The organism is Nonomuraea sp. MTCD27, from assembly GCF_041950495.1.
Classification (GTDB): Bacteria; Actinomycetota; Actinomycetes; order Streptosporangiales; family Streptosporangiaceae; genus Nonomuraea.
This window is the reverse complement of the sequence record NZ_JBGNUW010000031.1, coordinates 56,342-110,314: the sequence shown is the minus strand read 5'-3', so window position 1 is coordinate 110,314 and position 53,973 is coordinate 56,342. Positions and strand designations below refer to the sequence as shown.

General features: G+C 70.1%; 58 protein-coding genes, 2 tRNA genes and 1 pseudogene (2 of these 61 only partly in view). 35 read left to right on the top strand and 26 right to left on the bottom strand.

The annotated features are described in order from the left end of the window. From ACBJ59_RS55215 to ACBJ59_RS55205, 3 genes are all read left to right on the top strand, one after another. Positions 1–932, top strand: the 3' portion of a protein-coding gene (locus tag ACBJ59_RS55215) for an acyl-CoA dehydrogenase (RefSeq protein WP_375118002.1). 874 nt of this gene lie to the left of the window's left edge; only the last 932 of its 1,806 coding nucleotides appear in the window; the start codon falls outside the window, past its left edge; its stop codon occupies positions 930–932. Positions 933–1,056: 124 nt separating this feature from the next. Next, positions 1,057–1,995 (top strand): MBL fold metallo-hydrolase, encoded by a 939-nt coding sequence (locus ACBJ59_RS55210; protein WP_375118001.1) that lies wholly within the window; start codon positions 1,057–1,059, stop codon positions 1,993–1,995. A 32-nt stretch (positions 1,996–2,027) separates the two neighbouring features. Further along, complete coding sequence (locus ACBJ59_RS55205; protein ID WP_375118000.1) at positions 2,028–2,291, top strand: hypothetical protein; 264 nt, start codon at positions 2,028–2,030, stop codon at positions 2,289–2,291. Here ACBJ59_RS55205 and ACBJ59_RS55200 read toward each other — a convergent pair. The 4 genes from ACBJ59_RS55200 to pdhA all read right to left on the bottom strand — a co-directional run bounded on the left by ACBJ59_RS55200 (position 2,288) and on the right by pdhA (position 6,318). Next, on the bottom strand, positions 2,288–2,581 hold the full coding sequence (locus ACBJ59_RS55200; protein WP_375117999.1) for a Dabb family protein: 294 nt from the start codon (positions 2,579–2,581) through the stop codon (positions 2,288–2,290). The two genes, ACBJ59_RS55205 and ACBJ59_RS55200, sit on opposite strands and share 4 nt — an antisense overlap. Positions 2,582–2,712: 131 nt before the next feature. Beyond that, positions 2,713–4,239, bottom strand: a complete 1,527-nt coding sequence (locus ACBJ59_RS55195) for a dihydrolipoamide acetyltransferase family protein (protein WP_375117998.1) — start codon at positions 4,237–4,239, stop codon at positions 2,713–2,715. Positions 4,240–4,249: 10 nt separating this feature from the next. Beyond that, on the bottom strand, positions 4,250–5,230 hold the full coding sequence (locus tag ACBJ59_RS55190) for an alpha-ketoacid dehydrogenase subunit beta (RefSeq protein ID WP_375117997.1): 981 nt from the start codon (positions 5,228–5,230) through the stop codon (positions 4,250–4,252). Next, complete coding sequence (pdhA, locus tag ACBJ59_RS55185) at positions 5,227–6,318, bottom strand: pyruvate dehydrogenase (acetyl-transferring) E1 component subunit alpha (RefSeq protein ID WP_375117996.1); 1,092 nt, start codon at positions 6,316–6,318, stop codon at positions 5,227–5,229. Before pdhA ends, ACBJ59_RS55190 begins: the two co-directional genes overlap by 4 nt. A 222-nt stretch (positions 6,319–6,540) precedes the next feature. Between pdhA and purS the strand changes: the two genes are divergently transcribed. From purS to purL, 4 genes are all read left to right on the top strand, one after another. Continuing rightward, on the top strand, positions 6,541–6,786 hold the full coding sequence (purS, locus tag ACBJ59_RS55180; RefSeq protein ID WP_375117995.1) for a phosphoribosylformylglycinamidine synthase subunit PurS: 246 nt from the start codon (positions 6,541–6,543) through the stop codon (positions 6,784–6,786). 219 nt (positions 6,787–7,005) lie between these two features. Continuing rightward, positions 7,006–7,392, top strand: a complete 387-nt coding sequence (locus tag ACBJ59_RS55175; protein WP_364124846.1) for an ATP-binding protein — start codon at positions 7,006–7,008, stop codon at positions 7,390–7,392. Between the two features lie 134 nt (positions 7,393–7,526). Continuing rightward, positions 7,527–8,210 (top strand): phosphoribosylformylglycinamidine synthase subunit PurQ, encoded by a 684-nt coding sequence (gene purQ, locus ACBJ59_RS55170; RefSeq protein WP_375117994.1) that lies wholly within the window; start codon positions 7,527–7,529, stop codon positions 8,208–8,210. Continuing rightward, entirely contained in the window at positions 8,207–10,456 is a 2,250-nt protein-coding gene (gene purL / locus ACBJ59_RS55165) for a phosphoribosylformylglycinamidine synthase subunit PurL (protein WP_375117993.1), read from the top strand. The genes purQ and purL overlap by 4 nt, the downstream gene beginning before the upstream one ends. A 58-nt stretch (positions 10,457–10,514) precedes the next feature. Here purL and ACBJ59_RS55160 read toward each other — a convergent pair whose 3' ends face one another. Next, complete coding sequence (locus ACBJ59_RS55160; protein WP_375117992.1) at positions 10,515–11,327, bottom strand: hypothetical protein; 813 nt, start codon at positions 11,325–11,327, stop codon at positions 10,515–10,517. A 255-nt stretch (positions 11,328–11,582) separates the two neighbouring features. Between ACBJ59_RS55160 and ACBJ59_RS55155 the strand changes: the two genes are divergently transcribed. Genes ACBJ59_RS55155 through ACBJ59_RS55145 form a run of 3 tightly spaced genes read left to right on the top strand, consistent with a single transcriptional unit; the run spans position 11,583 to position 15,770 of the window. Continuing rightward, entirely contained in the window at positions 11,583–13,550 is a 1,968-nt protein-coding gene (locus ACBJ59_RS55155; protein ID WP_375117991.1) for an adenylate/guanylate cyclase domain-containing protein, read from the top strand. Between the two features lie 33 nt (positions 13,551–13,583). Beyond that, the gene (locus tag ACBJ59_RS55150) at positions 13,584–14,246 is read left to right on the top strand and encodes a Crp/Fnr family transcriptional regulator (protein WP_364124462.1); all 663 of its coding nucleotides are present in this window, start codon (positions 13,584–13,586) and stop codon (positions 14,244–14,246) included. Positions 14,247–14,300: 54 nt separating this feature from the next. Further along, positions 14,301–15,770 carry an MFS transporter gene (locus ACBJ59_RS55145; RefSeq protein ID WP_375117990.1) on the top strand — a complete coding sequence of 490 codons (1,470 nt, stop codon included), beginning with the start codon at positions 14,301–14,303 and terminating at the stop codon, positions 15,768–15,770. On the opposite strand, the gene ACBJ59_RS55140 is transcribed toward ACBJ59_RS55145, so the two are convergent. Then, positions 15,731–16,477: a methylenetetrahydrofolate reductase gene (locus ACBJ59_RS55140; RefSeq protein WP_375117989.1), complete on the bottom strand. Its 747-nt coding sequence runs from the start codon at positions 16,475–16,477 to the stop codon at positions 15,731–15,733. The two genes, ACBJ59_RS55145 and ACBJ59_RS55140, sit on opposite strands and share 40 nt — an antisense overlap. A 35-nt stretch (positions 16,478–16,512) precedes the next feature. Between ACBJ59_RS55140 and ACBJ59_RS55135 the strand changes: the two genes are divergently transcribed. Beyond that, positions 16,513–16,839 (top strand): hypothetical protein, encoded by a 327-nt coding sequence (locus ACBJ59_RS55135; RefSeq protein ID WP_375117988.1) that lies wholly within the window; start codon positions 16,513–16,515, stop codon positions 16,837–16,839. On the opposite strand, the gene ACBJ59_RS55130 is transcribed toward ACBJ59_RS55135, so the two are convergent. Then, the gene (locus ACBJ59_RS55130; RefSeq protein WP_375117987.1) at positions 16,800–18,680 is read right to left on the bottom strand and encodes an ABC transporter ATP-binding protein; all 1,881 of its coding nucleotides are present in this window, start codon (positions 18,678–18,680) and stop codon (positions 16,800–16,802) included. The two genes, ACBJ59_RS55135 and ACBJ59_RS55130, sit on opposite strands and share 40 nt — an antisense overlap. A 34-nt stretch (positions 18,681–18,714) precedes the next feature. Continuing rightward, positions 18,715–20,796, bottom strand: a complete 2,082-nt coding sequence (locus ACBJ59_RS55125) for a PhoX family phosphatase (protein ID WP_375117986.1) — start codon at positions 20,794–20,796, stop codon at positions 18,715–18,717. Positions 20,797–20,910: 114 nt separating this feature from the next. On the opposite strand from ACBJ59_RS55125, the gene ACBJ59_RS55120 reads away from it, so the two are divergent. Further along, a complete protein-coding gene (locus ACBJ59_RS55120; RefSeq protein ID WP_375117985.1) occupies positions 20,911–21,348 on the top strand; it encodes a sterol carrier family protein in 438 nt (145 codons plus the stop codon). Here the strand turns inward: ACBJ59_RS55120 and ACBJ59_RS55115 are convergent. Then, on the bottom strand, positions 21,345–22,472 hold the full coding sequence (locus ACBJ59_RS55115; RefSeq protein ID WP_375117984.1) for a hypothetical protein: 1,128 nt from the start codon (positions 22,470–22,472) through the stop codon (positions 21,345–21,347). The genes ACBJ59_RS55120 and ACBJ59_RS55115 overlap by 4 nt on opposite strands. 142 nt (positions 22,473–22,614) lie before the next feature. On the opposite strand from ACBJ59_RS55115, the gene ACBJ59_RS55110 reads away from it, so the two are divergent. The 4 genes from ACBJ59_RS55110 (at position 22,615) to purM (ending at position 26,361) form a co-directional block, all read left to right on the top strand. Beyond that, a complete protein-coding gene (locus ACBJ59_RS55110) occupies positions 22,615–23,037 on the top strand; it encodes a MarR family winged helix-turn-helix transcriptional regulator (RefSeq protein ID WP_375117983.1) in 423 nt (140 codons plus the stop codon). Between the two features lie 70 nt (positions 23,038–23,107). Beyond that, positions 23,108–23,851 (top strand): SDR family NAD(P)-dependent oxidoreductase, encoded by a 744-nt coding sequence (locus tag ACBJ59_RS55105; protein WP_375117982.1) that lies wholly within the window; start codon positions 23,108–23,110, stop codon positions 23,849–23,851. Positions 23,852–23,902: 51 nt separating this feature from the next. Next, positions 23,903–25,339 carry an amidophosphoribosyltransferase gene (gene purF, locus ACBJ59_RS55100; RefSeq protein ID WP_375117981.1) on the top strand — a complete coding sequence of 479 codons (1,437 nt, stop codon included), beginning with the start codon at positions 23,903–23,905 and terminating at the stop codon, positions 25,337–25,339. Continuing rightward, complete coding sequence (purM, locus tag ACBJ59_RS55095; RefSeq protein WP_375117980.1) at positions 25,336–26,361, top strand: phosphoribosylformylglycinamidine cyclo-ligase; 1,026 nt, start codon at positions 25,336–25,338, stop codon at positions 26,359–26,361. The genes purF and purM overlap by 4 nt, the downstream gene beginning before the upstream one ends. 47 nt (positions 26,362–26,408) lie before the next feature. Here purM and ACBJ59_RS55090 read toward each other — a convergent pair whose 3' ends face one another. After that, a complete protein-coding gene (locus tag ACBJ59_RS55090) occupies positions 26,409–26,969 on the bottom strand; it encodes a CGNR zinc finger domain-containing protein (protein ID WP_375117979.1) in 561 nt (186 codons plus the stop codon). A gap of 85 nt (positions 26,970–27,054) precedes the next feature. Here ACBJ59_RS55090 and ACBJ59_RS55085 point away from each other — a divergent pair, with 85 nt between their 5' ends. Next, complete coding sequence (locus tag ACBJ59_RS55085; protein WP_375117978.1) at positions 27,055–27,900, top strand: alpha/beta fold hydrolase; 846 nt, start codon at positions 27,055–27,057, stop codon at positions 27,898–27,900. Between the two features lie 91 nt (positions 27,901–27,991). On the opposite strand, the gene ACBJ59_RS55080 is transcribed toward ACBJ59_RS55085, so the two are convergent. Both ACBJ59_RS55080 and ACBJ59_RS55075 read right to left on the bottom strand, forming a co-directional pair. Then, on the bottom strand, positions 27,992–28,222 hold the full coding sequence (locus ACBJ59_RS55080) for a DUF3073 domain-containing protein (RefSeq protein ID WP_364124497.1): 231 nt from the start codon (positions 28,220–28,222) through the stop codon (positions 27,992–27,994). Between the two features lie 151 nt (positions 28,223–28,373). Next, positions 28,374–29,453: a Glu/Leu/Phe/Val dehydrogenase gene (locus ACBJ59_RS55075; RefSeq protein WP_375117977.1), complete on the bottom strand. Its 1,080-nt coding sequence runs from the start codon at positions 29,451–29,453 to the stop codon at positions 28,374–28,376. A gap of 108 nt (positions 29,454–29,561) precedes the next feature. Here ACBJ59_RS55075 and ACBJ59_RS55070 point away from each other — a divergent pair, with 108 nt between their 5' ends. Next, on the top strand, positions 29,562–30,425 hold the full coding sequence (locus tag ACBJ59_RS55070) for a hypothetical protein (protein ID WP_364124503.1): 864 nt from the start codon (positions 29,562–29,564) through the stop codon (positions 30,423–30,425). 322 nt (positions 30,426–30,747) lie between these two features. Beyond that, complete coding sequence (gene bldC, locus ACBJ59_RS55065) at positions 30,748–30,951, top strand: developmental transcriptional regulator BldC (protein WP_013133571.1); 204 nt, start codon at positions 30,748–30,750, stop codon at positions 30,949–30,951. 163 nt (positions 30,952–31,114) lie between these two features. Here the strand turns inward: bldC and ACBJ59_RS55060 are convergent, their stop codons facing one another. Further along, positions 31,115–31,765, bottom strand: a complete 651-nt coding sequence (locus tag ACBJ59_RS55060) for a TetR/AcrR family transcriptional regulator (RefSeq protein ID WP_364124506.1) — start codon at positions 31,763–31,765, stop codon at positions 31,115–31,117. Between the two features lie 167 nt (positions 31,766–31,932). Here ACBJ59_RS55060 and ACBJ59_RS55055 point away from each other — a divergent pair, with 167 nt between their 5' ends. The 4 genes from ACBJ59_RS55055 to ACBJ59_RS55040 all read left to right on the top strand — a co-directional run bounded on the left by ACBJ59_RS55055 (position 31,933) and on the right by ACBJ59_RS55040 (position 35,846). Then, positions 31,933–32,982 carry a LacI family DNA-binding transcriptional regulator gene (locus ACBJ59_RS55055; RefSeq protein ID WP_375117976.1) on the top strand — a complete coding sequence of 350 codons (1,050 nt, stop codon included), beginning with the start codon at positions 31,933–31,935 and terminating at the stop codon, positions 32,980–32,982. Positions 32,983–33,103: 121 nt separating this feature from the next. Next, a complete protein-coding gene (locus ACBJ59_RS55050) occupies positions 33,104–33,352 on the top strand; it encodes a hypothetical protein (protein WP_364124509.1) in 249 nt (82 codons plus the stop codon). 77 nt (positions 33,353–33,429) lie between these two features. Then, complete coding sequence (locus ACBJ59_RS55045; protein ID WP_375117975.1) at positions 33,430–34,257, top strand: N-acetylmuramoyl-L-alanine amidase; 828 nt, start codon at positions 33,430–33,432, stop codon at positions 34,255–34,257. Continuing rightward, positions 34,254–35,846: a beta-N-acetylhexosaminidase gene (locus ACBJ59_RS55040; RefSeq protein WP_375117974.1), complete on the top strand. Its 1,593-nt coding sequence runs from the start codon at positions 34,254–34,256 to the stop codon at positions 35,844–35,846. Before ACBJ59_RS55045 ends, ACBJ59_RS55040 begins: the two co-directional genes overlap by 4 nt. A gap of 3 nt (positions 35,847–35,849) precedes the next feature. On the opposite strand, the gene ACBJ59_RS55035 is transcribed toward ACBJ59_RS55040, so the two are convergent. The 3 genes from ACBJ59_RS55035 to ACBJ59_RS55025 are packed head-to-tail and all read right to left on the bottom strand — an operon-like array spanning position 35,850 to position 38,143. After that, positions 35,850–36,404: a GNAT family N-acetyltransferase gene (locus ACBJ59_RS55035; RefSeq protein WP_375117973.1), complete on the bottom strand. Its 555-nt coding sequence runs from the start codon at positions 36,402–36,404 to the stop codon at positions 35,850–35,852. A 29-nt stretch (positions 36,405–36,433) separates the two neighbouring features. Then, a complete protein-coding gene (locus tag ACBJ59_RS55030) occupies positions 36,434–37,486 on the bottom strand; it encodes a quinone-dependent dihydroorotate dehydrogenase (RefSeq protein WP_375117972.1) in 1,053 nt (350 codons plus the stop codon). Between the two features lie 6 nt (positions 37,487–37,492). Further along, positions 37,493–38,143 carry a response regulator gene (locus ACBJ59_RS55025; RefSeq protein WP_375117971.1) on the bottom strand — a complete coding sequence of 217 codons (651 nt, stop codon included), beginning with the start codon at positions 38,141–38,143 and terminating at the stop codon, positions 37,493–37,495. A gap of 34 nt (positions 38,144–38,177) precedes the next feature. On the opposite strand from ACBJ59_RS55025, the gene ACBJ59_RS55020 reads away from it, so the two are divergent. From ACBJ59_RS55020 to ACBJ59_RS55010, 3 genes are all read left to right on the top strand, one after another. After that, positions 38,178–38,552 carry a tautomerase family protein gene (locus tag ACBJ59_RS55020; RefSeq protein ID WP_364124525.1) on the top strand — a complete coding sequence of 125 codons (375 nt, stop codon included), beginning with the start codon at positions 38,178–38,180 and terminating at the stop codon, positions 38,550–38,552. A 39-nt stretch (positions 38,553–38,591) separates the two neighbouring features. Then, positions 38,592–39,971 carry a dihydrolipoyl dehydrogenase gene (gene lpdA / locus ACBJ59_RS55015; protein ID WP_375117970.1) on the top strand — a complete coding sequence of 460 codons (1,380 nt, stop codon included), beginning with the start codon at positions 38,592–38,594 and terminating at the stop codon, positions 39,969–39,971. Between the two features lie 178 nt (positions 39,972–40,149). Beyond that, a complete protein-coding gene (locus tag ACBJ59_RS55010) occupies positions 40,150–40,680 on the top strand; it encodes a TetR/AcrR family transcriptional regulator (protein WP_375117969.1) in 531 nt (176 codons plus the stop codon). A gap of 27 nt (positions 40,681–40,707) precedes the next feature. On the opposite strand, the gene ACBJ59_RS55005 is transcribed toward ACBJ59_RS55010, so the two are convergent. Next, on the bottom strand, positions 40,708–41,541 hold the full coding sequence (locus ACBJ59_RS55005) for a hypothetical protein (protein ID WP_375117968.1): 834 nt from the start codon (positions 41,539–41,541) through the stop codon (positions 40,708–40,710). Continuing rightward, on the bottom strand, positions 41,525–42,247 hold the full coding sequence (locus ACBJ59_RS55000; protein ID WP_375117967.1) for a methyltransferase: 723 nt from the start codon (positions 42,245–42,247) through the stop codon (positions 41,525–41,527). The genes ACBJ59_RS55005 and ACBJ59_RS55000 overlap by 17 nt, the downstream gene beginning before the upstream one ends. 163 nt (positions 42,248–42,410) lie before the next feature. On the opposite strand from ACBJ59_RS55000, the gene ACBJ59_RS54995 reads away from it, so the two are divergent. The 3 genes from ACBJ59_RS54995 to ACBJ59_RS54985 all read left to right on the top strand — a co-directional run bounded on the left by ACBJ59_RS54995 (position 42,411) and on the right by ACBJ59_RS54985 (position 44,458). Next, entirely contained in the window at positions 42,411–42,965 is a 555-nt protein-coding gene (locus ACBJ59_RS54995) for an exonuclease (RefSeq protein ID WP_375117966.1), read from the top strand. 98 nt (positions 42,966–43,063) lie between these two features. Next, positions 43,064–43,567 carry a hypothetical protein gene (locus ACBJ59_RS54990; protein ID WP_375117965.1) on the top strand — a complete coding sequence of 168 codons (504 nt, stop codon included), beginning with the start codon at positions 43,064–43,066 and terminating at the stop codon, positions 43,565–43,567. A gap of 90 nt (positions 43,568–43,657) precedes the next feature. After that, complete coding sequence (locus ACBJ59_RS54985) at positions 43,658–44,458, top strand: hypothetical protein (protein ID WP_375117964.1); 801 nt, start codon at positions 43,658–43,660, stop codon at positions 44,456–44,458. A gap of 37 nt (positions 44,459–44,495) precedes the next feature. Here ACBJ59_RS54985 and ACBJ59_RS54980 read toward each other — a convergent pair whose 3' ends face one another. The 3 genes from ACBJ59_RS54980 to ACBJ59_RS54970 are packed head-to-tail and all read right to left on the bottom strand — an operon-like array spanning position 44,496 to position 46,659. Continuing rightward, complete coding sequence (locus ACBJ59_RS54980) at positions 44,496–45,356, bottom strand: fructosamine kinase family protein (RefSeq protein WP_375117963.1); 861 nt, start codon at positions 45,354–45,356, stop codon at positions 44,496–44,498. After that, entirely contained in the window at positions 45,353–45,925 is a 573-nt protein-coding gene (locus ACBJ59_RS54975) for a class I SAM-dependent methyltransferase (RefSeq protein ID WP_375117962.1), read from the bottom strand. The genes ACBJ59_RS54980 and ACBJ59_RS54975 overlap by 4 nt, the downstream gene beginning before the upstream one ends. Positions 45,926–45,951: 26 nt before the next feature. Continuing rightward, positions 45,952–46,659, bottom strand: coding sequence for an HAD family hydrolase (locus ACBJ59_RS54970; RefSeq protein ID WP_375117961.1), 708 nt, complete (start codon positions 46,657–46,659; stop codon positions 45,952–45,954). Between the two features lie 180 nt (positions 46,660–46,839). Here ACBJ59_RS54970 and ACBJ59_RS54965 point away from each other — a divergent pair, with 180 nt between their 5' ends. Continuing rightward, a complete protein-coding gene (locus ACBJ59_RS54965; RefSeq protein WP_375117960.1) occupies positions 46,840–48,879 on the top strand; it encodes a cellulose binding domain-containing protein in 2,040 nt (679 codons plus the stop codon). 52 nt (positions 48,880–48,931) lie between these two features. Further along, positions 48,932–49,252: a hypothetical protein gene (locus tag ACBJ59_RS54960; protein WP_375117959.1), complete on the top strand. Its 321-nt coding sequence runs from the start codon at positions 48,932–48,934 to the stop codon at positions 49,250–49,252. Between the two features lie 159 nt (positions 49,253–49,411). On the opposite strand, the gene ACBJ59_RS54955 is transcribed toward ACBJ59_RS54960, so the two are convergent. After that, positions 49,412–49,819 carry a PIN domain-containing protein gene (locus tag ACBJ59_RS54955; RefSeq protein ID WP_375117958.1) on the bottom strand — a complete coding sequence of 136 codons (408 nt, stop codon included), beginning with the start codon at positions 49,817–49,819 and terminating at the stop codon, positions 49,412–49,414. Then, a complete protein-coding gene (locus ACBJ59_RS54950; RefSeq protein WP_375117957.1) occupies positions 49,804–50,064 on the bottom strand; it encodes a type II toxin-antitoxin system Phd/YefM family antitoxin in 261 nt (86 codons plus the stop codon). The genes ACBJ59_RS54955 and ACBJ59_RS54950 overlap by 16 nt, the downstream gene beginning before the upstream one ends. 504 nt (positions 50,065–50,568) lie before the next feature. Between ACBJ59_RS54950 and ACBJ59_RS54945 the strand changes: the two genes are divergently transcribed. The 4 genes and pseudogenes from ACBJ59_RS54945 (at position 50,569) to ACBJ59_RS54930 (ending at position 53,203) form a co-directional block, all read left to right on the top strand. Then, positions 50,569–51,648, top strand: a complete 1,080-nt coding sequence (locus ACBJ59_RS54945) for a replication initiator (RefSeq protein ID WP_375117956.1) — start codon at positions 50,569–50,571, stop codon at positions 51,646–51,648. Between the two features lie 108 nt (positions 51,649–51,756). Then, the gene (locus tag ACBJ59_RS54940; protein ID WP_375117955.1) at positions 51,757–51,933 is read left to right on the top strand and encodes a helix-turn-helix domain-containing protein; all 177 of its coding nucleotides are present in this window, start codon (positions 51,757–51,759) and stop codon (positions 51,931–51,933) included. Then, positions 51,933–52,304, top strand: a pseudogene (locus ACBJ59_RS54935) (site-specific integrase); the annotation flags it as partial. The gene ACBJ59_RS54940 and the pseudogene ACBJ59_RS54935, both read left to right, overlap by 1 nt. A 212-nt stretch (positions 52,305–52,516) precedes the next feature. Continuing rightward, entirely contained in the window at positions 52,517–53,203 is a 687-nt protein-coding gene (locus ACBJ59_RS54930; protein ID WP_375117954.1) for a site-specific integrase, read from the top strand. A gap of 46 nt (positions 53,204–53,249) precedes the next feature. On the opposite strand, the gene ACBJ59_RS54925 is transcribed toward ACBJ59_RS54930, so the two are convergent. From ACBJ59_RS54925 to ACBJ59_RS54915, 3 genes are all read right to left on the bottom strand, one after another. Further along, positions 53,250–53,768, bottom strand: coding sequence for a hypothetical protein (locus ACBJ59_RS54925; RefSeq protein WP_375117953.1), 519 nt, complete (start codon positions 53,766–53,768; stop codon positions 53,250–53,252). Between the two features lie 121 nt (positions 53,769–53,889). After that, a tRNA-Phe gene (locus ACBJ59_RS54920) sits at positions 53,890–53,966 on the bottom strand. 5 nt (positions 53,967–53,971) lie between these two features. Continuing rightward, positions 53,972–53,973 (bottom strand) — tRNA-Asp (locus ACBJ59_RS54915); it runs 73 nt beyond the window's last position.

The window sequence follows — 53,973 nt, the reverse complement described above, 5'->3', positions numbered from 1 at the left end:
TCATGGTGATCGAGCACGCCCGCATGATGGTCGGCACCAAGGCCATCGCCACGCTCTCCACCGGCTACCTGAACGCCCTGGAGTACGCCAAGGCCCGCGTGCAGGGCGCCGACCTGACGAGGATGACCGACAAGACCGCTCCCCGGGTGACCGTGACCCACCACCCGGACGTGCGGCGCGAGCTCATGCTGCAGAAGGCGTACGCCGAGGGCATGCGGGCGCTGGTGCTCTACACGGCCACGTTCCAGGACACCCTGCTCATCGACCCGGACGACCGGCACGCCCAGCAGATGAACGACCTGCTGCTGCCCATCGTGAAGGGCGTCGGGTCGGAGCGGTCGTACGAGCTGCTCTCCCGCTCCCTGCAGACGCTGGGGGGCTCCGGCTACCTGCAGGAGTACCCGATCGAGCAGTACATCCGGGACGCCAAGATCGACTCCCTGTACGAGGGCACGACCGCGATCCAGGGCCTCGACCTGTTCTTCCGGAAGATCCTGCGCAACCAGGGCGCGGCGGTCGGCTCGCTGCTGGCCGAGATCAACGAGTTCGCCGGCTCCGAGGCGGGCAACGGCCGGCTCAAGGAGGAGCGCAAGCTGCTCACCGAGGCCGCCGCCGAGGTCAAGGCCATGGGCGACACGATGGCGGGCTGGGCGCTCGGCTCGCTGGAGGTGCCCCAGGAGGTCTACAAGGTCGGCCTGAACACCACCAGGTTCCTGCTCTCGCTGGGCGACCTGGTCATCGGCTGGCTGCTGCTGCGCCAGGCCGAGGTGGCCCTGGCCAAGCTGACCGAGGACGAGGACCCGTTCTACCTGGGCAAGGTCGCCGCCGCCTCGTTCTTCGCCAAGACCGTGCTTCCCCGGCTGTCCGCCGAGCGGCGCGTGCTCGCCTCCACCGGCCAGGAGCTCATGGAGCTCCCCGAGGAAGCCTTCTAGGACCACCCCCTCTGCCACCCGCGGCAGTCACACCGGCCGGGCGCCCGCATCCGTGCGGGGCCCGGCCGTCGTTGTGTCGGCCCGGACACAGTCACCGGATCCGGGGGCGGGTAACGTCCCGGCCATGAGTTCGTCTTCACATGACCATCCCCTGCCTCCTCCGCGCATCGAGGAGGTGTCGGACGGCGTGTACGCATATCTCCAGCCTGACGGGAGCTGGTGGATCAATAACACCGGCTTCCTGGCGGGCCGGCGCGGCGTCGTCGTCGTCGACGCCTGCTCGACCGAGCGCCGCACGCGGGCCTTCCGCGAGGCCATCGGCAAGGTCAGCGACCGGCCGATCACCACTTTGGTCAACACCCACCACCACGGGGACCACACGTTCGGCAACTGGCTGTTCCCCGAGGCCACGATCGTCGGGCACGAGGGCGTACGCGAGCAGATCATCGCCGACGGCGTCCCCGCCTACCGCGCCGCGTGGTCGCCCGAGGTCGAGTGGGGGAAGATGGAGATCGCGCCGCCGTTCCTCACCTTCACCGACCGGGTCACCCTGCACTCCGACGACCTGCGCTGCGAGGTCAGGCACGTCGGGCACGCCGCGCACACGACCAACGACTCCTACGTGTGGATCCCGGAGCGGCGGCTGCTGTTCTCGGGTGACCTCGTCTTCAACGGCGGGACGCCGTTCGTGCTGATGGGCTCGGTGGCCGGTGCGCTGCGGGCGGTCGAACAGCTCAGGGAGCTGGGGGCGGAGACCATCGTGCCGGGGCACGGCGAGGTGTGCGGGCCGGAGGCGTACGAACCGGTCGAGGGCTATCTGCGCTTCGTGCAGGAGACCGCCCGGCGGGGCAAGGAGGCGGGGCTGACGCCGCTGGAGACGGCCAGGGAGACGGACCTGGGCGAGTGGGCGGGGCTGCTGGACGCCGAGCGCATCGTGGGCAACCTGCACCGCGCCTACGCCGAACTCGACGGGCAGCCCCTCGGCGCGCCGATCGACCTGGTCACCGCCGTGCTGGACATGATCACCTACAACGACGGGAAGCCCTTGTCGTGTCTCGCCTGAGATGCGACGGGTGTGATCAACGATAGTCGGGTATGACCGAGGCTGTACTCGCCGTTTGCCTGGAGGTCGTCATGGGTGTCGGGGTCAGCATCTTCTTCCTCACGCTCGGCGCCATCCTGAGGTTCGCCATCGAACCCGACGTGTTCGGTCAGAGCGTTCACATGGACGTCGTGGGCGTCATCTTCATGATCGTCGGCGGCGTGGGAGTGGTGCTGAGCATCGTGCTGGCCCCGAGGCGGGGCCAGACGTCCGACCACAGACTGATGCACCGCGAGAACAACCCGCCTGACCTCTAGAGGCTCAGCTGCACGGCGGCGCGGGTCGCGAGGATCGGCTTGATGTGCTGGGCGATCACTGCCTGGTGGTCGGGGTGGTCGCGGTAGACGAGGTAGTCGTCGAGGCTGTCGAAGTCCGCAACCACGCCGTAGTCGTGGTTGCCCTGGTTGATGAGCGCGTCGGGGCCCACCGTGTAGGAGCGCAGCTGCGGGATGAGACCCGGCAGTTTGCGCAGCTCGGCCGTCACCGCGGCCTTCTGCTCGTCGGTCGCGTCCTCGGTCCAGGTGAACAGCACGATGTGGCGAATCATGCGAGTCACTTTATCGATGTATCTGATCCGGGCCTCGCGCACTCTGACGTGATCGGGGTGCGGGCGTCCCCACCGTACGGCGATCGCCGGGGGAGGGGTCCTCCCGGCGGTCGCCGTACCCGGTTCGGGGATCAGCTCCAGGCGAGCATGCGGATGGGGTCCTCCAGCATGGCGCCCACGTCGCGCAGGAACAGCGAGCCCAGCTCGCCGTCCACGATCCGGTGGTCGAAGGAGAGCGACAGGGTCGTCACCTTGCGGACCGCCAGCTCGCCGTCCACCACCCACGGCATGTCCCTGACCTGGCCGAAGGCGAGGATGGCCGACTCGCCGGGGTTCAGGATCGGGGTGCCGCCGTCCACGCCGAACACGCCGACGTTGGTGATGGTGATGGTGCCGCCGGACATCTCCGCCGGTTGCGTACGGCCCGCCCGGGCCGTCTCCGCGAGCTGGGCCAGCTGCCTGGCCAGGTCGGGGAGCGACAGGGCGTGCGCGTCCTTGACGTTGGGCACCACCAGGCCGCGCGGAGTGGCGGCGGCGATGCCCAGGTTCACGTAGTGCTTGACCACGATCTCCTGGGCCGCCTCGTCCCAGGAGGAGTTGATCATCGGATGCCGCCCGACCGCGGTCAGGACGGCCCTGGCCACCAGGAGCAGCGGAGAGACCTTGACCTCGGCGAAGTCGGGGAGCGCCCGCAGGCGGCGCACCGCGTCCATGGTGCCGGTCATGTCCACCTGGAGGAACTCGGTGGCGTGGGGGGCGGTGAAGGCGCTGGTGACCATGGCTTGGGCGGTCATCTTGCGTACGCCCTTGACGGGGATGCGCTCTTCCCGCTCCCGCGGCTGCGGAGCCGCCACGGGGGCCTGCGCGGGGGCCTGGGCTGCCGCCTGGATGTCCTCGCGGGTGATCGAGCCCTGCGGGCCCGTGCCGGTGACGGCGGTCAGGTCGACGCCCAGGTCCTTGGCCAGCTTGCGGACCGGGGGCTTGGCCAGGACGGCCACCCGGCTGGGCAACGGAGCCGCCGGTGCCGGTGCCGGTTCGGGGGTCGGGGCCGGGGCCGGTTCGGGGACCGGAGGGCCGTCCACCTCCACCCGAGAGGGGTTGGCGACCGGGTTGGCCGGGACGCCGGGGGACGGTTGCCTGCGGGGGCGGCGTTTGGTGGCGCCGGTCTTGACGCCGTAGCCGACCAGGACCGCCTGGCGTTGCTCCTTGGGCGCCGGGCTGCCGTGGGCGCCGGGCTCGACCGCGCCCTCCGCCGGCGGCTTCGGGACCATGTCGTCCGCCAGGGCCTCCAGCCTGCCCGCGGCACCGCTCTCGGCCCCGGCGCCTGAAACGGCGGCCGGGGCGGTGACGGCCGGAGTGGTGGCGGCCGGAGTGGTGGCGGCCGGGGCAGCGCCGGTCGGGCCGGGGGTTTCGCCGGGCTCGGTGGTGTCGACGGCGATGATCGGGGCACCGACGTCGACCGTCTGGCCCTCCTCGGCCATCAGGCCCGCCACCACGCCGTCCCACGGGATCGGCAGCTCGACGATCGACTTGGCCGTCTCGATCTCCACCACGATCTGGTTGACCTTGACGTCGTCACCGGCCTTGACGTGCCAGCGGACGATCTCCGCCTCCGTCAGGCCCTCGCCGACGTCCGGGAGCTTGAACTCGCGTCGCATTGACAACCCCTCAGTATCCGAAGGTCCGGTCGACGGCGTCGAGCACCCGGTCCAGGTCGGGCAGGTAGTGCTCCTCCAGCTTCGACGGCGGGTAGGGGGTGGAGAAGCCGCCGGTCCGCAGCACGGGCGACTCCAGGTGGTAGAAGCACTGCTCGGTGATCCTGGCCGCGAGCTCGGCGCCGAAGCCGCTGTTGACGGGCGCCTCGTGCACGACCACGACCCGCCCGGTGCGGCGCACGGACTCCATGACGACCGGCTCGTCCAGCGGGTTGAGCGAGCGCAGGTCGATGACCTCCAGCGAGCGCCCGTCGTCCTCGGCGGCCGCGGCGGCCTCCAGGCAGGTCTTGACCATGGGCCCGTAGGCCAGCAGCGTGACGTCGCTCCCCGGCCGCACCACCTTGGCGGCGTGCAGCGGCGACCACCAGTCGGTGGAGGCGGTGTCGATGTCGGCCTTCTCCCAGTAGCGGCGCTTGGGCTCGAAGAAGATCACCGGGTCGTCGCTGCGGATGGCCTGCTGGATCATGGTGTACGCGTCGGCCGGGTTGGAGCAGGCGACGACGCGCAGGCCGGCCGTGTGGGTGAAGTACGCCTCCGGCGACTCGCTGTGGTGCTCGACCGCCCCGATGCCGCCGCCGCACGGGATGCGTACGACGACGGGCAGCTTGATCGCGCCGAGCGAGCGCATCGGCATCTTGGCCAGCTGGGTGATGATCTGGTCGGCCGCCGGGAAGACGAACCCGTCGAACTGGATCTCGCACACCGGCCGGTAGCCGCGCAGCGCCAGCCCGATCGCGGTGCCGATGATGCCCGACTCGGCCAGCGGCGTGTCGATGACGCGGTCCTCGCCGAAGTCCTTCTGCAGGCCGTCGGTGACCCGGAACACGCCGCCCAGCTTGCCGACGTCCTCGCCCATGATGAGGACCTTGGGGTCGTCCTCCATGGCCTTGCGCATGCCTTCGTTCAGTGCCTTTGACAAGCTGAGAACGGTCACTTCTCGAACCCCTCCAAGTACGCGGCGAACTGGGCGCGCTCCTGGTCGATCAGGGCGTGGGGCTCGCTGTAGACGTGGTCGAAGATGTCGAGCGGCTCGGGGTCGGGCATGGCCAGGCAGCGCCGGCGCAGGTCGGCGCCGAGCTGGTCGGCCTCGGCGTCCACCGAGTCGAAGAACGCCTGGTCGGCCTGCTCGTTCTTGAACAGGAACGACTTGACCCGCTCGATCGGGTCCTTGAGCTTCCACGCCTCCAGCTCGCTGGCCACCCGGTAGCGCGTGGGGTCGTCGGTCGTGGTGTGGGCGCCCATCCGGTACGTGTACGCCTCGATGAGCGTCGGGCCCTGCCCGGTGCGGGCGGCTTCGAGCGCCTTGCGCGTCACCGCCAGGCAGGCGAACACGTCGTTGCCGTCGACCCTGATCCCGGGGAACCCGAAGCCGGAGGCCCGGCGGTAGAGCGGGATGCGGGTCTGCTTCTCCAGCGGCTCGGAGATGGCCCACTGGTTGTTCTGGCAGAAGAACACGATGGGGGCGTTGAAGACGCTGGCCCAGATGAACGACTCGTTGACGTCACCCTGGGAGGTGGCGCCGTCGCCGAAGTAGACGATGGTGGCGGCGCTGGCGTCGTCGCGCTGGATGCCCATCGCGTAGCCGACCGCGTGGAGGGTCTGGCTGCCGATCACGATCGTGTACAGGTGGAAGTTGTGCTCCTTGGGGTCCCACCCGCCGTGGTTGACCCCTCTGAACAGGCCCAGCAGCTTCACCGGGTCCACGTCCCTGCACCACGCCACGCCGTGCTCGCGATAGGTCGGGAAGGCCATGTCGGAGTCGGTCAGCGCGCGGCCCGAGCCGATCTGGGCCGCCTCCTGGCCCAGCAGCGAGGCCCAGATGCCCAGCTCGCCCTGCCGCTGCAGCGCCACCGCCTCCAGGTCGATGCGCCGGACGAGCATCAGGTCGCGGTAGAGCGACCGGATCTCCTCCGGGGTCAGGTCTATGTCGTAGTCGGGATGCTCGACCCGCTCGCCCTCCGGGGTGAGCAGCTGGACGAGCTCCGGGGGTGCGTCCGCACCGCGAGAGGCGTCGATGGTCATGCCACTCCTGCTGGTCGGGGCCGGTGTCGATGGGGTTGCCACGTGGCCGGCCTGCCTTGCGACGAACCGGGAGGTGGAGGTTCGTCAGCGTTTGGGGCCATCGTGGCAGACGTCACAGCCCTGTGCGCAAGCCCCATGTCCTCCCCGTTCCCGTTGTGTTCGCAGCCACACGCGCCGGTAGGCTGTGCTTCCCATTCACCCACCGCTCCCAGGAGGAACGCAGTGGCCCGCGTCATCGTGGACGTCATGTTGAAGCCCGAGATCCTCGATCCGCAGGGCCAGGCGATCGCCAGGGCGCTGCCCAGGCTCGGCTTCTCCGGCGTCTCGGCCGTGCGTCAGGGCAAGCGCTTCGAGGTCGAGATCGACGGTCCGGCCGACGATGCGGCGCTGGACGAGGTCCGCAAGATCGCCGAGACGCTGCTCGCCAACACCGTGATCGAGGACTACAGCGTCCGGGTTGAGGGCTAAGTCACATTTGGCGCCCTGTTTTCCCCTGGGGCGGTTAAAGTGAGGTTCCGACGTGCCACAATGCCACGGGCGTGCCAACACTAAATAACAACAACGTGATTTTGCGGTTAGCCCCGATTTCTCAGGGAAACCTACTCCAGGTGACATTCTGGCGCCCGGAGGAGTCCGGTGGATATTGAGTTCTCGTTGGCACTGCCCCGGGATGCGATCGGCATACCGATGGTCAGGCGAGTGCTTGGTGATGCCATGCGTTCACTCAACGTGAGCGAGACCTGCATCTCCGACATGCTCCTCGCCGTGTCCGAGGCGTGTTCCAATGCGGTCCGGCATGGAGGGCCGGCCAACCGCTACGAGGTTACGGCGGCGATCGGGTCCGGCCAGTGCGACGTGCGCGTCGCGGACAACGGTGACGGCGTCCCGTCGATGCCACCGCACTTCCCCCCTCCCGACACCGAGAACGGCCGCGGCCTGCTGATCATGCGCTCCGTGGTCGACGAGATCTCCTTCGGCGTCACGCCCGGCCGCGGCACCACGGTCCACCTGCGCAAGCTGCTCGCCTGGGACGACGGCGCCGAGGCCCGTCCCCGCGAGCTCGCCGCGGTCTGACCTGGTCGTTCGATCGGCGGCTGCGCTGCTCCGGGCCGATGCGGACCATGTGTGAGCACCCGATAACCTGATTACACCGCCGTCCACCCCGATCGGACGGTGGCGCGCGCATTCCTCCGGAGGGGACGACTGTCATGAGCGCTGCCCGTGTGGGCGTAGTCACGTTTCCAGGAACTCTCGACGACCAGGACGCAGTCAGAGCCGTACGCCTCGTGGGCGCGCAGGCGGTCCCGTTGTGGCACGCCGACCACGACCTCAAGGGGGTCGACGCCGTGTTCCTGCCCGGCGGCTTCTCCTACGGCGACTACCTGCGCTGCGGCGCCATCTCGCGCTTCGCGCCGCTCATGGACGAGCTCGTGCCCGCCGCCAGGGCGGGGCTGCCGGTGATCGGCACCTGCAACGGGTTCCAGATCCTGTGCGAGGCGCACCTGCTGCCCGGCGCGCTGACCCGCAACGCCTCGCTGCACTACGTCTGCCGTGACCAGCGGGTCAGGATCGAGCAGACCGCGACCGCGTGGACCAACTCGTTCGAGCAGGGCCAGGAGATCGTGCTGCCGATCAAGCACGGCGAGGGCCGCTACGTGGCCTCCGAGGACACCTTGGCCGCGCTCGAAGCGGGCGGTCACGTGGTCGTCCGCTATGCCGGCGGCAACCCGAACGGCTCGCTCAACGACATCGCCGGCATCCGCAACGAGGCGGGCAACGTGGTCGGCCTCATGCCGCACCCGGAGCACGCCGTCGAGGAGCTGGTCGGCGCCCCGAGCACCGACGGGCTCGGCTTCTTCACCTCCATCCTGAAGAACCTGGTGAACGCATGACAGACAGTGTGAAGCGGGCGGCGGAGACTCCCGACGAGCCGATGCCCTTCGCCGAGCTGGGGATGAAGCAGGACGAGTACGACCGGGTCAAGGAGATCCTGGGCCGCCGTCCGACCGGCTCCGAGCTGGCCATCTACAGCGTCATGTGGTCCGAGCACTGCTCGTACAAGTCCTCCAAGGTGCACCTGAAGCAGTTCGCCACCAAGGCGCCCAAGTCCGAGGCGCTGCTCGTGGGCATGGGCGAGAACGCCGGCGTGGTCGACATCGGCGACGGCTGGGCGGCCACGTTCAAGATCGAGTCGCACAACCACCCGTCCTACGTCGAGCCGCACCAGGGCGCGGCCACCGGTGTCGGCGGGATCGTCCGCGACATCATGTCGATGGGCGCCCGCCCGATCGCCGTCATGGACGCGCTGCGCTTCGGCGCCGCCGACGCCGTGGACACGCGCCGGGTGCTGCCCGGCGTGGTCGAGGGCATCAGCAGCTACGGCAACTGCCTGGGCCTGCCCAACATCGGCGGCGAGGTCGCCTTCGACCCCTGCTACATCGGCAACCCCCTGGTCAACGCCCTGTGCGTGGGCCTGCTGCGCAAGGACCAGATCAAGCTGGCCACCGCGCCCGGCCCGGGCAACAAGGTCGTGCTGTTCGGCGCGTCCACCGGCCCCGACGGCATCGGCGGCGCCTCGGTGCTGGCCAGCGCCACGTTCGAGGACGAGTCGCAGGCCAAGCGCCCCGCCGTGCAGGTGGGCGACCCGTTCATGGAGAAGCTGCTCATCGAGTGCTGCCTGGAGCTGTACGCGGCCGACGTGGTCGTGGGCATCCAGGACCTCGGCGCGGCCGGCGTCTCCTGCGCCACCACCGAGCTCGCCGCCAAGGGCACCGGCGGCATGAAGGTCGACCTCAACCTGGTCCCGCTCCGCGACCCCTCGCTCAGGCCCGAGGAGATCCTCATGAGCGAGTCGCAGGAGCGGATGATGGCCGTGGTCCGGCCCGACGACATCCCCGCGTTCATGGCGATCTGCGAGAAGTGGGACGTGCCCGCCACCGTCATCGGCGAGGTCACCGACACCGGCCGCCTGGTCATGACCTGGGACGGCGAGACCATCGTGGACATCCCGCCGGGCACCGCCGCCGACGAGGGCCCCGTCTACGAGCGCCCCTTCCACGAGCCCGCCGGACAGGCCGCGCTCAACGCCGACACGCCCGACCGGCTGGAGCGGCCGACCGACCTGCGGGAGACGCTGCTCAAGCTGCTCGCCTCGCCCAACCTGGCCTCCAAGGAGTGGGTGACCTCCCAGTACGACCGCTACGTCCGCTCCAACACCGTGCTGGCCCAGCCGGCCGACGCGGGCATGGTGCGGATCTCCGAGGTCATGGCGGGCGCCGAGCCGACGACGCGCGGCATCGCGCTGTCCACCGACGGCAACGGCCGCTACGCCAAGCTCGACCCGTACGCGGGGGCGCAGCTCGCGCTCGCCGAGGCGTACCGGAACGTGGCCGTGACCGGCGCCAAGCCCCTGGCCGTCACCAACTGCCTCAACTTCGGCTCCCCCGAGGACCCGGAGGTCATGTGGCAGTTCGCCGAGGCCGTGCGCGGCCTGGCCGACGCCTGCCGGGCGCTGGGCGTGCCGGTGACCGGCGGGAACGTCTCGTTCTACAACCAGACCGGCTCGACGGCCATCCACCCGACGCCGGTCGTGGGCGTGCTCGGGGTCATCGAGGACGTGGCCAAGCGGGTGCCGTCCGGGTTCGTCGCCGAAGGGCTGCGGGTCGTGCTGCTCGGGGACACCCGCGAGGAGTTCGGCGGGTCCGAGTGGGCGCACGTCGCGCACCGCCACCTGGGCGGGCTGCCGCCCCAGGCGGTCCTGGAGGCCGAGCAGGCGCTGGGCACCGTGCTGGTGGAGGCGGCGCGCCGGGGGCTGCTCGAAGGGTCGCACGACCTGTCCGACGGCGGCCTGGCCATCGCGCTCGCCGAGTCCTGCCTGGCGAGCGGCGTCGGGGCCAGGGTGGAGCTGAGCGGTGACGCGTTCACCGACCTGTTCAGCGAGTCGGCCTCGCGGGCGCTCGTCGTGGTCCGGCCGGAGGCGTACGACGAGTTCGCCTCGCTGTGCGGGCGCCACGAGGTGCCCTGTTACGGCCTCGGGATGACCGGCGGGGCGTCGCTGGTGGTCGAGGGCGTGTTCGAGGTCTCCGTCGAGGAGCTGCGGGAAACGCACTCGGCGGCGCTTCCCGCGCTGTTCGGCTGAGTTCTTCCACAAGAGGGCCGGTACGGGTCATCCGTGCCGGCCCTTTCGTTCCGGTGCGTTACGCCTTCTTCATGCAGACGACGTAGACGGTGCCGTTGACGCTGGTGCCGTTGTTCCCGCCGCCGTAGTTCTTGGCTTCGGGCGCGGGCGTCTCGGTGGTGGTGGTGCTGGCGTAGGAGTTGTGGCCGTTGTCGTCCTTGGACACCGAGACCGTCCAGCCACCGTTGGTGGGCTTGCTGGCCATCACGACGGCGTTCTTGAGCGTGCCGAAGGAGAAGCCGCCGCCCGTCACCATCCCGCCGGGCCCGCAGTAGGCGGTCTCCGAGCCGAGCGAGTTGATCGACTCGACCTTGGTGTAGGTGATGTAGGAGCCGCCGTTGCCGGGCTCGCCCTTCTCACCCTTCTCGCCCTTGTCGCCCTTCGGACCCTGGGGGCCCTGGGGACCCGCCGGGCCGGTCGCGCCGGTCTTGCCGGGCTCACCCTGCTCGCCCGGCTTGCCCTGCGGGCCGGCCGGGCCCGTGTCGCCCTTGGGGCCCTGCGGGCCCTGGAGGCCCTGCTTGCCCTGCGGGCCGACCGGCCCCATGTCGCCCTTGGGGCCCTGCGGGCCGGCGGGGCCGCGGTCGCCCTGCTGGCCGGTCTGGACGGTGGTCGTGGACGAGCCGCCGCCGATCAGGATGCGCTCCTCCGTCTTCCGGCACTTCGTCGTGGGGTTGACGATCCGGGCGTACCGCGACTTCTTGTGCACGCAGGCGTGCACCTCGGCGGCGGCGGACGAGGCGGTGGCGACGCCACCGACGGCGAGGAGCGAGGCGGCCAGCGCTCCGACAGTGGCGAGCGTGATCGTGCGCCCGCCGCGAACCTTGATAGCCACGGCTTTCCTTCCAGAGGAACGAGTGATGCTCATGTTGTGCATGAGATTCACGTTTCAAACGTTCCAAGGGATGGCAGAAACTACATAACGTATCCATCACGAAACGGAGGGTTACTGACCAGATTGACCGATTGTCGGCAACTTCGGTGAGTAAAAGGACGCATCGAGGACATCGGTACCGCGTGGATAATCGGGTCTGTGTCAACGCCCGGTCGCCCTCCCTACCTCCCACCGGCCACTCAGCCGGTGCGTGGTGTGGTCTGGGCCATCCATCTGGTCCTGCCCCTGCTCGGACTCTGGCTGCTGCTGTCGCAGCCGGACGTCAACGTCTTCTGGCAGCACAACGCCGGCCACTTCTGGATGATCATCCTGGTCGCCGGGGTCAACGTCGTGCTCGGCGTCCTCATCAGCGAGGCGTCGCGGCGCCGGCAGGACGCTCGGCTGTTCCTGGTCTCCATGGTCTTCCTGAGCAGCGCCGGGTTCTTCTTCCTGCACGGCCTGGCCACACCGAAGATCATCCTGCCCACCGGTTCCGTGGGGTTCGACCTGGGACAGCAGGTGGGGCTGACGATCGCGTCGGCGTTCGCGTTCGCCTCGGCGCTGCCGCTGGACGCCAAGGCGGCCAAGGCCGTGCTGGGCTCGCAGCACTTCATCCGGGCCGTGCTCCTCGGGTTCATGATCCTGTGGGGCCTGGCGTCGCTGATCCCCGGCCTGACCCCCCTCAGCGAGCCGCCGATGGTCTCGCCGATCGACTGGCTGGTGTGGGCGTCGGTGCCCGGCCTGCTGCTGTACGCGGCGGCGAGCGTGATGATGTTCCTGCTGCACCGGCGGCGCCCGTCGGCCATGCTGATCAGCCTGATCACCGCGTACGCGCTGCTGGCCGAGTCGATGATCGCCGGGATGTCGCAGCTCAACTGGCATCTGTCCTGGTGGGAATGGCACATCCTGCTCACCCTGGCCTTCGTGTTCGTGGCCTACAGCGCCTACCTGCAGTTCCGGCGGGAGGGGTCGAGCGCGGGCCTGTTCGACTCGGTGACGCTGTCGGCGACCGTGGCCCGCATCCGGCGTGACTACGACGAGGCCCTGGAGGAGCTGGTCGAGCACGTACGCCGGGGCGAGCCGCTGGCCGCGACCCGGCTGTCGGGCAAGTTCCGGCTCAACGAGAGCCAGGCCGCCGTGCTCGACCGGGCCGGCGAGGCGCTGGCCAACGAGCGGGAGCTGTCGGAGCGCCTGTCCGCCCTGGTGGCGGTGAGCGCGCAGACCAGGATCGGCCTGCCCGAGGACCAGCTCCTGACGACGTCGCTGGAGCGGGTGCGGCAGGCGTACGGCGATGTCAAGATCGCCCTGGTCGCCGACGGCCGGACGCAGATCGGCTCGCGCGACTACCAGTTCGCCGACGGCAACCCGATCAAGCGCGACCAGCTCCTGGCCTTCCCCCTGACCGTCAAGGGCAACCTGGCGGGCGTGCTGGAGGTGCCCATCGGGCGGACGAACCAGGACGAGGCGCTGGCCGCGACGCTGGCCGGGCAGCTGTCCATCTCGCTGGAGAACGCCCGCCTCTACCAGGAGCTGCACACGCTCTTCCACCAGTACATGTCGCCCGACGTGGCGCACGCGCTGCTCGCCGATCCGGGGCAGGCGGCGCTGGGCGGCGAGCTGAAGGAGCTGACCGCGCTCTTCGCCGACCTCAAGGGCTTCACCACGTTCTCGGAGAAGGTCACGCCCGGCGAGATCGTCGAGATGCTCAACCGCTACCACACGGCCGCCGTTCCCTGCATCCTGAACAACGGCGGCACGATCGTGCAGTTCGTCGGCGACGCGCTGCTCGCCCTGTTCAACGCCCCGGCGACGCAGACCGGGCACGCCCGGGCGGCCTGCCGGGCGGCGCTGGAGATGCAGCGGGCGGCCTCCGAGGTGGCCGAGGAGATGGCCTGGAAGCGGACGGACGACGTCGAGTGGCCGACGTTCCGGGTGGGCGTCAACACCGGCCCCGCGCTGGTCGGCAACATCGGCAGCCCGGAGCTGCGCGGGTTCAACGCGATGGGCGACTGCGTGAACGTGGCCGCCCGGCTCCAGGCCGTCGCCGAGCCCGGCACGGTCGTGATCGGCGAGACGACCTACCGGCAACTGGGCGATGGCGTGTCGGTGAACCCGTTGGGCCAGCTCAACCTCAAGGGCAAAGAAGAGCTCGTGGCGGCCTACGTTCTGACCGAATTGAGATAGAAGGGTGGTGCAGGTACCGACATAATCGGGCGCATGGATTCAGAGCCCGGTGAGTTCCTGACCCTTCTCACGGACCAGGAGGTCGAGACCCTGCGCGCCGCCGGTCGGCAGCGGCGCTGGGATCGGGGCACGACCATCATGACCGAGGGCGACACCTCCGACTGGGTGCTGGTGCTGCTGGAAGGCCGGGTCAAGTGCTCGTCGCACACGAGCAGCGGCACCGAGGTGGTGCTGGCCGTGCGCGGCCCCGGCGCGCTCCTGGGCGAGCTGTCGGCCATCGACGGATCCCCGCGCTCGACCACGGTGACCGCGCTGGAGCCGATCTCCGGCATCGTGGTGCGCGACTTCCCCGCCTTCCTGGAGGCCCACGGGCGCATCGCCGTCCTGCTCATGCAGCTCATCAGCGGGAAGCTGCGCGACGCGGACCGCAAGCGCATCGAGTACGGCGCGTTCGACACCACCGGCCGGGTGGCGACGCGGCTGCTGGAGCTGGCCGAACGCTACGGCGAGAAGACCAACAGCGGCGTGCGCGTGGCGCTCCCCCTGTCCCAGGACGAGCTGGCCGGCTGGACGGGCGCCTCCCGCGAGGCCGTCAGCAAGGCGCTGCGCACGCTGCGCGACCGGGGCCTGATCGAGACCGGCAGGCGGCGCGTGGTGATCCACGACCTGGAGGGGTTGCGCAAGCGCGCCAGGTGACGCAGGTGACCCTGGTGACAAAACGGACGTACGTCGTACGTCATAGTGGAGGGCATGGTCGCGGTCACCCCCCAGGACGACACCCGCATGCGCTACGCCTGGCGGGTGTGCGCGGTCACCAGCCTGGGCCTGGTCCTCATCGGCATCGCCGGCAGCACGCTCAACGTGGCCTTGCCCACGGTGGTGCGGCACTTCCACGCCGACGCGCTTGAGTCGGGCTGGATCCTGCTGTCGTTCCTGCTGGTCAACACCGCCAGCCTGGTGTTCTTCGGCCGGGTGGCCGACCTGCTGGGTAGGCGGGAGGTCTACCTGACGGGCTTCGCCCTGTTCACGCTGGCCTCGCTGCTGGCCGGGCTGTCGCCCGACGTGTGGTTCCTGATCGCGATGCGGGTCCTCCAGGCGATCGGCGCCGCCATGATCCTCGCGAACGGCACCGTGATCATCACCGACGCCTTCCCGCCCGACCGGCTCAGCCAGGGCATGGGCGTCTACATCGGCACGCTGTCGGTGGCCCAGCTGGCCGGGCCCACGCTGGGCGGGCTGATCGCGGAGACGGCCGGCTGGCAGTGGATCTTCTGGGTGAACGTGCCGGCCGGGCTGGTGGCGCTCGGCGTCGGAGCGGCGATCTTACGCAAGATGCCCAGGCAGCCGAAGGTGCCCGTGGACGCGCTGGGCAACGTGCTGGTGTTCGCGGCGCTGTCGGCGCTGCTGCTGGCGCTGTCGGAGGCGGGCACCGGCGGGTTGTCCAGCCCGGTGGTGCTGGCCGGGGCCGGCGTGTTCGCCGTGCTGCTGCCGGTGATCTTCCTGACCGCGCGGCGCTCCCCGAATCCGGTGCTGGACCTGCGGCTGTTCGGCGGGCGGCTGCTGACCTACGCGAACCTGGCCTCGTTCTGCAACGCGCTGGCCAGGTCGGCGCTGATCCTGGTCGTGGCGCTCTACTTCCAGGCGGCCAGGGGGGTGGACGCGTTCGAGGCGGGGCTGAGCGTGCTGCCCGTGCCGGTCGGGATCGGGCTGGCCTCGCCCGTCGTGGGCATGCTGGGGCGGAAGGTGTCGCCGTACGCGCTGTCCATCGGGGGCGCGCTGCTGAGCGCGGCCGGGCTGGGCACGCTGATGCTGACGGCCGATCCGGCGACGCCGTACTGGGTGATCGGGATCGGGCTGTTCGTGGCGGGCTGCGGCAGCGGGACGTTCCTCACGGGGAACACCACGCAGGTCATGCGGGCGCTGCCGAGCGGGAGCCTGGGGGTGGTCAACGGGTTCCGCGTCATGGTGATGAACGTCGGCATCGTGATCAGCGTCGGCCTGTCGCTGAGCGTCCTCACCGGCTCGGTGGGACCCGCGTTGCGGGAGCAGGTCTACGCGGGGACGCTGTCCACGTTGTCGCCCGTGGCGGTGGGGCAACTCATGGACGGCTTCCAGCGGGCGTACGCGGTGTTGTTCGCGGTCGCCCTGGCCGGAGCCGTCCTGGCGGCGCTGGCGCGCCCTCAGAAGGCGGTGGCGAGCCGGGACTCCACGTCCCGGTAGCGGGAGACCGGGACGAGGTGGACGCCGGCGAAGGCGCCGGTGTCGCGCAGGGCGAGGACCTGCTCGCAGGCCGCCTCCACCCCCGCCATCCGGTCCGCGGCCACCTTCTCGATCAGCTCCTCCGGCAGGGCGATGTCGGGGATGGCGGCGGCCAGGGTGCGGGCGTGGCGCTCGCTGGCCAGGACCATGACGCCGGCGTAGACGGGGACGTCGACCGGGTGCGCCTCGCGCCACGCGACCTGGGCCTCCACCGAGAAGCTGACCTGGGAGAACAGGAAGTCGGCGGTACGCTTCCAGGCCGGCAGCGGGCGTAGCGCGGCGGCCGCCCCCAGCCGGACGCCCGGCGTGAACTCCCGCGCCTCCTCGATCATCGACCGCACCGTCAGGTCACTCGTCCGGTTGCCGCTCGTCGGCTTGTCGCCGTAGACGAACAGGAACTGGTCGACCCCGTAGGCGGCCGCCGTCAGCAGGTCGCGCCGGAAGCCGAGCAGGTTGCGGTCGCGCGAGTTGAGACAGGCGATGCCGCGCCCGCCCATCGCCTCGACCTCGTGGGCCACGGCCACGCTGGACACGGTCGCGCGGCCGATGTGGTTGTCGGGGATGAGGAACGCGCTGGCGATCTTGCTCATGGTGCCGATCTGGTGCCTGACGTGCTTCAGATCGGGCTTGGTCGGGGGTTCGATCTCGCAGATCAGCTCGAAGGACATGATCACGACCCTATCGCCTGGCCGCGAGCGCCTCTATGCCGCCGAACGTCCCCCTGACGGCCGCCGTCCTCGGCGGCATGCCCAAGGACAGGTCGGGCGTGGCCTCGGGCATGCTCAACGTCTCGCGGGAGGTGTTCGGCCTGCTCGGCATCACGGTGCTGGGAGCCCTGCTGACCTCCAGGCAGGGCGCCGGGGACCTGCCGCCGCTGCCGGCCTTCCTCGACGCCTACCGGTTCACGCTGGTCGTCGCCGCGGTCATCGTCCTGGCGGGGATCCCGGTCGCGCTCTACTCGCTGCGCGACCGGGAGACGCCCCCCGAACCTCAGGCGGCCGCCCCGGTCACCGTGGGGTCCTCGAACTGAGTCCGGTACAGCTCCTCGTAGCGGCCGCCGGCGGCGAGCAGCTCGGCGTGGGTGCCGCGCTCGACCACGCGGCCGTCCTCGATCACGAGGATCACGTCGGCGGCCCGGATCGTGGAGAGCCGGTGCGCGATCACCACGGCGGTCCTGCCTTCGAGCGCCTCGCCCAGCGCCGCCTGCACGGCCGCCTCGGAGGTGGAGTCGAGGGCCGCGGTGGCCTCGTCCAGGATCACCACCCGCGGCCTGGCCAGCAGCAGGCGGGCGATGGTCAGCCGCTGGCGCTCCCCGCCCGACAGCCGGTAGCCGCGCTCGCCCACGACCGTGTCGAGGCCGTCGGGCAACGACTCGATGAGCGTGGCCAGCCGGGCCCGGGTGAGCGCGTCCCAGACCTCCTCCTCGCTCGCCTCCGGCCTGGCCAGCAGCAGGTTGGCCCGGATCGTCTCGTGGAAGAGGTGGCCGTCCTGGGTGACCATGCCGAGCGTGGCGCGGATGGAGTCGGCGCTCAGGTCGCGTACGTCCACCCCGCCGAGCCGTACGGCGCCGGAGTCGACGTCGTACAGCCGGGGAAGGAGCTGGGCGATCGTGGACTTGCCCGCCCCCGACGAGCCGACCAGCGCCACCATCTGCCCCGGCTCGGCCCGGAACGAGACGCCGTGCAGCACCTCGACCCCGCCGCGCGAGTCCAGCGTGGCGACCTCCTCCAGCGAGGCCAGCGAGACCTTGTCGGCCGAGGGGTAGGCGAAGCGCACGTCGTCGAACTCCACCGAGACGGGCCCCTCGGGCACCTCCCGGGCGTCGGGCTTGTCCTGGATGAGCGGCTTGAGGTCGAGCACCTCGAAGACGCGCTCGAAGCTGACGACCGCGCTCATCACGTCCACGCGGGCGCTGGCCAGGGCGGTCAGGGGCGCGTACAGGCGGGTGAGCAGCATGGCCATCGACACCAGCGCGCCGGGGGCGAGCTGGCCGCGCAGGGCGTAGAAGCCGCCCAGGCCGTACACCAGGGCCAGGGCCAGCGCCGACACCAGCGTCAGCGCGGTCACGAAGGCCGACTGGGTCATGGCCGAGCGCACCCCGATGTCGCGCACCCGCCGCGCCCGGCCGGCGAACTCCGCCGACTCGTGCGCCGGCCGGCCGAACAGCTTCACCAGCGTCGCGCCCGGCGCCGAGAAGCGCTCGGTCATCTGCGTGCCCATGGCCGCGTTGTGATCGGCCGCCTCGCGCCGCAGCCGGGCGATCCGGACGCCCATGCGCCGGGCCGGCAGCACGAACACCGGCAGGAGCAGCAGCGCCAGCAGCGTGATCTGCCAGGAGATGCCGATCATCGCGACGAGCGTCAGCATGAGCGTCACGACGTTGCCCGCCACGCCCGACAGCGTGTCGGTGAAGGCCCGCTGCGCCCCGATCACGTCGTTGTTCAGGCGGCTGACCAGCGCTCCCGTGCGGGTTCTGGTGAAGAAGGCGATCGGCATCCGCTGCACGTGGTCGAAGACGGCCGTACGCAGGTCGAGGATCAGGCTCTCCCCCAGCCCCGCCGACAACCACCGGTTCAGCAGCCCGAGCCCCGCCTCCGCGATCGCCAGGCCGGCGATCAGCAGCGCCACCACGACGACCACCTGGAGCGGCTCGCCGGTGAAGATGGCGTCCACCACCCGGCCGGCGAGCAGCGGCGCCCCCACCGCCAGGGTCGCCATCACCACGCTGAGCACCAGGAACAGCGTCAGCCTGCGGCGGTGCGGGCGCGCGAACCCGCCGATGCGCCGCAGCGTCGCCCTGGATACAGAGCGACGCTGCGGCTGGTTGTTCATCGAGTAAAGCTGGTGCCAGGCGGTCACTTCCATGCTCATGGCACGGACGCTATGCCCTCAAGTTAAGTTGAGGTCAAGCGCCGATCTTCTTGCCGGCACCGTGCCAGACCACGGCCACCGACGGGCGCGGCTGGCTGCCCTCGCCGTCGGGCCACCGGCTGCTGGGGCTCTCGGGGGTGGCGTCGTCGGTCTCGCCCGGGTGCTGCACCGCCACGAAGACGCTGCGCTGGTCCTCGGTGACGAGCGGGCCGCAGGTCTCGGCGCCGACCGGCACGGTGAGGAACTGGCGCAGGTGGCCGCGCTCCTTACCCTTGACCGGCATCACGAACAGGCCGTCGTTGGTGAGGAACGCGTTGCCGTCCGTGGAGATCCACAGGTTCCCGTCCTTGTCGAACGTGACGTTGTCCGGGCAGGAGATCCGGGAGACCTTGGTCTTGTCGTAGCCGGCGAAGTACGTGGCCGGGTCGCTCGGGTCGCCGCAGACCAGCGGGAGCGACCAGGCGAACGTCTTCTCGCCCGCGTCGTTGTGCCGCTCCACGATCTCCAGGACGTGGCCGTGCTTGTTAGACGGGCGCGGGTTGGCCTCGTCCACCTGGGCCGCGGTGCGGTTGCTGTTGTTGGTCAGGGCCACGTAGACGCCGCCGGTGACCGGGTTGCGCTCGACGTCCTCAGGGCGGTCCATCTTCGTCGCGCCGCCGTCCACCTTGTCGGCGGCCGTACGGGTGTAGACGAGCACCTCGGCGGCGGTCATGCCGTCCACGAACGACTTGTTGCCCGAGACCAGCGGGAGCCACTTGCCGGAGCCGTCGAACTCGCCGTCGGAGGGCAGCTTGCCGGAGCCGTCGATCTCGGTGGCCGGGCTGTCACCGGTGAACTTGGCCACGTACAGCGTGCCCTCGTCCAGCAGCGTCCTGTTGTGCCGGTCGAATCCGGGGATGTAGCGGTCCTTCGAGACGAACTTGTAGATGTACTCGAAGCGCGAGTCGTCACCCATGTAGACGACCAGGCGGCCGTCGCGGGCCAGCGTCGTGGTGGCGGCCTCGTGGGCGAAGCGGCCGAGCGCGGTGCGCTTGATCGGCGTCGAGTCGGGGTCGAACGGGTCGATCTCCACGATCCACCCGAACCTGTTGACCTCGTTCGGGTGCTTGGCCAGGTCGAAACGCTCCTCGATCCGGTCGAACCGGCGGTTGTCCGACGGGGTGCCGATCGTGATCGCGTAGCGGGTGATGTACGGCTTCTGCGCCTCAGGCACCTTGTCGCCGTTGACGAAGTACTGGTTGAAGTTCTCCTCGGCGGTCAGCACCGTACCCCACGGGGTGGTGCCGCCCGCGCAGTTGTTCAGCATGCCGAGGGGCGTGCGGCCCTTGGGGTCGGCGGCCGTCTTGAGCAGGTCGCTGCCGGCGGCGGGCCCGCTGAAGGTCATCCTGGTCTGGGCGGTGATGCGCCGGTTGTAGCGGCGGCGGCCCTTGGTGACGAGCTTCCACTCACCGCTGCCGCCGGAGCGCTCGATCTCCACGACCGAGCCGCCGTGCGCGGCCAGTCCGATCTTGAGCTGCTCCTCGGTGGCCGTCGCGCCACTGGTGTAGCCGCGGAACATCAGGCTCTCGTCGCTGTACTCGTGGTTGACCCACAGCAGCGCCCGGTCCCGGCCCATCGGGAACAACGTCACGTAGTCGCAGTTGTAGCCGAACTGCTTGCTCTGCGCGTCCGCGGTCTGGTTCTCGAAGTCGAACTTCGGCGCGCCGGGCAGCACCGGGTCACCCCAGCGCACGACCACGGAGGACTTGTAGCCCTCCGGGACGCGCAACGCGTCTTCCGTGTTCGGCGGCACGGGAGTGAAACGGAGGTCTCCGCTGCCGCCACCGTGCCATCCACCCTTCGCGGCGGCGGTCTCGGGCTCGTCGGCCAGGGCCGGCGCGGCCCCCGCCACGCCCACACCCGCCACAAGAGCGCCGAGCGCGCCGGCGCGCAGCACGCCACGCCGCGACAACGCCTCCTTCACCACATCGCCGAAGTAGGCGTTGCCGGTGGTGTTGGCCACGTCATGCGCGCACGCGTTGCCGCAGCGGAACTGACAGGTCAGCGCGGAACGGCCACCTTTGTGCGGGGTGGAGAGCAGCGGTAGCAGCCGTCCTCCCGCGTTGGGGTTCGCCACAGGTCCTCCATAAATGTGCGCGGTTGTACGGCGGGGAGGCTACGGTCGTCGTCGAAACCCGAGGTGAACGACGACCTCCGTCGCGATGAACGCTGCCCGGGAGACAATGGTGGGGTGCCGCCACGCAAGATGGACCCGGAAAAGCTGAGATCAGCGCTCGACGCCCAACTCGTCGCCCTCGACGAGCCTCCCTACGACGGCCCCGCGTCCGCCCTGCCCGGCGCGCTCGTGGCCGCCGTGCTGGCCGCCTACGACCGGGGGCTGCAGCCGGAGCGCGACGCGGCCAGGCAGGCCGTGCGCCATCTGCTGGAGCGGCTGGCGAGCGCCGCGCCCGGAAGGACGGTCGAGGTGCGCGTGCCGCCGTACGCCGCCGTACAGGCGATCGCCGGGCCCCGTCACACGCGCGGCACCCCGCCCAACGTCGTCGAGATGGACGGGCGCACCTGGATCGAGCTCGCGCTCGGCCGCCTGACGTGGGACGAGGCCCACGCCAAGGGCGCGATCTCCGCCAGCGGCTCCCGGGCCGACCTGTCAGCCCACCTGCCGCTCTAGCGGGTGCCGCTCATCCAGGGAAACCTCTCCTCGAAGCACCGGTCGGCGAGCTCGCCGGGCAGGTAGGCGCATTCCTGGACCACGTTCCAGAACCACACGGCCACGATCGCGAAGAGGATCAGCGACAGGACGCTGATCACGATTCCGGCGATGGCGCGGCCCTTGCCGACGTGCTTGGCCAGGGCCACGCAGCCGAAGACGATCGACAGGATGGCGGTGATCAGGCCGGTGAAGCAGACGAACACGAGGAAGGGGCTGGCCACGCCGAGGACGAGCGAGGCGGTGGCCAGGCCGCTGCCGAGCTGCTGCGGCCGGTACTGCGGGGTCGGGATCCCGTAGGGGGCTCCCGGAGGAGGTGGCGGCGGGTAGCCGGGCGGGCCGCCGTACGGGCTGGAGGGCGTGGTGCCCGGCACGGTCGGCTCCTGGTCCGGTCGCGGTGCGTAGGCGCCCGGCGTGCCCTGGTACGGCGGCGTGGGGCGCGGCTGCTCCCCCTGGTCGCCCTGCTCGTAGCGGGAGGGCGTCTGCCGGGGCGGCTGCTCCTCGTCCTCCCGCGGGGCGCCTCCCCAGCCGGGGTAGGACGGGGTGGCGCCGGGGATCGGGTACGCCTGGGTCGTCTCGGCGTCGCTCGGCCTCGGGGTCTCCGGCGAGGTCGGCAGGTCGGGATGGGTGGGCTCACCGGTCGGCCTGGGCTCGTGCGTCGGCGGCACGTCGGGCCGCGGCACCACGGGCGGCACGGGCGCGATCGGCTCCTCCTCACCCGGCTCCCTGCCACCCGGCCGCTCGCTGGGCCGCTCACCGGGCCGCTCACCGGGCCGCTCGCTGGGCCGCTCACCGGGCCGCTCACCGGGCCGCTCGCTGGGCCGCTCGCTGGGCCGCTCGCTGGGCCGCTCGCTGGGCCGCTCGCTGGGCCGCTCACCGGGCCGTTCGCCGGGCCCCTCACCGGGCTCCCCGTCGCCGGGCCGCTCGGACCGCTCGGGCGGACGCTCGTCCTCCTCCAGCGTCCCTTCGCTCCACCACTCGGGCTGGTGCTGCGGGGGTGCGGGACGGGGTTCGCCCTCCTCGGGGCGGCCTTCGCGCGGGTCCTGCCCCGGACGGGGCTCGTTCGGGTCCCCAGGTGTGGTCACGTCTGCGTCTCCCGACGGGTCAGCATGCCGGATACTTCACCCTTTCGCGGAAGCCATCCGCTAAACCGCGCGACACGGTAAGAGGGTGCTCATCCTTGGGTCACCATGCGCCAAAGCGGCAGGCGGAGGGCAAGATGAGTGCATGCTGGACGAGACCCTGACGTACGCGCTGATCAAGGTCATGAAGACGCACCGCAACCAGCTCGCCGCGGCGCTGGTCCCGCTCGGCCTGCACGTGGGCCAGGAGTTGCTGCTCAACCAGCTGTGGCGGGAGGACGGCCTGACGCAGGGCGAGCTGATCGCCAGGCTCGGCGTCGAGCCCCCGACCGTCACGAAGACCCTCCAGCGGCTGGAGCGCGCGGGCCTCGTCTACCGCGCCCCCGACCGCGAGCGGCCCCGGGTGGGCCGGGTGCACCTCACCGACGCGGGCAAGGCGCTGCGCCGGCCGGTGGAGGAGATCTGGAACCGGCTCGACCAGGACCTGCTGCGGGGCTTCACCGCCGAGGAGCGCGACCTGCTCACCCGTCTCATCCGTGCCATGCCTCACAGTCGCTTTCACTCCTAGCGAAACGCCCTTGCCGTCCGGGGCCGACTCCTATTAGCTGGCTAATTAGTCGGCTAATAGGAGACTTGAGATGCACGTATTGATAACCGGTGGATCGTCCGGCATCGGCGCCGCCACCGCGCTCGCGTACGCCAGGACCGGCGCGCGGGTCACGATCACCTACAACACGGGGGCCGACCGGGCGGCCGAGGTCGTCAAGCGGATCGAGGCGGAGGGCGGCCGGGGCGCGGCCGTACACCTGGACCTGGAGGACCACGCCACCATCGCCCCCGCCGTCGCCGAGACGGGCCCCGTGGACGCGCTCGTCGCCAACGCCGTGCGCTGGGGGAACGTCCTGCCGGGCAGCGTCCCCTTCGAGGGCGTCCCGGCCGCCGAGTGGTCGGCCATGATGCACGCCAACGTGGTCGGCAACGCGCTGCTGGTCCAGGCCGTGCTGCCCGAGATGCGGCGCAGGGGCTGGGGCCGGATCGTGTTCGTGTCGTCCGGCATCGGCGAGGAGGGGGTGCCGGGGCCGGGCGCGTACGGCACCGCGAAGATGGCCCTGCACGGCATGGCCCGCGCCCTGGCCTGGGAGGCCGGCAAGGACGGCATCCTGGTCAACGTGGCCGTCGCCGGCCTCACGATCACCGGCGTACGCCCGTTCCCGCAGGAGCTCCTCGACCGGCTCGCCGCCCGCACGCCCAGCCGCCGGCTCTCGACGGCCGACGACATGGCCGCGCTCATCCTCTTCCTCGGCTCCGAGGCCAACCGCAACCTGACGGGCGAAGTGCTCCGCGACGGATCGAATGCGGGCAGGTCAGCCCATGCCCTCTGATATCGCCCCCGGGTGTGCGAGCACAGAAGCCGTCAACCTAGACTGAGGCATGTGCTGAAGGGCGACGGCCGACTCGGCCATGACCTGGACCCCAACGACCGCGCACCTAAAGATGCCTGTGGCGTCTTCGGCGTCTGGGCTCCGGGCGAGGAAGTTTCCAAACTCACCTACTACGGGCTGTACGCGTTGCAGCACCGCGGTCAGGAGTCCGCGGGCATCGCGGTCAGCGAGGGCAGCCGCATCCTCGTCTACAAGGACATGGGCCTCGTCGCCCAGGTCTTCGACGAGTCGGTGCTCAGCACCCTGCGCGGCCACCTGGCCGTCGGTCACTGCCGCTACTCCACGACCGGATCCAGCGTGTGGGAGAACGCTCAGCCCACGCTGAGCTCCACCGACGTCGGCGGCCTGGCGCTCGCCCACAACGGCAACCTCATCAACACTCCCGAGCTGGCCCAGCGCCTGGCTCCGGGCTCCACCCGCGCCACCACCGACACCGAGGTCCTGACCACGCTGCTCGCGCAGGACCGCAGCCGCTCCATCGAAGACTCGGCCGCCGAGCTGCTCCCGCAGGTCAAGGGCGCCTACTCGCTGGTCTTCATGGACGAGAAGACCCTCTACGCCGCCCGCGACCCGCAGGGCATCCGCCCGATGGTCCTGGGCCGCCTGGAGCGCGGCTGGGTGGTGGCCTCCGAGACGGCGGCGCTCGACATCGTGGGCGCCACGTTCGTCCGCGAGATCGAGCCCGGCGAGCTGCTCACCATCGACGAGCGCGGCGTCAGGTCCCGCCGCTTCGCGCTGGCCGAGCCGAAGGGCTGCCTGTTCGAGTACGTCTACCTCGCCCGCCCCGACACCACCATCGCCGGGCGCGGCGTGCAGGTCACCCGGGTCGAGGTCGGCCGCGAGCTGGCCCGCGAGCACCCGGTGGAGGCCGATCTGGTCATCCCCACGCCGGAGTCCGGCACCCCCGCCGCCGTGGGCTACGCCCAGGAGAGCGGGATCCCCTACGGCCAGGGCCTGGTGAAGAACTCCTACGTGGGCCGCACGTTCATCCAGCCCTCGCAGACCATCCGCCAGCTCGGCATCCGGCTCAAGCTCAACCCGCTGCGCGAGGTCGTGGAGGGCAAGCGGCTGGTGGTCGTGGACGACTCGATCGTGCGCGGCAACACCCAGCGGGCGATCGTCAGGATGTTGCGCGAGGCGGGGGCGCGCGAGGTGCACGTACGCATCTCCTCCCCGCCCGTGGCCTGGCCGTGCTTCTACGGCATCGACTTCGCCACCAGGGCGGAGCTGATCGCGGGCTCGCTGACGGTCGAGGAGATCCGGGCCTCGCTCGGTGCCGACACGCTCGGCTACATCTCCCTGGAGGGCCTGACCAAGGCCACCACCATCCCCGCCGAGCGCCTCTGCCGGGCCTGCTTCGACGGCTCGTACCCGATCCCCATCGACCAGGACAACGTGGGCAAGTTCGTGTTGGAGAGCAAAGCGTGAGCACCTATGAGGCCGCCGGGGTCGACATCGAGGCCGGGGAGCGTGCCGTCGCCCTGATGAAGGACAAGGTGGCGCGCTCGCGGCGGCCCGAGGTGGTCGACGACGCCAGCGGCTTCGCGGGCCTGTTCGACGCCTCCGCCCTGCTGCGTTACCGGCGCCCGCTGCTGGCCTCCTCCACGGACGGCGTGGGCACCAAGGTCATGATCGCCCAGCGGTACGGCAAGCACGACACGATCGGCATCGACCTGGTCGGCATGGTCCTCGACGACCTCGTGGTCTGCGGGGCCGAGCCGCTGTTCATGACCGACTACATCGCCTGCGGGAAGCTGGTGCCCGAGCGCATCGCCGAGATCGTCGGCGGCGTGGCCGAGGGCTGCCGCCTGGCCGGGGCCGCGCTGGTGGGCGGCGAGACGGCCGAGCACCCTGGGGCGATGGGGCCGGACGAATACGACCTGGCGGGCGCCGGCACCGGCGTGGTGGAGGCCTCCGCCATGCTCGGCCCGTCGCGGGTGAGCGCCGGTGACGTGGTGCTGGGGATGGCGTCCTCCGGGGTGCACTCCAACGGCTACTCGCTGGTGCGCCACGTGCTGCGCGAGGCCTCGCTCTCCCTCGACACCGTGCTGCCCGAGCTGGGGCGGGCGCTCGGCGAGGAGCTGCTGGAGCCCACCCGGATCTACTCGCTCGACTGCCTGGAGCTGGCCAGGGCGGTCGACGTGCACGCCTACGCGCACATCACCGGCGGCGGCATCGAGAACAACCTCTCGCGCTCGCTGCCCGCGCACCTCGACGCGCTGCTGGACCGGGCCTCCTGGACGCCGCACGCGATCTTCGGGGTGCTGGCCGGCTACGGCCGGATCGCCCAGCGGGACATGGACCGGACGTTCAACCTCGGGGTCGGGATGGCCGCCGTGGTGGCCGCCGACTCGGCGGACGAGGCGATCAGGGTGCTGGCCGGCCGGGGCCTGGACGCCTGGGTGCTGGGCGAGATCGTCCCCGGCGAGGGCCGGGCCCGCTACCGCTGACCTCACGCGTCGGCACGCGCTGCCGCCGCCGGTCGCCCACGGGCGGATCACGTGGATTTGTGCCGCTGGTAATAGCGCGCCACGCGGACCCGGTTGCCGCACAGGTCCGGTGAGCACCAGCGGCGGCGCGGGTGGGCCGGCAGGAAGAGCATCCGGCAGTCCGGCGCCTCGCAGCCCCGCACCTTGCCCACGTTCGGGTCGGTGAGCAGGGCCAGCGCGGCCTCGGCCAGCTCCGTGAGCAGGCGGGTCACTGGCGTGCCGTCCCGCCGGCTGCCGCGCGCGAGCACGGCGCCCCGCGCCTCCATGCACGGGTACGCCGGCGCGCTCCGCAGAGCCTCGTTGAGCGCGGCCACCGACCCGGGCGGCGGCGGGGTCGCCTGCCGCACCGCCTCCAGCGTCGCCACCACATGTCCCCGCAGTTCACGCACCGCGGCCAGGTCCGGCGGCCCGAGACGGGCCTCGGGCACCGTGAGCCGGCCGGACTGCCGCTCCAGCCACGCGTGGAAGTCGTCCACCTCGTCCAGGGCGTCGTAGTCGGCCCCCGAGGGCAGGCGGGCACGCGTGTTCACCAGATCAAGCGCCAGCGGCTCACCTGTCAGCAACTCCATGCCCTAATGCTACATGCGGGGATTGACACATTAGGTGGGTCTCGCGCTATAACTAATGCCTCCTCACCGAGAAGAGGCATGTGGCATGGACATTCCGCAGGTCCGGCATGGGTTCGTGGACGTCGGCGACGTACAGGTCTTCTACCGGGAGGCCGGGCCCGCCGACGGCGAGCCGGTGTTGCTGCTGCACGGATTCCCGTCGGCGTCACACCAGTACCGGCGGCTCATGGACGCGCTGGGCGGCGGCCGGCACCGGCTGATCGCGCCCGACTACCCCGGGTCCGGGCACACGCGGGCACCCGAGGGCTTCTCCTACTCCTTCGAGCGGCTCGCCGACGTCATGGAGGGGTTCGTGGAGCGGGCCGGGCTCGCGCCTTTCGTGCTGTACGCCTTCGACTTCGGCGGGCCGGTCGGGTTCCGGCTGGCCACGCGGCACCCGGAGTGGATCTCGGCGCTGATCGTGCAGAACGCCAACGCCTACGAGGAGGGGCTGTCGGAGCTCGCCAGAAAGACGATCCACGCCCCGGCCAGGGACCTGGGCGGGCTGTTCACCCTGCCCGCCACGCGCGGCCAGTACGAGGACGGCACCACCGACCCCTCGCTGGTCTCACCCGACGGCTGGACGCTCGACCAGCACTTCCTGGACCTGCCCGGACGGAAGGAGGCACAGCTCGCCCTGGCGCTGGACTACCGGAGCAACGTGCGGCTCTATCCCGCCTGGCAGGCATGGCTGCGCCGGCACCGGCCGCCCACGCTGGTGCTGTGGGGCCGGGGCGATGCGATCTTCCTCGAGCCGGGCGCCCACGCCTACCGGCGGGACCTGCCCGAGGCGGAGGTGCGCGTGTTCGACACGGGACACTTCGCGCTGGAGGAGAAGCTGCCCGAGATCGCCCCTGTCATCGAGGCCTTCCTCAACCGCCCGACCACGTGACGAAAGCCCCACGGTTACCCGTGGGGCCCGACGAGCGTGAGCGAGGATCCGGCACCCTTCGCCGGGTCCTCGGCCACGTCAACCGAAACGGCTATCGGCGACCGGACGTACGGCCGTCGTCGTCGTCTCCGGTCCCATAGTCATCGGCGTAATCGGCATAGCGATCCGCCAGCTCATCATTGAGGTCGTCGGCGTCGTCATTGCGGCTGGAGTCTCCGACCCCGAGTTCGTCGCGAAGACGGTCAAGATCCGTGCCACCGCTGTTGTACTTCAGCTGGCGAGCAACCTTGACCTGCTTGGCCTTTGCTCGGCCGCGCCCCATTGGCTCGACCCCCTCGTGTGGGGTCGTCCCCGACCCCTCGTCGCTAACGCACCACACACTGACGCCGCCTGACTTTGGGCGTCAGCCTATCGTTCGCCTATTACCGTACCTGTTTTGTGCCCAGCTCGGTACGTCGTATGGGCGCGGGGCGTCAGTGGCCTAGCCAAATGCCCCGAATACGCCCGACTTCCGACATTCTGCGCTCGGCCAGCCTATCCGCTGCGACCGCGGGAGGAACGCCCTCGTCGGCCGCGATCCCGAAGATCTTCAGAGTCGTGTCATAGATCTGGGTCGCCTTCGACCTGGCACGATCCATGTCGAAGCCCTCGATCTCGTCCGCGACCTGGATCACGCCTCCGGAATTGACGACATAGTCGGGCGCGTACAGGATCCCCCGCTCGGCGAGTTGCTTCTCGACGCCGGGGTGGGCGAGCTGGTTGTTCGCCGCGCCGCAGACGATCTTCGCCCGGAGCTCGGCCACCGTGACGTCGTCGAGCGCGCCGCCGAGCGCGCAGGGCGCGAAGACGTCGATGTCGGACGTCATCAGGGCTCGCGCGTCGGCCACCACGTCGACCTCGGGACGGCGCAGCCGCACCCGCTCCACCGCCTTGGGGTTCACGTCGCAGATCACCACCTCGGCGCCGTCCTCGCGCAGGAGCTCGACCAGGCGGTGGCCCACCTTGCCGACCCCTTCGACGCCGACCCTCCTGCCGTGCAGCGACGGCGTGCCGTACACCCGCTCGGCCGAGGCCCGCATGCCCTGGAACACGCCGAACGCCGTGAGGATCGAGGAGTCACCCGCGCCGCCGTGGGCGAGCGAGCGGCCGGTCACGAAGCGCGACTCGCGGGCGATGACGTCCATGTCCTCGCTGTAGGTGCCCACGTCGCAGGCGGTGACGTAGCGCCCGCCGAGCGACTGGACGAATCTGCCGTAGGCGCGCAGCAGCGCCTCGCTCTTGTCGCGGGCCGGGTCGCCGATGATGACGGCCTTGCCCCCGCCGTGGTCGAGGCCGGCCAGCGCGTTCTTGTAGGCCATGCCCTTGGCCAGGTTGAGCACGTCGGCCAGGGCCGCCTGCTCGCTCTCGTACGGATAGAACCTCGTGCCTCCAAGGGCCGGGCCCAGCGCCGTGTTGTGGATGGCGATGATGGCTCGAAGGCCGCTCTGCTCGTCAGCGCAGAAAACGACCTGCTCGTGGGCGTCTTTGTGGGACGCTCCGAAGACGTCGGTCACGGTAGTGACTCCCTGTCCGGTCCGCCGCTCCGTCGCGGGCGGAGATCACCTCACAGAGTAGTAAGCCACAACGATGCACGCAGGTTCGCTTCGTGACACGATGCCTCCGTGCTGCCCTATGCCGCCTACCTCCGTGTCTATGAGCCACTGACCGCGTTCGCCGAGTCCGAGCGCAAGGTGTGGGCCGACTATGCCGACTCGCGTGACCGCCCTCGGCGCGCGAACGCGCTCAATGCGGAGCATGGCGAGTCCGTCATGCGCCTGCTCGGCATGCCCCCTCAACCCGTTCCCGCCCAGGAGAGCCCCAACGCCTATCTGCGGCGTGTTGAGGACCGCCTGTACGTGTGTCCTTGGCAGACCCGTTTGCGTTCGTGGCTGGCGTTCTCACGGCTTCGTGGCACCACACCTGTGAAACTGATGGACCACCTCGTGCCCAAGACGATCGCCGACCAGACGGCCGACGACTTCGACCGGTACAAGCGGAAGGCCGGTTCGGCCGCGTTGCGCACGCACATTCGCACCACGGCGTGGCATGTGCCGCCATCGTGGTTCGTGCCGTTTGATGGAAACGAGCGCTGGCTGGTGCTCGGCTCCGCGAACCCGGGACAGGACGTGACCACCACTACGGGGCGTAATCTGATCTACGTCACCTCCATGGCACAGGCCAGGAGGCGGGCGGCGCGCGCCCTCAACGTGCTGCGCCGCCACTTGGGCGACGTCTCGGCCAACTTCGACGTGGAGGACATCGCCAGGTGGCTGGAGGAGTTCCACCCGCACTCGCTGGTGGAGCTCGACTACGGCGGGCTCGTGCACCTCATGGACGACGACGCGCTGCAGGCCGACCAGTCCGTCGCCGAGCTCTCGGCGGCCCTGACGGGCCTGGACACGGGTCAAGAAGAACTTGCCTACGCCATGTACCAGAGGGTCATCCTGCGGTGGAAGTCAATGCAACTGCTGGAATCTGCCAACTGAACCCCAATACGGCCGTCTGACCTGCATGAGTAGGTCACGTCTCGCGGCTGCTCTCTTCTGCGAACTGAGTAGTTTGCCGTTTTCACTGCGATACCACGAACCGTGTCGCTAGAATCACCGAGCGTGACATCGCCACGGGGGCGGGCAGTTGGGTCAAAGAAGGGCTCGCCAATCGCTCTGCGTGGCGGTATGGTCACATCGGGTGATGCCGCATATGGCTCAGAAAAGCCGCACGCTCTGCGCCATAGGGGGACATCCGTGACACGCGCAAAGGCAGTCACAGGATCGCTAAGCCGGTCCACACGGAGGAGAGGCCGCACAAATGTCAGCTCGTACACCCGAGGCCGAGCCACTGCTCACGCCCGCTGAGGTCGCGACCATGTTCAGGGTCGACCCCAAGACCGTTACGCGGTGGGCCAAGGCGGGCAAGTTGACGTCGATTCGTACCCTCGGCGGTCATCGGCGTTACCGGGAGACCGAGGTTCGCGCACTGCTCGCGGGGATTCCGCAGCAGCGTTCCGAGTAGCTGGAGGGTCGTCACGGACCTCAGGGGGGTTTGAAGGGGTGGACCAGGCCGTCAGTGGGCAGGGTCCACCGCTGTGACGACTTGACGTCGCACGGGAAGTTGGCGCCGCCCGCCCGGCGCCACTCTTCCCACCGCTTCCGTCGCCGTGCCGGATCTTCCGGCGCTACGCCAGCTGATCGAGCAGCCTGGCGACGTCGCCGTCGTGGGCGGCGGCGACACCGAGCAGCGCGACCATGTGCTCGACCAGCAGCTTCTCGAGGGTCGGCCGCTCGATGTCGCGATGTTCCAGCCAGTCGAGGCCGGCGGTCTCGACGGAGGCGATCCACGACCGCAGAGTCGTGCGAAGCACCGGGCTCGGCTCTTCGACGCCCATTTGCTTCTGGATGAGGCGGAACAACCGTCGGCGCACGCCGTCGACGATCTCGCCCACCTCACCGGTCCTGTTGGCCGGGCCGCCGCGCAGGAGCGCGGCGAAGCCGGCGGCGTGCTCCTCGACGAAGTCGAAGTAGCGCTTGAGCCCGGAGGCCAGCTCGTCGAGCGGGCGGCCGCCCTCGTGCGGGCGCAGCCGGGACTCCAGCTGATCCGCCGCGCTCCTCAGCGCGGCCACGTAGAGCTCCTGCTTGCCGCCGAAGTAGTGATAGACCAGGGCCCGCGAAGCTCCCGCCGCCGAGGCCACGTCGTCGATCGAGACGTCTTCCGCGTCGCGGGTGCTGAACAGCTCCAGCGCCGCCGCCATGAGCTCTTCCCGACGCCGGTCCACGCTGAGCCTGCGCCGTGCCGGCCGTGCCGTCTCGGCTGACTTCCCGGGTGTCACACCTGCACATTATCCGACGCCGTACCCAATAGCTGACGTGCGACTGTGCAGTCAATATCCGCCTTTGGGGACGGAGGTTAAGCCAATCCGTAACGAAGGCCGTACCCTGCGGCTAACTCGATCGTTTGGTCAGACAGGTGCCCATATCCGCATCGCGGGGGAGACACATGTCAGGACCGCCCGTCAACACTTCAACCATCGCTGAGCTCAGAGAGGTAGACGCACTGCCTCGGCCCAGACCGACCATCCGTAACGTCGCCGAACGAGCCGGCGTGTCCAAATCGCTGGTCTCTCTCGTGCTGCGCGGATCCCCGCACGTGAGCGAGCACCGGCGCCAGGCCGTGCTGCAGGCCGCCCGCGAGCTCGGCTACCGGCCGAACGCGGTCGCGCGGAGCCTGGTGGAAGGCCGTACGCATCTGGTCGGCGCGCTCGTGGCCGACCTGCACAACCCGTTCTACGCCGAGTTCCTCGACGGTCTGCAGGAGAGCCTGCACGGCGACGGCCTGCGCATGCTGATCGGGAACAGCCAGTGGGACCCCGCGTTCGAGGACGAGGCCGTGGAGGCCTTCCTCGAGCTCAGGGTCGACGGGCTGGTCCTGCTCGGCATCGCGCCGACCAGCGAGACGCTGATCGAGGCCACCGCCTACACCCCGACCGTCGTCGTAGGGGAACGTGACATCGAGCTCGACGGCGTCGACATCGTGGTCGACGACGACCAGCTCGGCGCCCGCCTGGCCATCGACCACCTGGTCGAGCACGGCCACAAGCGGATCGCGCACATCGAGGGCCGGCGGTCGTCGCGCTGCGAGGGTTACCTCGTGGCGATGCGCAGGCACTCGCTGGCGCCCTACATCATGGTCGAGGCCGCGGACTCGACCGAGGACGGCGGCAGGGAGGCGGCGATCGCGCTGCTGAGCCGCGACCCCAGGCCCACGGCGATCTTCGCCGCCAATGACGTGGTCGCGCTCGGCGTGCTCTCCGCCGCGAGCGAGCTGGGCCTGCGCGTCCCCGAAGACCTCTCGGTGGTGGGCTACGACAACACGCACCTGTCGGCCTCCCGCCAGATCTCGCTCACCTCGGTCGACCAGCCTCGCCGGACCATGGGCAGGTCGGCGGCCGCGCTGCTGAGCGACCGGATCGGAGATCCGGCCAAGGGCGCGCGCCTGCGGGAGGTGCGTCCTGAGCTGATCGTGCGACGAAGCACGGGTCCGGTCTAAGAGCCGGTTAAAGCTGGGTCAAGCCGTGTGGAGGCGCGGCCGCACGGCGGTTTACTCGTCAGGGTCATGCTAATTGTGGCCGGATTCGGTCCGGTCACGATCTGATCCAGGGGGAACAGTCATGCGTGATCCGGAACTGGTGTCCTGCGCCCAGCGCGCGGCCGCCGAGCTCGAACGCGCCTGGGGACACTGGCGGGCGGGCAGGGGGCGGGGCACCGATGGCGGCGCGGAGTCGGTCGCCAGCTATGTCGCCCACTCGCTCGACCATCCGTGGGGCCGCCCCCGCGTCGTTCTCGGCCTCGACGCCGAGGACGCGCGGGAGCTGGCCGCCCTGCTCGAACGGCAGGAGGTCGGCGAACACGTCTGGTGAGGACGTACGGCTGGCGCCCTGCGCCACGCTTGGTATAAGACGGGCTTGAGCTCCTGGTTTGCCGTAAGTTGGACGGCATGCGTGCTCTACCAGCCACAGTCCTCGCCGTTTGCGGCCTGATCGCCTCCGCGTGTGGCGGCACCGGCTCCGGTGGCGCCGCGGCAGGTCAGGCCGCCCCCGCGACCGCGGCGGGGCAGGCTTCTCCCTCCTCCGCCACCGCGAAGGAGGCGCCGCCGGCGGCCAAGCCGCTCGACGGCAAGGTCATCGTCATCGATCCCGGCCACAACGGCGCCAACTACCGCAACCCGAAGGTGATCAACCGCCAGGTCGACGTGCTGACCCAGAAGAAGGCCTGCGACACGACCGGCACCTCCACGAACAGCGGCTACAGCGAGGCCGCCTTCACGTGGGACGTCTCGAACCGGATGGTCAGGATCCTCGAACGCCGGGGCGCCACGGTCAAGCTGACCAGGACCAGCAACAACGGCGTCGGCCCGTGCATCACGGAGCGGGCCGCGATCGGCAACGCGGCCAGGGCGGACGCGGCGATCTCCGTGCACGCCGACGGCTCCGCGCCGGGCAACCACGGCTTCCACGTCATCATGCCCAGGAAGATCAACGGGCCGGTGGACAAGGTGGTGGGCGCCTCCAGCGAGCTCGGGATCGCCGTGCGCGACGCGTACCGGAAGGGCACGGGGATCGCCTACTCCACCTACATCGGCCGCAAGGCGCTCGACTACCGCAACGACCTCGGCGGGCTCAACCTGTCCACGGTGCCGAAGGTCTTCATCGAGACCGGCAACATGCGCAACGCCGGTGACGCGGCCAAGCTGCAGAGCCCGGCGTTCCGGCAGAAGATCGCCCTGGCGCTGGCGAACGGATTGCAGCACTATCTCGAAGCATGATTCCTCGTCCAGAGCTGCTCGCTGATCTTTCCGCTTCCTACGTGCTGACCTCGGGCGCGACGGTGTCCGGCGACCTGGTCGACGCCGTACGCCTGGCGCTTCCCGGGCTCGACCTCCGTCCCGGCGACTCGGGCGAGATCGACGTCCGGCGGGATCCGGGGCTGGGCGAGGAGGCGTACCGGCTGGCTGTGGGGTCGCGGGGCGTGGAGATCGTGGCCGGCGGGCGGGCGGGGGCGTTCTACGCGGCGCAGTCGCTGCACCAGTTGCTGCCCGACGCCTCCTACCGGTTCTCCGAGGGCTCGTCGTGGCCCGTTCCGGGGGTGCGGATCGAGGACGCGCCGCGCTTCGCCTGGCGGGGGCTGCACCTGGACGTGGCGCGGCACTTCTTCCCCAAGCGGGAGATCCTCCGCCTGATCGACCTGATGGCGATGCACAAGCTCAACCGGCTGCACCTGCACCTGGTGGACGACCAGGGGTGGCGGGTGGAGAGCCGGGCCTACCCGCTGCTGCACGAGGTGTCCTCGCACCGGCCGCGGACGGCGACCAACTACTACCGCGAGCCGGACGCGTACGACGACGTCCCGCACGGCGGCTACTACACGCTGGACGACCTGGCCGAGATGGGCGCGTACGCCCGCTCCCGCTGCGTCACGATCGTCCCCGAGATCGACGTGCCGGGGCACGCGTCGGCGATCCTGGCGGCCTACCCGGCGTTCGGGGCCACCGGGGAGCGGCACGACGTGCTCGACCGCTGGGGCATCTCCCCCGCGATCCTGTCGCCGCTGCCGCCGACCGTGGAGTTCCTGACCACGATCTTCGACGAGCTGATCGGCGCCCTGGGCGAGGCCCCGTACGTGCACATCGGCGGCGACGAGGTCGTGCTCGACCACTGGGCGGCCTCGGCGGAGATCGGCGCCTACCGCGCGTCGCTCGGGCTGGAGACGGCCAACGACCTGCAGGCGTGGTTCCTGCGGCAGCTGGCGGACGCGCTGGCCGAGCGGGGCGCGCGCGCCGTGGTGTGGGACGAGGCGTTCGTCAGCGGCGGGCTGCGGCAGGACACGATCGTCATGCCGTGGCGCGGCATGGGCGTGGGCCGGCGGGCGGCCGCCGCCGGGCACGACGTGGTGGCGACGCCGGTGTTCCCGCTGTACTTCGACTACGCCGAGGCCTCCTCCCCCGACGAGCCGATGGCCATCGGGGACGCGATCACGGTGGCGGACGTGGCGGCGTTCGAGCCGGCGCCGGCCGACTGGACGGAGGAGGAGCGGGCGCGCGTCATGGGCGTGCAGGCGCAGCTCTGGACCGAGCGGGTACCGGACGCGCGTACGGTGGACTATCGCCTGTGGCCCCGGGCCTGCGCGCTGGCGGAGGTGGCCTGGGCGGGCCCCGGACCGTCGGGCTTCGACGAGCGGCTGGCGGAGCACCTCGGGCGGCTGGACGCCATCGGGGTCGAATATCGTCCCCAGGCGGGGCCGCACCCCTGGCAGCGGCGGCGGCCGCACCGGCCCAGCGGGGTACGGGTCGTGGACGTGATGGCCCGCATCGACGAGATGACGCACGACGCCGAGTCGACCCGGCCCAGCATGTGACGCCTAGAAGGCCGGGCGGTCGTTGAGTATGCGCTGGAACAGGTGGTGGTCCTGCCACCGGCCGTCGATCTCGAGGTAGTGCCGGGCGGTGCCGTACCGTTCGAAGCCGCACTTGAGCAGGACGCTCTGGGAGGCCAGGTTGTCGACCAGGGTGCTCGCCGCGATCCGGTGCAGGCCCAGCTCCTGGTCGGCCAGCCGGCACACCTCCTGCGTGCCCCTGGTGGCCAGGCCGCGGCCGGTGTAGCCGGCGTCCGTCCAGTAGCCGAGGTCGGCGCTGAGCCACGGGCCCCTGACGATGTTGCTGAGCGTCATGCGGCCCACGACGCGGTCGCCGTCGGCGAGCACCCACGCCACCGCCTGGCCCGCGGCCTGCTGCGCGAGCAGGCTCTTGAGGCGTTCGGCCTGGCCCGGCAGGGTGTAGAACTCCTCGGGCCGGCGGGGCTCCCAGCGCTTGAGGTGGTCGCGGTTGCGGAGGTAGGCGGCGAGCAGGGGCTCCGCGTCGTGCTCGGTCGCCGGGCGGAGTGTGACGTCGCCCGCGAGCACCACTTGTTCGATCATTCGTCCCACGATAGGAGATGCTTCGGGCGTCACGCCGTGCGGCCGATGGCCTCCGTGATGGACTTGAGGCCGTGGCGGCGTACGCGGCGCTGGAGTTGCCGGTGGATGCGCGCGGCCCAGAAGGGGCCGCCGTAGATCCAGCCCGTGTAGCCCTGGACCAGGGTCGCGCCCGCGAGGATGCGCTCCCAGACGTCGTCCACGTCCTCCACGCCGCCCGCCGACACCAGCGTGAGGCGGTCGCCGACCTTGGCGCGCAGGCGCCGCAGGACCTCCAGGGAGCGGCCCTTGAGCGGCCGGCCCGACAGGCCGCCGGTCTCGCCGCCGTGCCTGATCGTGGTGTTGGTCGCGATGATGCCGTCGAGGCCCAGCTCCATGGCCAGCTCGGCGACCGCGTCGACGTCCTCGTCGGCCAGGTCGGGGGCGATCTTGACCAGCAGCGGGGTGCGGCGGGGCGTGGCGTCGGCCACCTCCTTGACCGCGGTGAGCAGCGGGCGCAGCAGCGAGACCGCCTGCAGGTTGCGCAGCCCGGGCGTGTTGGGCGAGCTGACGTTGACCACCAGGTAGTCGGCCAGCGGGGCCAGGGCCTTGGCGCTGGCCACGTAGTCGGCCGCGGCCTCGGCCTCCGGGATCACCTTGGTCTTGCCGATGTTCACCCCGACCACGACCGGCACGCCGCGCGGGCGGCGCAGCCGGCGGGCGGCGGCGAGCGCGCCGGAGTTGTTGAAGCCCATCCGGTTGATCACCGCCCGCTCCCGTACCAGCCGGAACAGGCGGGGGCGCGGGTTGCCCGGCTGGCCGTGGGCGGTGATGGTGCCGACCTCGACGTGGCTGAAGCCGAGCGCGGCGACGGCCTCCGCGCAGGCGGCGTCCTTGTCGAAGCCGGCGGCCAGCCCGAGCGGGCCGGGGAAGTGCACGCCGAACGCGGTCACCCGCAGGGCCGGGTCGTGCGGCGCGAGCACCCGGTGCAGCAGCCGCTTGATCAGCGGCAGCCGGGCGAGGAGCGCCAGGGCGCTCACGGTGAGTTGGTGCACGGCCTCGGCGTCGAAACGCCGCAAGACCTGCGAGAACACGAGGTGATACATCACGGGTCAGGCTACCAAGCCGGCCTCGTGGGCGATGATCGCGGCCTGCACGCGGTTGCGTACGTCGAGGCGGGTGAGGATGGCGCTCACGTACGCCTTCACGGTGCCCTCCACGATGTGCAGCTCGCGGGCGATCTCCGCGTTGGACATCCCCGCGCCGACCAGGGCGAGGACCTCCCGCTCGCGCTCGGTGAGCGCCTCGATGCGGTCGCGGGCCACCGCGCCCCTGGCCATCCGGCCACCCGCCAGCCGGCTGATGACGCGCTGGGCGACCTTCGGCGACAGGTACGCCGCGCCGTCGGCCACCGCGTGGATCCCGGCGATGAGCTCGCGCGGGTCGCCCGACTTGAGCAGGAACCCGCTGGCCCCGACGTCGAGCGCCTTGGCGATGTAGTCGTCCTCGCCGAACGTGGTCAGCATCACCACGGCCGTGCCCGGCGCGACCCTGCGCATCTCGGCCGCGGCGGCCAGCCCGTCGAGCCTGGGCATGCGGATGTCCAGGAGCGCGACGTCGGGGCGGTGGCTGATGGCCAGGTCCACCGCCTGCCTGCCGTCGCCCGCCTCGGCCACGACGTCCAGCTCGGGGTCGGACTGGAGGATCGCCCGGACCCCCGCCCTGATCATGGCCTCGTCGTCGGCCAGGAGTATGCGGATCACGCCCTCTATATTGGCCGACCTAGTATTGGCCGGCATGGCTCAGGTGAAGGTTTACGGACGCAGGGACGTGTGGGCGGGGCGGCAGCGGGAGGTCTCCGACCTGCTCCAGTCGTGCCTGGTGAGCGCGTGGGGATTGCCCGAGGAGAAGCGGTTCCACCGGTTCCTGCTGCTGGAGGCCGACGACTTCGTCTGCCCGCAGCGGAGCGAGCGCTATCTGATCATCGAGGTGGTCTGCTTCACGGGCCGCAGCGACGACGCCAAGCGGGCGCTGATCCGGGAGATCTACGAGAAGTCGGGGTACGACCCCGAGGACGTGGAGATCACGATCATTGAGATGCCCAAGGTCAACTGGGGAATTCGCGGTGTTCCCGCTGATGAGCTCAGTCTGTCGTACAAGGTGGAGGTCTGAGTTCGGGGGCAGCCACGGCCGGACGGTATGGTCCGACTCATGAGCACTCACTATGACGTCGTCGTTCTCGGCGCGGGTCCAGGAGGATATACGGCCGCGGTCCGCGCCGCCCAGCTCGGACTGCGCACCGCGGTCGTCGAGGAGAAGTACTGGGGTGGCGTCTGCCTCAACGTGGGCTGCATCCCGTCCAAGGCGCTGCTGCGCAACGCGGAGCTCGCCCACATCTTCACCAGCGAGGCCAAGACCTTCGGCATCAGCGGCGAGGTCACCTTCGACTACGGCGCGGCCTTCCAGCGCAGCCGCAAGGTGGCCGACGGGCGGGTCAAGGGCGTTCACTACCTGATGAAGAAGAACGCCATCACCGAGTACGACGGCCGGGGCACGTTCCTGGACGCCAGCACCATCCAGGTGAACGGCGAGACGATCACGTTCTCCAACTGCATCATCGCCGCCGGGGCCAGCACCAGGCTGATCCCGGGCACGCAGTTGTCGGAGCGGGTCGTGACGTACGAGGAGCAGATCCTCACCGAGGAGCTGCCGGGCAGCATCATCATCGCGGGCGCCGGCGCCATCGGCGTGGAGTTCGCGTACGTGCTGCACAACTACGGCGTCAAGGTGACGATCGTGGAGTTCCTCGACCGGATCGTGCCGCTGGAGGACGAGGAGGTGTCGGCCGAGCTGGCCAAGCGTTACAAGCGGCTCGGCATCGAGGTGCTGACCTCGACCCGCGTGGACGGCATCGAGGACGCCGGCTCCTCCGTCAAGGTCACCGTCACCCGCGGCGACCAGACGCAGGTGCTCGAGGCGGACAAGGTGCTGCAGGCCATCGGGTTCCAGCCGCGCGTCGAGGGCTATGGGCTGGAGAAGACGGGCGTGGCGCTGACCGACCGGGGCGCGATCGCGGTGGACGGGCGGCTGCGTACGAACGTGCCGCACATCTTCGCCATCGGCGACGTCACCGCCAAGCTGATGCTGGCGCACGCCGCGGAGTCCATGGGCATCATCGCCGCCGAGACGATCGCCGGCGCGGAGACCATGGAGCTCGACTACGTGATGATCCCGCGGGCGACCTACTGCCAGCCGCAGGTGGCCAGCTTCGGCCACACCGAGGCGCAGGCCCGGGACCTGGGCTATGACGTGAAGGTGGCGAAGTTCCCCTTCACGGCCAACGGCAAGGCGCACGGGCTGGGCGACAGCGCCGGCTTCGTCAAGATCATCAGCGACAACACGCACGGCGAGCTGCTCGGGGCGCACCTCATCGGGCCCGAGGTGACCGAGCTGCTGCCGGAGCTGACCCTGGCGCAGCAGTGGGACCTGACCGTGCACGAGGTCGCGCGCAACGTGCACGCTCACCCGACGCTCGGCGAGGCGGTCAAGGAGGCCATCCACGGGCTGGCCGGCCACATGATCAACATGTGAGAGCTTTCTCCGGTTTCAGTGATCGGTACGGCTGGGCCGTACCGATCACATTTGCACTCTCTTATCCCATTGAGTAAGTGGGGGTGGGGGTGTTCACGGGGTTGACGTGGCAGTCTGGGCTGACATGGAGATGCCCGCGAGGCGCCTCGCGGCTTCCGAGAGGCGCAGGGACCAGATCGTGTCGGCCACGATCGCCGTGCTGGCGCGGCGCGGCTACGCGGGGACGACGTTCGAGGCCATCTGCGCGCACGCGGGGCTCAGCAGCAAGCGGTTGATCTCCTATCACTTCGCGGGCAAGGAGGAGCTGCTCGCGACGGTGGTGCGGGTGGTGCTGGCGGAGGCGGCGGCCTTTGTGCGTCCGGCCCTCGACGCGGCCGCGCGCCGTGAGGCCGGCGCGCAGGGGTGGGAGCGGGCGGGGCTGGCGGCGTACATCAGGGCGAGCCTCGACTTCGCCGCCGCCCGGCCCGAGCACGTACGGGCGCTGCGGCAGATCGCCTGCAACACCGGCGAGCAGGCGGCGGACGGGTGGCTGGCGGAGCTGTTCGAGGGCGGGCAGCGGGCGGGGGCGTTCCGGGAGTTCGACGCCGAGCTGATGAGCACGGTGCTGCGGGCCTCCATCGACGGGGTGGCCGAGCGGCTCGACCCCGAGGGTTGCGCGGACGAGCTCGTCGAGATCTTCGACCGGGCGACGCGGGACGGATCGTCGTAGGCGGGCCGTAGTAGGCGGGCCGGGGGATCAGGGCGGGGGCCGGGTGGCGCCCAGGGTCTGACCGGCGGCGATGGCTTCGCGCAGGGTCCTGGTCAGGGCGTCCGCCTGGGCGGTCAGGGCGCGCAGGCCGTCCGGGTCGCCGGTCTGGGCCAGGAGGTCGACGTACCTGTCGTTGCTCTTCTGCAGGTCGCTCGCCCGCAGCGCCGCGTCCGCCGCGCGCACGCGGGCCGCGTACGACTCCAGCTCCCACACCCGCTCCGTGACCGCCGCCACCGAGCGGCTCAGCGCCTCCCGCTGGGGCGCCAGGACCGCGGCGAGCTCGGGGGTCATCACCTCCTCCATCGCCTCCGCCTGCTCGGCCCGCAGGTCGGCCTGGACGCGTACGAGGCGGGCGACGTCCCAGAGGCGCTCCGGCAGCACGATGTCGTTGGCGATGACGTCGAGGAGGCCCCGGCGGTGCACGCGGGAGGCGGACACGTCCGCGATCGCCTTCCTGGCCCGGGCCACCAGGTCGAGGGCGGGGTCGTCCAGCTCGGCGGGGATGACGTAGCGGCCGGCGTACTGGCGGCGCAGCCGGCTGCCCAGGTTCGGGCGGGAGACGCCGACGAACAGGAGCGAGGTGAGGAAGACCATCATGGCGGCCAGGCCGGCGCTCTCGTGGCCGGTGTCGAACGCGACCGCGGCGAGCACGGCGCCGACCGCGGCGGCGCAGGCCGCGCCCACGGCGAACAGGCGGCGCGCCCATCGCGGCGGCTCGGGGTCGGGCCGCCCGAGCAGGAGCAACGGCGCGCCGGTCATGCGCCGGCGATCCCGCGGGGGAACGGCGGGATCCACGATCGGCTGGTCAATCCAATTCGCCACCAGCGGCACCCACCCTCATGCGGAATGTGTAGTAATCGACCTGCCAGCCGTCCCGCACGAGGCCCTTTCGCGCCACGACCTCGGCGGCGAAACCGACCTCGCGCGCCAATGTCCGCAGATATTCCAGGTCCCCGGAGGTGCCGAAGGACACCAGCATCCGGCCGCCCGGCGCGAGATGGCTCCGGACGTCCTGGAAGAACTCGGTAAGGGCCCGGTAGTTCTCGTCGGTGATGGCGGCCTCCGGCAAATCCCGGGGCGCGAACCAGCGGAACGGCGGGTCGAAAACGATCAGGTCGAATTCGCCTTCGACCGCGCTGAAGACATCGCTCTCCCGCACGGTCACGGAAACGCCGTTGCGCTCGGCGTTGGCCCGCGCCGTCTCGACGGCCAGCGGGTTGATGTCCACGGCCAGCACCTCGGCGGCCATGGAGGCGGCCAGGACGGCGTTGACCCCGCTGCCCGTGCCCATGTCGAGCACGCGATCACTGTCCTTGACCTCGGCCAGCACGGCCTCGCCGAGAAGGTGCGACATGCGGGTGATGGGCTGCACGCCGGGCGGCACCACGAGGGTCCGGCCCAAATAGCGGAAAGTCCGCTCCGCGGCGCCTTCCTCCTGGGCCGCGCGATAGGCGTTCTCGTGCCAGCGGCGAATCCGCTCGGCGTGCTCCGGAGAAACCAGCGGAATATGGCGGCTCTTTTCCGTCATGACGTCACTCTTCAGCACGCCCCCGGGAGCATGCCAGCGTATTTCGCACGGATGCCTCCTTGACGAGACGGTGTCGCTTCCGAGCACACCCCGTGCGGCCCGCCGGATCCACCAGGCCCGTGTGCGGATGTCGTGAAGATGTCGTGCAGCTATTCTTTCGGCCGTGTCCGAACTTCCTGAGTTGTACGTCGCCGTGGACGTCGAGGCAGACGGGCCCATTCCCGGGCCGTACAGCATGATCTCCCTCGGCATGGCCGTGGCCGGGCGGGAGCACCTCACGTTCTACACGGAGCTGCGGCCGATCTCCGACGACTTCGTGCCCGAGGCGCTGGCCGTCTCCGGGCTCGACCGCGACCGGCTGCTGCGGGAGGCGCCGCCCCCTGAGGTGGCGATGGCGGCGGCCGCCCGCTGGGTGAACGGCCTGCGCAAGATCGGGCGGCCGGTGTTCCTGGCCGCGCCCGCGGTGTGGGACGGCATGTTCGTGCACTGGTACTTCCTGCGGTTCACCGGGAAGAGCCCGTTCGGGGCGACCGGCTCAGGGGTGGACCTGCGGAGCTACTGGATGGGGCTGACCGGCTGCGAGTGGGTGGAGACGCACAAGGGGAAGATCAAGCGGCGGCTGGGCCTGGAGGGGGTGCCGCACACGCACCACGCGGGTGAGGACGCCGCCGAGCTGGCCCAGGTGTTCGACGCCGTGCTGAGGCGCGAGGCGACCTGAGTTCTCACCAGATCTTCAGAATTCGCTGAGAGTACTCTGAGGATGCGCGGAGACGTTGGAGGCGAAAGAGACCCTCGCACCGGACGGTGGTCCCGCACATGACCTCAACTCCCCCTCAGACCACCCAGCGGCCGACACGCCGGCTCGCCCCCGCCGGCACCGCGGCCCTGCGGCTCGGGCTCCTGGCGCTGGTCGCGATCGGTATCGTGGGCGCCGCCCTCGAGCTCGCCTTCGAACGCCACTGGCAGAGCCCCGTCCAGTTCATCCCCTGGGTGGCCCTGGCGCTGCTCGCGGTGGCGCTGGTGCTGCTCGCCCTGCGCGACTCCGGGCGCGCGCTCACCGCCGTACGCGTGCTCGCGGCGGTCGTCCTGGTGGCCTCGGCGTACGGCGTCTTCATGCACGTGTCCGTCAACCACGGCATGGGCGCGATGGACCCCGGCTGGGACTCGTTCTCGCCGCTCACCCAGTGGTGGTACGCGCTGACGAAGTCGGTCGGGACTGCCCCGCCGCTCGCGCCGGGCATGCTGGCACAGAGCTCCCTGCTCCTCCTGCTGGCGAGCCTGACCTCGAAGCGGAGGGGGAATTCCGTGAACACGAGCTGAACGCACCCGCACCATTTCGGAACCTTCTCCTCATTTTCCGCGTCACATCAGGGCAATAGCACTGCGACTGATGAGGCTGGTGAGGTTGGAGTGGCGTTACGACGGATATTCGTCGCGGCGGTCGTGATGGCGGCCACCGCGGCAAGCGCCGAAGGGGCGGCGGCCAGGGTCGCGCCCCGCCCGGCGGCCCAGACGGCCACCGTTGCCGAGTCGGCCCGACCGGCCTGGCTGGACGTGCCCGCGGTGGCGCCCACCACGAAGACCGCCGAGGCCGAGCCGGTGTGCGCCCGGCTCAAGGGCGCGGAGGCGTGCGTGGGCCCCGACGGCAGCGACCGGCCCGGCATCACGATCGAGGACACGAGCGACGACCGCCGCCACCCCGCGGTCGAGTACTACCTGAACGGCTACCTCGGCACCAAGTACGTCATCCACAACCTGGGCCGCGACGGCGAGGTACGCGGCAGCCGCGAGATCGGCAGGACCGTCACCTTCCGCGCCGCCCTCTACCAGGGCGACCGCCGGGTCAAGTACGGCCGCTGGAAGACGGTCCGCAACGTCGCGAAATATCCGGTTAATCGTGACACCCGCACGACCCCCGCCGCCGCCCGCGCCAAGTCCAGGGTGTGCACCTCGACGAAGGGCGCCGCGACCACCTGCTTCTCCGAGCGCAACACCCACGTCTACGCCTGCGACACCGCGGCCGACGAGTATCAGGCGCGCGCCGAGTACTTCGTCGCCGGCGACCCGACCGCCCGCTTCGAGATCCACCAGCTCGCCGGCGTCGGCACCTGCGGCAAGGCCGAGCACGGCGACCTGTCCATCAGCATGTACCGCGCCTCGGTGTTCGACCACGGCCGCCGCAAGTCCACGAGGCTCTACAAGTACAACTAGACGAGCGCGGCAGTAGGGCGGGACCAGAAGGGTGCGACTAGAAGGGCGCGACGGTCTCCCGCACGGCCTGCGCGCACTCCTTGGCGTTGTCGTCGTGGGCGATGCTGCTCAGCAGCTCCCGCAGGTGGAACACCCGCATGCGCTCCTGCCAGCCGCTCGGCAGGGGCGCCAGGGCCGCGTACACCTCGAAGAAGCGCTCGGAGGCCGGTGGGCGCGGCGAGCACCACAACATGCTGAGGTCGGCCTCCGCCCAGCTGTAGGAGACGGCCGGATCGATCAGCGCCGGGCCGCCCGCCCGCGCGGAGAGGATGTTCTCCAGCCACAGGTCGCCGTGCGTGAGCACCGGCGGGGCCGGCGGCAGCAGCTCGGGCAGGGCGGCGCAGAGGCGTTCGAGGGCACGGCGCTCCTCGCGGTCCAGCGCCGCCGCCACTTCCGGCTCGCTCAGCCAGCGCAGGATCCGGCGCTCGGCGAAGAAGGCGTGCCCGTCGTCGTCCCAGGTGTTGTCCTGCCGCAGGCGGCCCAGCCAGCCGTCCCGGTGCCAGCCGAACCGGTCGCCGGTCGTGGCGGTGTGCAGGGCGGCGACCGTACGCGCCAGGTCCTCCCAGAACCGCTCCCCGTCGCCGCGCGGCGGGAGCGGTTCGAGCACGAGCAGGTCCGGCGTCACCGCCAGCACCTCGGGGGTGGTCACGCCGCCCAGTTCGCGCAGCGCGCGCAGCCCTTCGGCCTCCACCTCGAAGAGGTCCGAGCCGGCCGTGCGCAGCGTCTTGGCGAACACCTCGGAGCCGTCGCGCAGCGTCACCAGCCCCGCCAGCGCCACCACGCCGCCGGGAGCCACGCGTACGGACTCCGCCTCGAACCCGGCGGCCCGCACGCGGGTCAGCAGCAGCTCCACGCTCACCGCCCGTACACGAGCAGGTAGCGCCAGAAGAGCAGCCTGCGGATGGTGGCACCGGGCAGCAGGTCGGCCGCCTCCCGCCGGATCTCCGCCAGCGACATCTCCGGCTGCTTGACCGGCGCCGGGCTCGGGGTGCCCCGGCCCGCCATCGCGAGCCTGGCGGCCGCGTTGACCGGGATGGCGGCCAGGGACCAGGCGTGGTCCGTCGCCGACACCTCCGAGTAGCAGCCGAGGACGGCCAGGACGCCGCCGGGGGCCAGGGCGTCCCGCAACCTGGCGACCGTGCCGAACGGCACGTGGTGGATGCTCGCCAGGCAGGAGATGTAGTCGTAGCGGCCCGCGGGCAGCTCCATCTCCGTGATGTCGGCGTGGTGGTAACGCACGCCCGGCGCGGGGCCGGCCGCCTCGATCACCTCCGCGGCCGGGTCGACCGCGTCCACCTCCAGCCCGCGGCCCGCGAGCCGGCGCGCGAACCCGCCGGTCCCGCAGCCGACGTCCAGCGCCGTCCTGGCGCCGCGCGGCACCAGGCGCAGGAGCCGTCCGTGGTAGTGGTCGTTGTGGCTGAAGGTCAATTCCGCACCGCCTCACGATCATCCGCTCAGTGAGCGGAGGCTAGCAGCCGGTCCGGCAGGTCGAACACGGATCCGAGCCGCCGCTCCTCCGGGACCGCCGCCCGCCGGTAGGGGTCGATGAGGTACGCCGCCATGCCGCAGCGCTCGGGCCCCGCGAAGTCCGGCCCGTAGGTGTCGCCCACGAAGACGGCGGAGGACGCCTCGATGCCCAGCACGTCGAGGGCGGTGGCGTAGATCTCCGGGTGCGGCTTGCGCCAGCCGACCTCGACCGAGGTGATCACGGCGTCGAACGACTCCAGCAGCCCCATCGCCGCCAGGTGCCCGGGCACGAGCGTCGCAAGGTGCGTGTTGGACACGACGGCGAGCCGGTGCCCGGCCGACAGCTCCTCGACGAGACCCGCGAGGCCGGGCAGGTAGTGGACGCCGGTGTTCCATTCCGCCACGTAAAGGGTGACGAACTCCTCGACCTCGGCCGGGGCCGGCTCGTGCGGCAGCACCCGGCCGAGGAACGCCGTGCCGGCCTCGGCCATCGAGAACTCGTGGTCGTCCAGGTCGCTGAGCCGGTCGAACTCGGCCGAGGTGCGCGACCAGCCGTCCAGGAACTCCTCGTACGGCAGGCTCGCCCCGAGCCGGCGCAGCAGCGCGTAGGTGGAGCGGTAGCCCTGCTCCGTCCGGCTGGGCGAGTACTCGACGAGCGTGCCGAAGAAGTCGAAGAGGATGTGTGTCCGACGCATGGAGCCTCGCCTCGCCCGCCCGAGTAACCGGTACGCCCTGCCGGACCGGCCGGTCCATCATGGCATCCGGTCCCCGGTCTGAAAGTTTCAGCCGTAATTGACGGGTGCCAGGCCACGCCCCATGATCATGATGCTTCGAGGCAATACCACTATCCATGCGTTTCATGGCGAGGTGCGCCGATGCCGAAAACCCCCTTACGAGCCGCGTTGGCCGTCCTGCTGACGCTGACCGCCCTGAGCACCCCCAGCGCGTACGCCGACGACCCCGCCCCCGTCGCGGTGACCGTCAACGCCCGCGCCGCGCTCGCCGCCGTCCCCGAGACGGGCCTGGGCACCAACCACGCGATCTGGGACTCGAACCTGGGCACCGACGCGACCGCCGACCTGCTCAAGGACGCGGGCATGAAGCTGCTGCGCTACCCCGGCGGCTCCTACTCCGACATCTACCACTGGGCCGACCACACCGCCCCCGGCGGGTACGTGGCGCCCGACACCGACTTCGACACGTTCATGCGCGGCGTGCGCCGTACCGGGGCGCAGCCGATGGTGACGGCCAACTACGGCACCGGCACCGCCGAGGAGGCCGCGGCCTGGGTCCGGCACGCCAACGTCACCAAGGGGTACGGGGTCAAGTACTGGGAGATCGGCAACGAGAACTACGGCAACGGCCACTACGGCGCCGCCTGGGAGGCCGACGACCACGCCGACAAGAGCCCGAACGAGTACGCCCGCCACGTCGTGGCCTACGCGGACGCGATGAAGGCGGTCGACCCCACCATCAAGATCGGCGCGGTCCTGACCACGCCCGCCAACTGGCCCGACGCCATCGTCGCCGAGGGCGACAGCGGCACCTGGAACAAGGTCGTCCTGTCCGCCGCCGGATCGAAGATCGACTTCGTCATCCTGCACTGGTACCCCGGCGCCCTGGACAGGACCGGCCACGTCCCCGACATGATCCAGCTCACCCGCGACCAGATCGCCAGATACGCCGGGCCCGGCTCGGAGCGGATCGGCATCGCGATGACCGAGTTCAACACCGGCAGCAGCAGCAACGGCACGAACACCCAGCCCGGCGCGCTGGCTGCCGCCGACGCCTACGCGACGCTGCTGGCCAACGGGGTGTTCACGGTCGACTGGTGGAACGTGCACAACGGCATCGGCGCCGTCACCGAGGTCGAGGGGCACACCGACTACGGCGACTTCGGCCTGCTGTCGAGCGGCGGGTGCACCTCCGACGGCAGCGTCTGCGAGCCGCCGCTCAACACGCCCTTCGCCCCGTACTACGCGCTGCAGATGATGAGCAAGTTCGCCCGCCCCGGCGACCGGTTCGTCCGCGCCGCGACCGACCAGCCGAAGGTCACCGCGCACGCCGCCCGCCGCCCCAACGGCGACCTGGCCGTCATGCTGATCAACACCTCGTCCGACACGTCGTACCCGGCCGCGATCGGCTACTCCGGCTTCACCCCCGCCTCCGGCGCGCCCACCGTGCTGACCCACACCAACGGCGCCCAGAGCATCACCACGTCCACCACCGGGAGCGCGACCGCCCAGACGCTGCCGCCGCTCTCCCTGACCACGATCGTCCTGCGCCCCACCACCCAGCAGGCCGGCCGCCCCGGCGCCCCGGGCCAGCCCACCGCCACCGGCGTGACGGACACATCCGCCACGATCACCTGGCCCGCCGCCGCCCCCGGCTCGCGCCCGATCGCCAAGTACGAGGTCCACCGCCAGAACGGCGCCGTCACCGAGCAACTCGGCGAGACCGCCGGCACCAGCCTCACCGTCCACAACCTCGAGCCCGGCACCCGGTACACCCTCAACGTGATCGCCCGCGACAGCGGCGGCACGCAGTCCTGGCCCTCGCCCCCGGTGACCTTCACCACCGGCACCCCCGCCACCAGCTCCTGCTCGGTCCGCCTCACCGTCCAGTCCGACTGGGCCAGCGGCTACGTCGGCGCCATCGACATCACCAACAACGGCGCCCCCGTCAACGGCTGGACCCTCACCTTCGGCTGGCCGAGAACGTGGCAGAGCCTGGGCAGCGGCTGGAGCGCCGTCTGGACGCAGGAGGGGTCGCAGGTCAAGGCTGTCAACGAGCCAGGGAACGGCGCACTCGCCACCGGCGCCTCGACCACGATCGGCTTCGTCGGCAACTACACCGGCCCGAACGTCCTCCCATCCGTCTTCACCCTGAACGGCACCGTCTGCACCACCCGCTGACAGCCCCCGGGGCCGCCTTCCGGCGGCCCGTCGGGCCAGCAGAAGCGCCGTCATGTCGGCGCTGTTCGACGCTGGTGGTCAGGGACAGGGTCGCACTGCCGAGCTCCCGCTTTTCAGGTGTCGCAATCTGCCTGCTCACTTGTCCGGCTACCGTGAGGTCCTCGTCGCTCTCCGTCGGCTAGACGAAGATGTCCTCAGCGTCGAGGCACACCCCAAGAACCTGATCATCCTCATCGATCAGAAGGAACTTCTGCTCGACGGAATCCATGCACTCCATCCTCACCCGCGATCAATGACGTCGCTGTCACTGTTGCTGTCAGAGGAGATCAAAAAGCCCCGAACGGGAATCCGTCCGGGGCATCTTGGCTGGTGAAGTGTGGTGGTCAGGGGCAGGGCCGAACTGCCGACCTTCCGCTTTTCAGGTGTAGCAATCAGCCTGTTGGCAGGCCGCGACCAAGAGGTTGGGGGCCGCCTGTGGTGCCTTCCGTGTAGGACCGGTGGCTGACGTTGCCGTCAGCGTTGCCGTCGACATTCAGCGGGGGACCACCTGAGCACGGACGCCTGGAAGATCATCGAATGCGGCCGAGGCGTCCATCGTGATCACTGTTCTCGCGGTGGCCGCGGCCGTCGCCGCAATCAGGAGATCGTACGCGCCACGAGACTTACCTTCTCGTCGAACATGCGCCATAAGACGAGCATGGACTCTGGCGACGTCTGTCGTGTATTCCTCGACTGGAATCAACGCCAGGACTTCATCCACGAAGGCCTGCCGATTGGGCCGGCGAGCCGCATCGGCCATTTCCACACCGACGAGCAGCTCCGCCACAGTGATCGCCGCGATCGCCACATCATCGGGGTCTTCGATCACCGCGTCCACGGACGCCTTGCCCCGCTCGGCCGCGATGAGCACACCCGTGTCCAGGATCAGGCGTCGGGCCACGTGCCCCTCATCTCGTCGTCGATTGCCTCGCGGGCCGCCGCGACATCAGCCTCGAAATCCGCGTCCAGCGTCCCCGCCCTTCTGGCGAGAAACGCCTTGACCATACGCCCTGGTGCAGTGGGCGCAGGGCCGATCACGGCGATTCGCTTCCCACCACGAGTCACCACAATGGTCTCCCCGTGCTCCGCCTCGTCTAGGACCGTGGCGAAGCTCCGAGACGCTTCAGTGGCAGTCATCACCTTCATAGAATCAGATTATCTGATGATGTCGGCTCCTGTTCAGTGAGTCGAAGCGTGCCCTTTCTCTCGTGAAGTCACTGACTTCAGCCAAGAAGGGATCAAGCCGTCACATGGCGATGCATAGGCGCGACAGCCGTAGCGATCTGCCAGCCGTTCATCCGGTGCTCACACCCCGACTGCAGATGACCGTCCGCTTCGTTTGTTGCCGTCAGCGGACACAAAAACGCCCCGGAGCGATCTTCGCTTCGGGGGATCTTGGCTGTTCAAGGCTGGTGGTCAGGGGCAGGGTCGAACTGCCGACCTTCCGCTTTTCAGGCGGAGCAATCACCCTGCTCGGCTGATCGAGACCGTGGTCAGGCGCGTGTGGACGGTGGCGCGGATGCGTCGGCGTGTGCGGACGTTGCTGTCAGCACTGCTGTCACCTCAGCCGTGCTTAACCGCCAGCGAGGCCGACGATCGCCCAAACCCCGGGGCGGTGAGTACCGAAGTGAGCGATCGTCACGGCCGCAGATGAATACTTCAATACGCGGGAAGCGAAGGATCTTGGACGAAGACTGGGGCCACCGTTTATCGTGTGACGCCGTACGGGAGCGTCAGGCTGCAAGCGGGGACGTTGCTTACCTGCCGCTGTATAGCAGACCACAGCAACCCGCGTACCCGGTGGCAAGCCGACCCGGAGCGCAGGGCCGCCAGGCCCGAGCACCGGAAGCCGTCCATGCGCGGCGGGAAAAGAACGGCAAGGTCCTGCCCTGCCACGCTCGTCGCGACGCCCCGACCTGCCCACACGGACGGGTCATGTCCTGCACCGACCGGCACAGCACCGACGACCCACGCCTCGGCGAACCGCTGTGCCCCGACTGTTACGACTACGACGGCTCAGTCCTGTTCAACGCCATCAGCCCCGAGCTATGGCGCCGCTTCACCCTCGCCCTACGCCGCCGCTTCGCCAGGCTCAACGGCCTGACCGTCAAGGCTCTACGTGAACACGTCAGCATCGCCTTCGCCAAGGTCGCCGAGTACCAGCGTCGCGGCGTCGTCCACTTCCACGCCGTCATCCGCCTCGACGGACCCGACGGCCCCAACTCGCCACCACCAACCTGGGCAACCACCGACGCCCTGACCCAAGCTGTCCGCCATGCCGCCACAGCCGTAACCGCCGAGGTCAAACCGCTGAGCCGCACTTTCCGCTGGGGCGCACAACTCGACGTCCGCCACATCACCCTGGACGGCGACCTCACCGAACAAGCCGTCGCCGCCTACATCGCCAAGTACGCGACCAAGGCCGCCGAATGCGTCGGCACCCTGGACCGCCGCATTCAGCCCCTGGACAACCTGGCCGCACTCCCGGTGCGCGAGCACGCCCGCCGTCTCATCGCCGCCTGCATGCGCCTGGGAAGCCATCCCGGCCTTGCCGACCTACGGCTCACCCACTGGGCTCACATGCTCGGCTTCCGCGGCCACTTCTCCACCAAGAGCCGCCACTACTCCACCACCCTCGCGAACTCCGCGCCGCGCGCGAGGAGCACATGCGCAACCAGGAGATCACCACGGGCCGTCTGCCTTTGTTCGACGAGGACACCGTCCTTGTGATCGCCCACTGGGCCTACGCCGGACAAGGGCTCTCCGCCGGCGACCAGCTTCTCGCCGCCGCCATCACCGGTACACCGCTCTCAGGTCCAGTTCGCTCGGAGGCCACCCATGAATGACCTCGTGCTCACCGTTGACGAGGCCGCTGCGCGGCTCCGCGTCAGCCGGTGGACCCTCTACACCCTGATCCGCTCAAACCAACTCCGAAGCTTCAAGGTCGGCCGCCGTCGCCTCATCGAGGTCGAGGCGCTGAACGAGTGCATCAAGACCCTGGCAGAGGTGGCCTGATGACGAAGACGACACTCGGCACGCCCGAGGAAGAGCCCAAGCGCCGGAACGGCCGCCGCATCCGTAAGCGCTCAAACGGCGAGGGCAGCATCTGGCCGCGCAAGGATGGCCGCTACGGCTACGCCGCCTTCGTTCAGACCACGGCGGGCACCGTCAAGCGCGTCCAGGGCTCCGCCCGTACCCAGGAGGACGCGAGGAAGAAGCTGACCGAGCTTCTCCGCCAGGCTGACGAGGGCATACCCGTCTCGTCCGAGAATTGGACGCTGGCCGACTTCCTGACGTACTGGCTCAAGCACATCGTCAGCCAGGAGCGGCGCCCCAAGACTTACCAGGGGTACGAGGGCGTCGTCCGGCTTCACCTCATCCCTGGTCTGGGCAAGAAGCGCCTCGGCAAGCTCAACGCCCAGGACGTCCGCCTCTTCATCAACCGCGTCCGCTCCGAATGCCAGTGCTGCCGAAACGGTTGGGACGCTTCCCGCGAGAAGCCGGTGTGCTGCGCCCTGAAGAGCGGGCAGTGCTGCGAGTCCCACCTGTCCACGCGCATGGTCCAGTCCATACATGCGGTCCTGCGGAACGCTCTGGAGTGCGCCGTACGCGAGGAGATCATCGCTCGCAACGTCGCCAAGCTCGTCAAGGTCCCGGTGCCCAGTACAAGGTCAATCGCGGCCTTACCGTCCCGCAGGCCCGCGCCGTCCTCAAGGCCGCTCGGGACCACCGCCTCTACGCGCTGTACGTCCTGGCGCTCTGCCTCGGCCTGCGCCGTGGGGAACTCCTCGGGCTCCGCTGGACGGACGTCGACCTTGAGGCCGGCAAGTTGGAAGTGGTCCAGAGCCTTCAGCGGGTCGCGGGCCGCCTCCAATTTGTCCGTCCCAAGACCTCCGACTCGGAGCGGACCGTCCCGCTGCCGCCCATCTGTGTGGAGGCCCTTCGAGAGCACCGAAGGAAGCTGTTCGCCGAACGCTCGGACCGCTGGGAGGAGTGGAAAGAACATGGCCTGGTCTTCCCATCGCGCTGCGGGACCCCGATGGAGCCGGACAATCTACGGAGGAGCTGGGGAGCGATCCGCAAAGCCGCCAGCCTCGGAGAGATGAGGTTCCACGACCTCCGCCACACCTGCGTGACGCTCCTGCTCAACCTCGGCGTTCCGCCCCAGGTCGTCCGCGAAATTGTCGGCCACAGCGACATCGAGGTGACCATGACGATCTATGCACATGCGTCTCTCGACGACAAACGCAGCGCTCTCAGCAAACTGGGAGAGGCCCTGAGATAGATACTTCGGCTATGACGCCCTGGACGACTTTGCCGTCCAGGGCGTTTCAGTAGTCCGGATCTTCTCCCCCACATGCCTCGATCAACCAGTAGAGCGACCCCTCGCCAAAAGGCAGACCAGTAGTCGCGACTTCAATCCATCCCTTGTGCGGCTCATCGCTGCCAGCGTTCCACCACCACCAGCTTCGATCATTCCCGAGACCTTCGATGGGATCGAAGTAGTAGAGCCAGTCCAAGAGCGTCCAAGGCCCTTCTGCCGCCTCGGCCTTCTCCGCTTCCGTCATCGCTTGCCACTGAAGCAGCCATTCGTCCGCCCGATCTCCCGGCTCGGGTTCGGACGCACACCGTTCAACGAACCACGACGGAAGTAGATCCGACCATGCGCGGTCCGAGGGCCACGACTGCACCTGCTCTAGGACTCGCGCCAGCACGTCACCAGCCCGATGGACGACACCCCAGGGATCGTCTGACGTGAAGGACACTCGCACGATGAAGGCTGGGGCCTCATCCCGCGGCCCGAACTGGATACGTCGAAGCTCGCCTGAAGAGATCTCGCGCTCATTCATCTGAGGAAGCTAGCACCGGCCCTTGTCGGTGGATTGATCCAAGATCAAGTAGACCGTTGCTGTCACTGGACATCAAAAGCCCCGAACGATGACCTGTTCGGGGCGTTTCTGCTGTTCAAACTGGTGGTCAGGGGCAGGGTCGAACTGCCGACCTTCCGCTTTTCAGGCGGACGCTCGTACCAACTGAGCTACCTGACCCAGAGCG

Coding starts and splice junctions, on each gene's coding strand:
- ACBJ59_RS55200 (WP_375117999.1), bottom strand. CDS start 2,581: ATGATTCGCCACATCGTGCTGTTCACCTGGACCGAGGACGCGACCGAC.
- ACBJ59_RS54945 (WP_375117956.1), top strand. CDS start 50,569: ATGAATACTTCAATACGCGGGAAGCGAAGGATCTTGGACGAAGACTGG.
- ACBJ59_RS55045 (WP_375117975.1), top strand. CDS start 33,430: ATGCGTGCTCTACCAGCCACAGTCCTCGCCGTTTGCGGCCTGATCGCC.
- pdhA (WP_375117996.1), bottom strand. CDS start 6,318: ATGACCATCGACGCCTCTCGCGGTGCGGACGCACCCCCGGAGCTCGTC.
- ACBJ59_RS54940 (WP_375117955.1), top strand. CDS start 51,757: ATGAATGACCTCGTGCTCACCGTTGACGAGGCCGCTGCGCGGCTCCGC.
- ACBJ59_RS55135 (WP_375117988.1), top strand. CDS start 16,513: ATGCCGCCGAACGTCCCCCTGACGGCCGCCGTCCTCGGCGGCATGCCC.
- ACBJ59_RS55140 (WP_375117989.1), bottom strand. CDS start 16,477: ATGTCCTTCGAGCTGATCTGCGAGATCGAACCCCCGACCAAGCCCGAT.
- bldC (WP_013133571.1), top strand. CDS start 30,748: ATGTCAGCTCGTACACCCGAGGCCGAGCCACTGCTCACGCCCGCTGAG.
- ACBJ59_RS55050 (WP_364124509.1), top strand. CDS start 33,104: ATGCGTGATCCGGAACTGGTGTCCTGCGCCCAGCGCGCGGCCGCCGAG.
- ACBJ59_RS55145 (WP_375117990.1), top strand. CDS start 14,301: ATGGTCGCGGTCACCCCCCAGGACGACACCCGCATGCGCTACGCCTGG.
- ACBJ59_RS54925 (WP_375117953.1), bottom strand. CDS start 53,768: ATGAATGAGCGCGAGATCTCTTCAGGCGAGCTTCGACGTATCCAGTTC.
- ACBJ59_RS55205 (WP_375118000.1), top strand. CDS start 2,028: ATGACCGAGGCTGTACTCGCCGTTTGCCTGGAGGTCGTCATGGGTGTC.
- lpdA (WP_375117970.1), top strand. CDS start 38,592: ATGAGCACTCACTATGACGTCGTCGTTCTCGGCGCGGGTCCAGGAGGA.
- ACBJ59_RS54990 (WP_375117965.1), top strand. CDS start 43,064: ATGACCTCAACTCCCCCTCAGACCACCCAGCGGCCGACACGCCGGCTC.
- ACBJ59_RS55030 (WP_375117972.1), bottom strand. CDS start 37,486: ATGTATCACCTCGTGTTCTCGCAGGTCTTGCGGCGTTTCGACGCCGAG.
- ACBJ59_RS54965 (WP_375117960.1), top strand. CDS start 46,840: ATGCCGAAAACCCCCTTACGAGCCGCGTTGGCCGTCCTGCTGACGCTG.
- ACBJ59_RS55020 (WP_364124525.1), top strand. CDS start 38,178: ATGGCTCAGGTGAAGGTTTACGGACGCAGGGACGTGTGGGCGGGGCGG.
- ACBJ59_RS55040 (WP_375117974.1), top strand. CDS start 34,254: ATGATTCCTCGTCCAGAGCTGCTCGCTGATCTTTCCGCTTCCTACGTG.
- ACBJ59_RS54960 (WP_375117959.1), top strand. CDS start 48,932: ATGTCGGCGCTGTTCGACGCTGGTGGTCAGGGACAGGGTCGCACTGCC.
- purL (WP_375117993.1), top strand. CDS start 8,207: ATGACAGACAGTGTGAAGCGGGCGGCGGAGACTCCCGACGAGCCGATG.
- ACBJ59_RS55110 (WP_375117983.1), top strand. CDS start 22,615: ATGCTGGACGAGACCCTGACGTACGCGCTGATCAAGGTCATGAAGACG.
- ACBJ59_RS55105 (WP_375117982.1), top strand. CDS start 23,108: ATGCACGTATTGATAACCGGTGGATCGTCCGGCATCGGCGCCGCCACC.
- ACBJ59_RS55130 (WP_375117987.1), bottom strand. CDS start 18,680: ATGAGCATGGAAGTGACCGCCTGGCACCAGCTTTACTCGATGAACAAC.
- ACBJ59_RS55000 (WP_375117967.1), bottom strand. CDS start 42,247: ATGACGGAAAAGAGCCGCCATATTCCGCTGGTTTCTCCGGAGCACGCC.
- ACBJ59_RS55195 (WP_375117998.1), bottom strand. CDS start 4,239: ATGCGACGCGAGTTCAAGCTCCCGGACGTCGGCGAGGGCCTGACGGAG.
- ACBJ59_RS55175 (WP_364124846.1), top strand. CDS start 7,006: ATGGTCAGGCGAGTGCTTGGTGATGCCATGCGTTCACTCAACGTGAGC.
- ACBJ59_RS55150 (WP_364124462.1), top strand. CDS start 13,584: ATGGATTCAGAGCCCGGTGAGTTCCTGACCCTTCTCACGGACCAGGAG.
- ACBJ59_RS54950 (WP_375117957.1), bottom strand. CDS start 50,064: ATGAAGGTGATGACTGCCACTGAAGCGTCTCGGAGCTTCGCCACGGTC.
- ACBJ59_RS55085 (WP_375117978.1), top strand. CDS start 27,055: ATGGACATTCCGCAGGTCCGGCATGGGTTCGTGGACGTCGGCGACGTA.
- ACBJ59_RS55035 (WP_375117973.1), bottom strand. CDS start 36,404: ATGATCGAACAAGTGGTGCTCGCGGGCGACGTCACACTCCGCCCGGCG.
- ACBJ59_RS55055 (WP_375117976.1), top strand. CDS start 31,933: ATGTCAGGACCGCCCGTCAACACTTCAACCATCGCTGAGCTCAGAGAG.
- ACBJ59_RS55080 (WP_364124497.1), bottom strand. CDS start 28,222: ATGGGGCGCGGCCGAGCAAAGGCCAAGCAGGTCAAGGTTGCTCGCCAG.
- ACBJ59_RS54970 (WP_375117961.1), bottom strand. CDS start 46,659: ATGCGTCGGACACACATCCTCTTCGACTTCTTCGGCACGCTCGTCGAG.
- purQ (WP_375117994.1), top strand. CDS start 7,527: ATGAGCGCTGCCCGTGTGGGCGTAGTCACGTTTCCAGGAACTCTCGAC.
- ACBJ59_RS55090 (WP_375117979.1), bottom strand. CDS start 26,969: ATGGAGTTGCTGACAGGTGAGCCGCTGGCGCTTGATCTGGTGAACACG.
- ACBJ59_RS55210 (WP_375118001.1), top strand. CDS start 1,057: ATGAGTTCGTCTTCACATGACCATCCCCTGCCTCCTCCGCGCATCGAG.